This window comes from Streptomyces sp. DH41 (assembly GCF_029813785.1).
Taxonomy (GTDB): domain Bacteria; phylum Actinomycetota; class Actinomycetes; order Streptomycetales; family Streptomycetaceae; genus Streptomyces.
The window spans coordinates 229,221-285,414 of sequence record NZ_JARVKY010000007.1 but is presented as its reverse complement, the minus strand read 5'-3'; the positions used below and the strand labels follow the sequence as shown (position 1 = coordinate 285,414).

The window sequence follows — 56,194 nt, the reverse complement described above, 5'->3', positions numbered from 1 at the left end:
CCGTCCGCCGCCGGGCCGGCTGTCTCCACGGGGCGTCCGCGGTTCTCCTCGCCGTCGTGTCCGGACCGTGCGCCAACCGCCACATCCCCCACGCCAACTCCTTACTTTCTGCCGCCGCCTGCCCCGTACGCGGTGCAGGCCCACCACTCCCATAACGAGCGGGAGTTCCGCAGGGGTCGGGAGTCGAATCATCGTGTTCGGATCGTAGGGGGCAACCCTATGCGACAGCCGGGGGGCGGCAGTCGAACCGGAGGTCGAGTCGGACACGGACGCGTACGTTTTCGGTTCGTCCAGGGTGGTCCAGTGCCCGAACGGCCAGGCGATCACCATGGCCCGGCCGACCACCTCGTCCTCGGAGACCGTGCCGAAGTCGGTCTGCTGGTGGGAGCGGGAGTCGGCGGAGTCGGACCGGTGGTCGCCCATCACCCACAGCCGTCCCTCGGGGACCGTGACGTCGAACGGCGTCCTGGACGGGGCGTCGCCGGGATAGAGGTAGTCCTCGGTCAGGGGAACGCCGTTGACGGTGACCCGGCCCTGGGTGTCACAGCACTTGACCCGGTCCCCGCCCACGCCGACGACCCGCTTGATGAGGTCCTTCTCGTCGTCGGACGGCAGCAGGCCGATGAAGGCGAGGCCTTCCTTGACCTGCTTGATGACGACGGGATCGTCCTTCTTGGCGGTCTGCTCGCCGCGGAGCCAGCCACCGGGGTCGCGGAAGACGATGACGTCCCCGCGCTGCGGCTCGGAGCCGAACCAGGGGGTGAGCTTGTCCACCAGGACCCGGTCACCGATCTGGATGGTCTGCTCCATGGAGCCCGACGGGATCACGAAGGCCTGGACGAGGAAGGTCTTCAGCACCAGCGCTATCAGGACGGCGACGCCGACGAGGAGAGGGATCTCCTTGACCGCGCCGCGTCTGCGGCGCCGTTTGACCTTGCGCTGCAGCTTGCGCCGCTCGGCACGGGACCGGCCACCGGACGGCGCGCCGCCGGTGCGCCGTGAGCCGGTGGGCAGCAGGTTCTCCGTGGGGCTGCTGGGCGTCCCGCGCGGTTTGCCCCGGCTACCCATCGGCGCCCTCGGCGTGCTCTGAGTACTCGGGCCGGTGCGCGTCAGCCGCCGGTCCGTCCGCCACCTTGGCCGGCCGACCCGTGTCCGTGTCCGCGTCCGGCACACGCGCGTAAGCGTCGGGCCGGTCGAGGTGGGTCGCGTGGTCGAAGGGCCAGACGATCCAGTCGGCGCGGCCGATGACCTCGTCCACCGGGACCATGCCGCCACCCGGCGAGCCCAGGTGGTCGCGGGAGTCGCTGGAGTTGGCCCGGTGGTCACCGAGGACGAAGAGGGTGCCGTCGGGGACGACGACGTCGAAGCGCACCGTGGACGGGCGGTCACCCGGGTACAGGAAAGCGGACTCGTCGACCGACTGGCCGTTCACCCGGACCCTCCCCTCCCTGTCGCAGCACACCACATGGTCGCCGCCCACACCGACAACGCGCTTGATGTAGTCGCCGTGCCCGAAGAGCCCGGTGCCGTCGAACACGACGATGTCGCCCCGCTGCGGCCGGTCACCGAAACGGTACGCCAACTTGTTTACGAGAACCCGGTCCCCGATCCTCAATCCCCGCTCCATGGATCCGCTGGGGATCTGGAACGGCTGCAGCACGAAGGTGCTGAGCAGCAGCAGGAACAGCAACAGGGTCATGAGGGTCACGGTGATCCGGCCGCCCGGCACCCAGTCCGTGATCCGCCCCGCGAACGCGGAACGCGACCGTTCCTCCGGACCCTCCGTGTCCGAGCGGTGCTCGGAGTCGGAGGAACGGGAGGAGCGGTCGCGCTCCGTGGGCTGTGTTTCGGTGTCCATCGGGGCCAGATAGTATCCGGCCCCGGCGTGGACCCCTCAGCGCGCTCAGTTGTCGCGCTTCTCCTTGATCTTCGCCGCCTTGCCGCGCAGCTCGCGCAGGTAGTACAGCTTGGCGCGACGGACGTCACCGCGGGTGACGAGCTCGATCTTCTCCACGATCGGGGTGTGCACCGGGAAGGTACGCTCGACGCCGACGGAGAAGGAGACCTTGCGGACCGTGAAGGTCTCGCGCACGCCGGCACCCTGGCGGCGGATGACTACGCCCTTGAACTGCTGCACACGGGAGCGGTTGCCCTCGATGACGCGGACGTGGACGTTGACGGTGTCGCCGGGGCGGAAGGCCGGGACGTCACTGCGCAGCGACGCGGAGTCGACGGAGTCGAGCAGGTGAGACATTTCGTCTGCTTTCCTCGCTGATGCCACAGGTCATCAGCGGAAACTAGGTGTTTCGGAATCTGGGATGTGCGGGTCGGGACGGGCGTCGTGTCCCCCTGTGGCAGGGGCGCGCTCCGGACGGACGCACAACAGCGACCTATTCTTCCACGCCCGGCGCCCTACGCCAAAATCGGCCGTACGGCTCCCCCTCCGGGTCAGGTTCCCAGCCCAGGATGGAGAGCATCTCGCGGTCCTTCTTGTCGAAGGCCCCGGGGTCGCACCGCTCGATCAGGTCGGGCCGGTTGGCCGTCGTACGCCGCAGGGCCTCGTCGCGGCGCCAGCGGGCGATCTTCCCGTGGTGGCCGCTGAGGAGCACGTCGGGGATGCCGCGGCCGCGCCACTGCGGCGGCTTGGTGTGGACGGGCCCCTCCAGCAGGTTGGCCATGACGCCGGGGGCGAAGGAGTCGTCCCGGTGGGACTCGGCGTTGCCGAGGACGCCGGGCAGCAGCCGCGCCACGGCCTCGGTGACGACGAGTACGGCCGCCTCGCCGCCGGCCAGGACGTAGTCGCCGATGGACACCTCGTACACGGGCATCCGGGTCGCGTACTCGTCGATGACACGGCGGTCGATGCCCTCGTAGCGGGCGGGTGTGAAGACCAGCCAGGGCCGCTCGGAGAGGTGGACGGCGAGTTCCTGGGTGAAGGGCCGGCCGCTGGGCGTGGGCACGATGAGGGCGGGCTCGCCGGAGCCCGTCTCGTAGCCGTCGGCCAGGACGGAGTCCAGCGCGTCGCCCCACGGCTCGGTCTTCATCACCATGCCGGGGCCGCCGCCGTAGGGCGTGTCGTCGACGGTGTTGTGCCGGTCGTAGGTCCAGGAGCGCAGGTCGTGCACGTGGACGTTCAGCTGTCCACGCGCGCGTGCCTTGCCGACGAGGGAGACGTTCAGCGGTTCCAGGTACTCGGGGAAGATCGTGACGACGTCGAGCCGCATCACGCCTCTTCCTCCGAGGAGTCCGCGGGTGCGTCCGCAGAGGAGTCCGCGGGTGCGTCCGCCGCGGCGTCCCGCGCGGAGGCGACCTCGGCGCGGTCGTCGATCAGGCCGGGCGGCGGGTCGATGACCGCGCGCTGCTCGTCCAGGTCGATCTCGGTGACGATCTCCGACACGAACGGCACGTAGACCTCGCTGCCGTCGGGGCGCTCCACCACGAAGAGGTCCTGCGTGGGCAGGTGGGAGATCTCGGTGATCCGGCCGACCTCGTCACCGTCCTTGGTCACCACGTCGAGGTCGATCAGCTGGTGGTCGTAGTACTCGTCGTCGTCCTCGGGACGCTCGTCCGGGTCGACGTCGGCGATCAGGAGGGTGTTGCGCAGCGCCTCGGCTCCGGTGCGGTCGTGGACGCCGGCGAAGCGCAGCAGGAGACGGCCGCTGTGGACCCGGCCGGTCTCGATGGTGAGCGGCCCGGTGGAGGCGGGGTCGGTGGTCAGTACGGCACCGGGCCCGAGCCGCAGCTCGGGCTCGTCGGTGCGGACCTCGACGGTCACCTCGCCCTTGATTCCGTGGGCGCGGCCGATACGCGCGACTACCAACTGCACTGTGCTTGATCTCCTGTCGGAACTGCGACGAACCGGTCACGGCTCGTACGACGCCGGTCATGGCGCACACGACGTCGGGCACACGCCGCATACCACGCCGGTCACGGCGCACACGACGCCGGGCGCACGACGCATACCACGCCGGTCACGGCTGTACGACTACGGGCCGGGGACGGCCCAGTGGCCCTCCCCGGCCCGAGCCGGTGCTGCGTTTGGCGTCAGCGGACGTGGTCCACGTCGACGAGGTCGACGCGAACACCACGGCCGCCGATGGCGCCCACGACGGTGCGCAGAGCGCGTGCGGTGCGGCCGTTGCGGCCGATCACCTTGCCGAGGTCGTCCGGGTGGACCCGGACCTCGAGCACACGCCCGCGACGCAGGTCACGCGAGGCGACCTGCACATCGTCAGGATTGTCGACGATGCCCTTCACGAGGTGCTCGAGAGCCTCCTCGAGCATGCTCAGGCCTCGGTCGACTCGGACTCGGCGGCAGCCTCGTCCTTCTTGTCGGCCTTCTTCTTCTGGGTGATCGCCTCACCCTTGCCCTCGTCGTCGCCACCGATCGCCTCGAAGGTCGGACGGGCCGACTTCTCGGCCGGCTGCAGCAGCGGCGCCGGGGCGGGCTCGCCCTTGAACTTCTGCCAGTCGCCGGTCTTCTTCAGGATGGCGAGCACGGGCTCGGTCGGCTGGGCGCCGACACGCAGCCAGTACGCGACACGCTCGGCGTCGACCTCCATCACCGACGGGTTGTACGTCGGGTGGTACTTGCCGATCTCCTCGATGGCCCGGCCGTCACGGCGGGTACGGGAGTCGGCGACGACGATGCGGTAGTGAGGCGAACGGATCTTGCCCAGACGCTTCAGCTTGATCTTGACTGCCACTGGAGTGGGTTCTCCTGGTTTTGACGTGATTGGGCACGGCGAGAGAGCCGCGTGGGGTTGCGGTACCCGAGTGCCCGATGGACGCGTCAGCCGGAGGAGAGAGGGGTCCTGTGCGACTGTCGAGTACAGCTAGCCATTGTGCCACACGCGGGCGGGCCCCTCGGACCGAGGGCGGACCGAAGGCGGACCGAGGGCGGAGCGCCCGGATCCGGCTGCCACGAGCAGCCGGACCGTCAGCTCGCCGCCGCGCCGACCACCTCCGGAATCCGGAACGGCTTGCCGCAGCCGCCGCACATGATCGGAGCCTGGGCCAGGACCGACGGGACGACCCGTACATTGCGTCCGCAGTCGCACACCGCCTTCACGCGCACCCCTCCCCCGGAAGAGCCGTGCCGGGCGGCCGGACCGCGGAAGCTCCGGACGGAGTCGGTCGCGGTCGCCGCGGTGTGGGCCTTCAGCGCGCGCTGAAGGCGTTCCATGGTCGGGCGGTAGCGGCGCTTCGCCTCGGGAGTGAGCGTGACCAGTGAGAAGCCGCTGCTCGGATGCGGCTCCTCGGGGTGGTCGAGGCCCAGCTCCTCGGCGATCGCAAGGAATCGTCGGTTGTGGTAGCGCCCCGCGCGGGAGGTGTCGCGTACTCCACGCGCGGCGGCGATGCCGTGGACTGCCTCATGGAGCAGTCGCTCGAAGGAGAGCTCGTGCCCGCAGGCGGACGACGACTCTCCGATCAGGGACTCGGGCGCGGCAAGATCGGGCAGCTCGGTGTGGTGCCGCTGAATGTCGGCCCACGCCTGCGCCAGCTCTGCGGCGAGAACAGGTGGTGTCGTGCTCACGTAATGACAACGAGCCGGGGTGCCGCTGTGTTCCTATTCCGGGGCATCCCAAATAATTTGCACGTACCCGTCAGTTGCCGCTGATGCGTCCCGACGAGGGCGGGTGCGCTGATCTGCGGAGAAGCCTCACAGCTCATACCAAGCTGGTGCGTAGTCCGACGTACGCGCCGGCGCGTAGGCCCTGTCCACGCGCCGGGATGCGTGTGACCCGCGGGTGCGCAAGGGGCGTTTCGGCCGCCGTCCGCCCGGGAGCACGCCACCCGATCGGGCACGTCGACGGGTGCGACGTTACCGGGTGTGCCGCCGGCGTGCGGCACCGCCCCGCCCCCTGTCGGTCCCCGTCCTCGTGCGGCCGCCGCCGGGCTCGCCGACCTTGGCCAAAACCGCCTCGCCGGCGCCACCGCCACCCGCTGTCATCACCGAGGGGCGCGATCAGGCCATCCGCCGAAGGGGTCGGGACGGGGCTACCGGGAGTACCACGCGGCCAGGCCCACGTTGCCGGGAAGTGAAATCTCGCCACTGGGGCGGGGACCGGGCAAACCGGCCCCCGCTACCACTGGACGCCACGGCGAGCCCGGAGTTTCCTGGCATACGGGGGAAGTACGAGCGCACTGCACGGGGGCCACGGAATCGGGCACAGCGGCAACACTCGGCGATTGGGGCGCTTTCCTATGACACCTACGCTCGTGCGGCAGCACTCATCTCACTCGGGGGCGACGCCTCGTGTGGACCCAGGTGCACGCGCGCGTGACTGGTCCGAGATACAGGAGCGGATGCTCGTACCGCTCTACGAGGCCGTCTACGAGCGCCTGGACGTGGGCGGCGGCACACGGATGCTGGGTCTGGGCTGCGGTTCCGGGCTGGCCCTGCTGATGGCCGCCTCGCGCGGCGCCGCGGTGACCGGTGTCGACTCCCGCTTCCCGGAACGCCTGACCCTGGCGCGGCAGCGGCTGCTTCCCGGCGCGTCCGGCGCTCCCGTGTCGTCGCCCGACGCGCGGGGCACGCACCCACGGGTGGACTCCGTACGCGCGGACGGCGCACGGAGGGACGGCACGCAAAGGGACGGAGTACGCCCGGACGGCGTACGCGGGGACGGCGCGCGGGTCGTCGAAGGCACGCCCCGGGACGTGGCGGCTCCGTCGGCCCCGGTCTTCGACCTGGTGACCGCCTTCGAGCCTGTCGGGTGCCTCGCGGGCGACTCGGAGGGGCTGGGCGAGCTGCTCGCCGAGGCGACGCCGCTCGCCGGGCGCGGGGCCGCCGTGGTGCTGGCCGGGTGGGGCCCGCCGGAGCGGTGCGCCACGACGTCGGTGCTGCGGGTGGCCACCAAACTCGCGGACCCGCTGCGCGGCGCGGGCAGCTGGCGCCCCGCCCTGCGCGACGACCTGGAGGAGGTCGCCCAGCGGGCCGGACTCAGGCCGGACGGTTCGGGACGGGTGGCGTGCCCCTTCGGGTACGGCGACGCCGGCAGCGCGGTTCGCGGGCTGCTGTCGACCGGGTTGTTCGACGCGGCCATCGCGACGACCGACCAGGAACAGGTCGACAAGGAGCTGTCGGAGGCCCTGCATCCGCACCAGCGGGCGGACGGGACCGTGTGGATGCCGAACGTGTTCCGGTACCTGATCGCCCGGCTTCCCTGACGACCGGTTCCGATCGGGTGTGCGCGGCGTTTCTCCCGGTGGGTCCTGGGCCTCTAATCTGATCCACCGTTCGGGGGAACGGACCCATCCGCGTACGGGAGCCCTGTAGTGCCGCACCACAAGACCGCGCCGCGTCTCGCCGCGCCCGTCGCCGTCCTCGCCCTGGCCCTCACCGCGTGCGGGGGCGGCGACGACGCCGACGCGAAGAGCCCGGCGAGCCCCGAGGTGTCCGTCTCTCCCTCCCGGGCGGTCTCGGGCGGCGGCCTGGCGACGGGCGAGAGCGCGACGGGCAAGGTCGCGGAGGGCCCCGGAGAGGTCACCTACGACGTCGTGGCGCAGAAGGTGGAGGTCGGCACGGAGGCGGAGGCCGCGAAGGCGGTGGCGGACGCTGCGGACGCCGAGGGCAGGGTGCCGGCCGTCGCGCACGTCAGGTACACGCACAGGAGCGGCCCGGCCCTCACCGGGGGCTCCGCCGTGCACCACGGCACCACGGTCTTCGCCGACGGGCAGCGCGGCGGCGTTCTCATCGGTGCCTCGGACGACGCCCCGGGCTGCGAGGACCCGTACGACGTGCGGAGCTGGAAGCAGGGCGACAGCCACGTCTTCTGCGAGACGTACCTGATCCCCGCGGACGCCACGAGCGTGGAGGTGCACTGGAAGGAGGAGGACGGCGAGCCCTACGTCTGGAAGTACTCGCGGAAGTAGGGACGGTCCTCACGTCTCCCGGCCGTCGTCCTTCGTCAGCCGGGTGATCCCGGCGATCCGGTACGCGTCCGCCTCCTCCAGCGTCTCGTTCGCCAGCAGCGCCTCGGCCAGCGCGTCGAGCTGCCCCCGGTGGTCGGTCAGCTTGCGGACGGCCTCCGCGTAGCACTCGTCGACGACCCGCCGCATCTCCCCGTCGATGGCGTCGAGGGTCCCCGGGGCGGCGGCCAGCCCGTAGGCCTGCTGGGCGTCGCCGGGGAGGGCGGACAGCCGGCCGACCCGCTCGCTCATGCCCCAGCGGCCGACCATGCCGCGCGCGATCCGGGTGACCTGTTCGAGGTCGCTCTCCGAACCGGTGGTGATCACGTCGTACACCACCTGCTCGGCCGCCATGCCGCCGAGCGCACCGATGATCCGACCGCGCAGGTACTCCTCCGTGTACGCGTACTTGTCCGCGTCCGGCGTCGACAGCGTCACCCCGAGCGCCCGCCCGCGCGGCACGATCGTGATCTTGCGAACGGGGTCGGCGCCCGGTCGCAGCATGCCCAGCAGGGCGTGCCCGCTCTCGTGGTAGGCGGTGCGCCGGCGTTCCTCCTCGGGCATCACCAGCGGGCGTTCGGCCCCCAGCTGGATCTTCTCCATCGCCTCGGAGAGGTTCGCCTGCGTCACCCGGTCCTGCTTCCGCTTGACCGCGAGCAGCGCGGCCTCGTTCGCGAGGTTGGCGAGTTCGGCGCCGGTCATGCCCGGGGTCGTACGGGCGACCTGGGCGAGGTCGACGTCCGGGGCCAGCGGGATCTCGCGGGTGTGGATCTCCAGGATCGCCTTCCGGCCGCCCCGGTCCGGCGGCGAGACGCTGACCACCCGGTCGAAGCGGCCGGGACGGGTCAGCGCCGGGTCCAGGATGTCGGCGCGGTTGGTGGCGGCGATGACGATCACGCCCTCGGCGCCGGAGAAGCCGTCCATCTCCGTGAGGATCTGGTTCAGCGTCTGTTCCCGCTCGTCGTGACCGCCCATCCCGGAGCCGCCGCCACGGGCCCGGCCGATGGTGTCGATCTCGTCGATGAAGATGATCGACGGCGCCACCTTCCGGGCCTCTGCGAACAGCTCCCGCACCCGGGAGGCGCCCACGCCCACGATCATCTCGATGAACTCGGACGCGGACGCCGAGAAGAACGGCACGCCCGCCTCGCCGGCGACCGCGCGCGCGAGGAGTGTCTTTCCGGTGCCGGGCGGGCCGGACAGCAGGACCCCGCGGGGCATCTTGGCGCCCATGCGGCGATACGCCTCGGGGTTCTTCAGGAAGTCGACGACGTCGCTGAGCTCGCCCTCCACCTCGTCGATCCCGGCCACGTCCGCGAACGTGGTGCGCGGCTCGCCGGCTTCCAACTCGACCGGCTTGGGCGGTGCCTTGCGGCCGAGCATGCCGCCGGCCCCGCCCCCCAGGGCGCCCCGCATACGCCGCGCGATGAAGACCCACAGCACCACCAGGAGCAGCATGGGGGCCAGCGAGATCAGCAAATTGACCAGGAAGCTGCGCTGCTGCACGACCGGCTCGGCCGTGACGGTGACGTCGTGCTCGGTCAGGTCGTTCCAGAGCCGGTCGTCCGCGAAGGTCGGCCGCTCGGTCGTGAACTTGGTGTAGGTGCCGTCGCCGTCGGGATTGTCCCGGGCCTTCTTCAGCTGGCCCTGGATCGCGTCGCCCTTGGCGTAGATCTTGCTGACGTTGCCCTCGTCGACCTGCTTGCTGAACTCCGTGTAGGAGATGGTCGGCTCGTCTCCCTCGTTGAAGAAGGAGAGCACGAGGTTGGCGATGAGGAAGACGATCAGCGCGGAGAGGGCCAGGTTCCACCAGCCGCCCCGCGTCCTCCTGCCGCCGGACGGCGGCTTGGGGGGCTCGTCGGGCGTGCCCTCGGTGCGCCAGGGCGGCTCGGGGGCCTTGCGCGGCGGGGACGGGTTGGTCATATCCGGACGTTACGACAGGACGGCCGTCCGGGCATGTGGGTGTACGGCGCTGGGGGCGCCCCCCGTGATGAGGGGCGCCCCCAGCGCCGTACGGACCTACGAACCGGACCGGACGGGCGTCAGCCCATGAACTTCTTGAACTCGTCCGGCAGCTCGAAGTTCTGGTCGCCCTGCTGGGGCAGTCCGAAGGCGCCCCCGTTCTGCGCGGCGGCGGCGCGGCGGTCGGCCTCCTCCTGCTCCTGCTGCTTGCGCTTCATCGGGTTGCCGGAGCGCTGCTTGCCCTTGGCCTTCTTCTGCTGCTTCTTCTGCCGGCCGGGGCCGCCGCCCATGCCCGGGACGCCCGGCATCCCCGGCATGCCGCCGCCCTGGGCCATCCGGGACATCATCTTGCGGGCCTCGAAGAACCGCTCCACGAGCGACTTGACCGCGCTGACGTCGACGCCGGAGCCCTTGGCGATGCGGGCGCGGCGCGAGCCGTTGATGAGGGTCGGCTCCTGGCGCTCGGCCGGGGTCATCGACTTGATGATGGCGGCCGTGCGGTCGACGTCGCGCTCGTCGAGGTTGTTGATCTGGTCCTTCATCTGGCCCATGCCGGGCAGCATCCCCAAGAGCTTGGAGATCGAGCCCATTTTCCTGACCTGCTCCATCTGGGCCAGGAAGTCGTCCAGGGTGAAGTCCTGGCCCTTCTTGGACGCCAGCTTGGAGGCCATTTTCTCGGCCTCTTCCTGGCTGAACGTCTTCTCCGCCTGCTCGATCAGGGTGAGCAGGTCACCCATGTCGAGGATGCGGGAGGCCATCCGGTCAGGGTGGAAGGCGTCGAAGTCCGTGAGCTTCTCGCCGTTCGACGCGAACATGATCGGCTTGCCGGTCACCGAGGCGATCGACAGGGCCGCACCACCGCGGGCGTCGCCGTCGAGCTTGGAGAGCACCACGCCGTCGAAGCCGACGCCGTCGCGGAAGGCCTCGGCGGTGTTGACCGCGTCCTGACCGATCATCGCGTCGACGACGAAAAGGATCTCGTCGGGGCTGACAGCGTCCCTGATGTCCGCGGCCTGCCGCATCAGCTCCTGGTCGATGCCCAGGCGGCCGGCGGTGTCGACGATGACCAGGTCGTGGACCTTGGTCTTGGCGAACTCGATGGAGTCCTTGGCGACCTTGACCGGGTCGCCGACGCCGTTGCCCGGCTCGGGGGCGTAGACCGCGACGCCGGCGCGCTCGGCGACGACGCTGAGCTGGTTGACGGCGTTGGGGCGCTGGAGGTCACAGGCGACCAGGAGCGGCGAGTGGCCCTGCTCCTTGAGCCACCGGCCCAGCTTGCCCGCGAGGGTCGTCTTACCGGCACCCTGGAGACCGGCCAGCATGATCACGGTCGGCGGCTGCTTGGCGAAGCGCAGGCGGCGGGTCTCACCGCCGAGGATGCCGACCAGTTCCTCGTTGACGATCTTGAGGACCTGCTGGGCCGGATTGAGCGCCTTGGAGACCTCGGCGCCCAGGGAGCGCTCCTTGACCTTCTTGATGAAGGCACGCACGACGGGCAGGGCCACGTCGGCCTCGAGGAGCGCGATGCGGATCTCGCGGGCCGTGGCGTCGATGTCCGCCTCGGTCAGCCGTCCTTTGCCCCGGAGGGATTTGAAGGTGGCTGACAGGCGGTCGGAGAGAGTATCGAACACGGCGGCGTAGGTCCTCGCGTCGGCGTTGGTGTGGGTCGCCCTCCAGGGTATCCGGCCCGGCAAGCAAATAGTCCCTGCCCGCTGCGGAGAGCGGACGGGGACGGATCCCCGCAGCGGCGGGAAGCACATCCGGTGAACCCACCGGGCGACCGCAAGGTCACGCCCGCAGCGACTCCTCCAGCTCCCGGGCCACCGCCGCCGCCTCGTCACCCGGCAACGGCGCGCCTTCACCCCGCGTCACATAGAAGGCGTCCACGGCATTCGCCCCCAGCGTCGAGGCGTGCGCGCTCCGCACCCGCACCCCCGCCGCCTCCAGTGCCCGCCCGAGCCGGAACAGCAGACCCGGCGCGTCCTGGGCGCGGACCTCGATCACGGTGGCCAGCCGGGACGCGGCCGGCGCGACCGTCACGCGGGGCGGCGGCGGCTCCACGCCCCTGCGCCGTGGGTAGGCGGCGTCCCGCTCGGCGAGCCGGCCCGCGATGTCCAGGGTGCCGTCCAGGGCCCGGACCAGGTCGGCGCGCAGGCGGGTGGCCTGGGGCAGGGAGCCGTATTCGGCGGCGACCCGCCAGTCCAGCAGCAGGACCGAGCCCTCGACACCGTCCGGCAGCGGAAGGGACCGCAGTTCGGCGGTGCGGACGGTCAGCCGGTGCATGGCCAGCACCCCGGCCACCGCCGGGAGCACGCCCGCCTGGTCGGGTACCGCGATCAGCAGCTCCACACCGAGCGGCTCCGGATCGGCGGTCCGCTCCGGATCGGCGGCCCGCTCCGGGACCGCGGCATGCCTCGGGTCCGCGGCCCGTTCCGGACCGGCCGGCGGCTCGGTCTGCGCGCGCAGTGCCAGCACCGGTCCGCCCGTACGGAACGCCTCGACGGCGAGCCGCTCCTGCTCCGCCGTGGGCGCGGCGGCCTCGGGCTCCTCCAGCCGGTCCCCCGCGAGCACCGCCGAGACCCGTTTCACCAGGTCGGCGACGAGGGAGCCGCGCCAGGACGACCAGGCGGCCGGCCCGGTGGCCAGCGCGTCCGCCTCGGTCAGGGCATGCAGCAGCTCCAGGGTGTGCTCCGTGCCGACCGCTTCGGCGACCGCGCGCACGGTGGCCGGGTCGTCCAGGTCGCGCCGGGTGGCCGTCTCGACGAGCAGCAGGTGGTGGCGTACGAGGGTGGCGACGACACTCACGTCCGCGCGGTCGAAGCCGATGCGGGCGGCCACGTCCCGGGCGATGGTCTCGCCGACCACGGAGTGGTCGCCGGGCCAGCCCTTGCCGATGTCGTGCAGCAGCGCGGCGACCAGGAGGAGGTCGGGCCGGTGGACACGGCGGGTGAACCCGGAGGCGCGCACGGCGGTCTCGATCAGGTGCCGGTCGACGGTCCACAGGTGGACGGCGTTGCGCTGCGGGCGGCAGCGCACCCGCTCCCAGTCGGGCAGGAGCCGGGTGATCAGCCCCTCGGCCTCCAACGCCTCCCAGACCTCCACGGTGGGCCGGCCCGAGCCCAGCAGGGTCACCAGCTGTTCCCGTGCCTCGGCGGGCCAGGGCGCGGGCAGCGGGCGTACGGAGGCGGCCAGGCGCCGCACGGCGTGCAGGGAGAGCGGGAGCCCGGCCTGCGCGGCGGCGGCCGCGGCACGCAGCGGGAGCACGGGGTCGCGGTCGGGGCGTGCGGTGCGGGCGAGCACCACCTCCCCGTCCTGCTCGACGACGCCCTCGGCGAGCGGGGAGCGTTCGGCGACCGGTTTCCCGCCGCCGCCCAGCAGGGCGCGCAGTCTCGGCCGCACGGAGCGCGCCCGCAGTACGCGCCCCACCTCGCGCCAGGTGACGTCGCCCGCGTACGAGATGACGCGCGCCGCCTCGTACACCTGCCGCAGCAGTGTGTCCGCGTCCAGCAGGCCCAGCTCGGCCGCCACCTGGTCCTGCTCCTGCAACGCCAGCCGGTCGGTCGCCCGGCCCGTCGCCAGGTGGAGCGCGTCGCGTACGTCGAGGAGTCGGCGGCGGGCCTCGGCGAGGCCCTCGCGCGGGGCGTCGGCCAGCCAGGAGGCGGCGACGGCACGCAGGGCCGTGGCGTCGCGCAGGCCGCCCCGGGCCTCCTTGAGGTCGGGTTCCAGCAGGTACTGCAGCTCGCCCTGGCGTTCGGCGCGTTCGGCGCAGAGTTCCCGGAGCTCGGGGAGGCGTCTGGGCGCCTGGTTGCGCCAGTCGGCGAGGACCGCGGTGCGCAGTGAGGCGGTCGGTCCCGGGTCGCCGGCGAGATGGCGGGCGTCCAGGAGGCCGAGCTGGACCTTCAGATCCTCGCCGGCCGTCTTCCGGGCCTCCGCGGGCGTGCGTACGGAGTGGTCGAGGGCGAGGCCCAGGTCCCAGACGGGGTACCAGAGGCGGTCGGCGAGGGTGGCGACCGCCTTGTCGTCGCCGCCGTCGTGCAGCAGGAGCAGGTCCAGGTCGCTGCGCGGGGACAGTTCGCCGCGCCCGTAACCGCCGACGGCGATCAGACTGACGCCCCGGGGCGGGGCGCCCGCCGCGGCGAAGAGGCCCGACAGCCAGTCGTCCGTCACTTCGGCGAGGGCCGTACGGCGCGGCGGCCCGGACCGCGCCCCCTCGGTGAGGAGGCGCAGCCGGGCCGCCGCGTAGCCGCCGGGTCCGGAGTCCTCCGCTTCTTTCGTCACGTCCGTACTCGTCACCCGGCGACTCCTGTTCGTCCGTCGTGTCAGAGCGCGTCGGGACCGCGCTCGCCGGTCCGGACCCGTACGGCCGTCTCGACCGGGACCGCCCAGACCTTGCCGTCGCCGATCTTGCCGGTGCGGGCCGCCTTGACCACGACGTCGATCAGCTGCTCGGCGTCGTCGTCCTCGACCAGCACCTCGATGCGGATCTTGGGCACCAGGTCGACGGTGTATTCGGCGCCCCGGTAGACCTCGGTGTGGCCGCGCTGGCGGCCGTAGCCGCTGGCCTCGGTGACGGTCAGGCCGTGGACCCCGAAGGCCTGGAGGGCCTCCTTGATCTCGTCGAGCCGGTGCGGCTTGACGACGGCGGTGATGAGTTTCATGCGTCCACCTTCTTGTTCTGGGCCGACGCGGCCGTGGAGGAGGCCGGTGTGGCGGTCGTCCGGGCGGCACCGCCGCCGGCGCCGCTGAAGTCGTACGCGGTCTCGGCGTGCTCGGCCTGGTCGATGCCGGCCACCTCGTCGTCCTCCGGCACCCGCATGCCGATCGTCTTGTGCAGGACGAGGGCGAGGATGGCAGAGACGACCAGGGAGTAGGCGAAGACCCCGAGGACACCGGCGCACTGCTTCCAGAACTGGTCCAGGCCACCGCCGTAGAAGAGGCCCTCGACGTCGGACTGGCCCTTGCCGGTGGCGAAGAAGCCGACGAGCAGGGAGCCGAGGATGCCGCCGACGAGGTGGACTCCGACGACGTCGAGGGAGTCGTCGTAGCCGAACCGGTACTTCAGGCCGACCGCCATGGCGCACAGCACACCGGCGATGACACCGACGGCGATCGCGCCGAGCGGGGAGACCGCGCCGCCGGCCGGGGTGATGGCGACCAGGCCGGAGACGGCACCGGAGGCGGCGCCCAGCGTGGTGAAGGCGCCGTGGCGGATCTTCTCGTAGGCGAGCCAGCCGAGGACGGCCGCGCCGGTGGCGACCTGGGTGTTGACGAACATCAGCGCGCCGACGCCGTCGTCGTTGCCCAGCCAGGAGCCGGCGTTGAAGCCGAACCAGCCGAACCAGAGCAGGCCCGCGCCGAGCATGACCAGCGGCAGGCTGTGCGGGCGCATCGGGTCCTTCTTGAAGCCGACCCGCTTGCCGATGACCAGGATGACGCCGAGCGCGGCGGCACCGGCGTTGATGTGCACGGCGGTACCGCCGGCGAAGTCGATGACCCCGAGTTCGAAGGCCCAGCCGCCCGCGCCCCACACCCAGTGGGCGACCGGGAAGTAGACGATCGTGGCCCACAGGGCGATGAACAGCGCCCACGCCGTGAACTTCACCCGGTCCGCGAGGGCGCCGCTGATCAGGGCGGGCGTGAGCACCGCGAACATCAGCTGGAAGACCAGGAAGACGAAGACGGGGATGGTGTAGCCGTCCCACAGCTCGGTCAGGCCGATGTCGCTGAGGCCGATCCAGTCGGAGTTCCAGCCGACGACGCCGCCGGTGTCCGTGCCGAACGCCATGGAGAAGCCGTACAGCACCCACAGGACGGTGACGATGCCGAGGCTGATGAAGCTCATCATCAGCATGTTCAGGGTGCTCTTGACGCGGACCATGCCTCCGTAGAAGAAGGCCAGGGCCGGGGTCATGAGCATCACCAGGGCGGAGCAGATGAGCATGAAGCCCGTGTTGGCGGCAGAGAGCTCCGTCTCTGCGGCGAGCGTGATGGCTGGAGCCATCGGCGTCTCCTCGTCGTTGGTACGGCCCCGTGCGGGCGAAGCCTGAGCGGGCTGTGAGGGGTGGGCCGGTTATGCGCCATGAGATTGGCGCAGCGCGGTTTCGGTGGACGCCCCTCGTTGTTTCGCCGCCGTGACGAAGGCGCCGTGCGTGTTACGCGTCGATGAACTGCCGGGTGCGGGGCCGGACGCTCGTTGTCGTGGTGCGGTGTTCCGCACGGGACACAAGCCGGCCGCGGCGGCCTCCGAGTGACCTGGCATGGGGGAGCCGAGTCGGGCAGTTCGGGAGGGCCGGCCGCGGCCGGGGCTGGTGGGGGTCAGACCGCTTCGGCGGTCTCCGGCAGTTCGACCGCGAGCCGTTCGGTGAGGTCGACGACCTCGCCGAGGTCGCCGAAATCGCGTACGGCCGTGTCGACGGTCTTGCGGATGCGGGTGTTGACTCGTTCGGAGCGGACCTTCTTGGCGATTCCCATGGCCTCGACGGCCAGGCCGGTGCTCTCCTCGGGCTCGCGGCGCAGCAGGTGCACGGTGGCCATGCCGATCAGGTTCAGCGCGTAGGAGCGCTGGTGTTCGTCGTCCTTGGCGAACAGCTCCACCGCGCGGCGCATCAGCGGCTCGGCCAGCGAGGCGTAGGCGGGGCTGCGGCCGGCGACGTAGGCGAGGTCGCGGAAGGAGTGGCTGTTCTCCCCGTGCAGCTCGGCCTCGGAGAAGAAGCGGATCCAGTCGGGGTCCGGCTCGTCCCACTCGTCGGCTTCGGCGAAGGTGTCCTCGGCCATGCGCACCGCCCGCTTGCAGCGGCCGGGCTGGCCCATGTTGGCGTAGGCCCGGGCCTCCATCGCGTACAACATCGACTGGGTACGGGGGCTCGCGCAGTCCCGGCTGCCGTACTGCGCGAGGTGGATCAGCTCCAGGGCGTCTTCGGGCCGGCCGAGGTGGATCATCTGGCGGCTCATGCTGGAGAGGACGTACGAGCCGAGCGGCCGGTCGCCGGCTTCCTTGGCGGCGTGCAGGGCGAGGACGAAGTACTTCTGAGCGGTGGGCTGGAGACCCACGTCGTACGACATCCAGCCGGCCAGCTCGGCGAGTTCGGCGGCGACCTTGAACAGCTTGGACCGGGTGGTGTCCGTCTGGGGTTCCTGCAGGAGGTCGGTCACCTCGTGCAGCTGGCCGACCACCGCCTTGCGGCGCAGGCCGCCGCCGCACTGGGCGTCCCAGCGGCGGAACATCACGGCGGTGGACTCCAGCAGGTCCAGCTCCGGCCCGGACAGGCGGCCACGCGCGCGCGTGGTGGGCGCGGGCTCGCGTCCGGACGCGGTGGCCGAGGGCGCGGGGACGAGCCAGCGCTGCATGGGCTCGATGAGGGACGGGCCCGCGGAGAGGGCCAGCGAGCTCCCGAGGAAGCCGCGCCGCGCGAGCATCAGGTCGCTGCGCGAGAACTCGCTGAGCAGGGCCACGGTCTGCGGTCCCGTCCAGGGCAGGTCGACGCCGGTCGCGGAGGGCGTCGGGCGGGTGGAGCGCAGGCCCAGGTCCTCGACGGAGACGACGACGCCGAAGCGCTCGGAGAACAGCTCGGACAGGATCCGCGGGATCGGCTCGCGCGGATTCTCGCCGTCGAGCCAGCGGCGCACGCGTGAGGTGTCCGTGGAGATGTGGTTGGCGCCCAGTTGGCGTGCCCGGCGGTTGACCTGGCGGGCCAGCTCGCCCTTGGACCAGCCGCTGCGGGCGAACCAGGAGGTGAGCAGCTCGTTGGGGCGCTTCTCAGCGGACGACGCGCTTCCCGCGCTCGTACCGCTTCCGCCGTTGCCACTCACTGGAACGCCCCCATCCCTGAGACCACCTGTCGCCGAGTGCGCCAAGCCCTATCAGAATGCCGGTGCTGACGGTCGTCCGTCCGGCGGATGCCACCCTTCGAACGGAAAGCCGAGTTGCCTCCGGCATACCCACAAGCGCATGTGCCCCAAGGCTCCATGCACACAAAGTAATCCCGTGATCACGGTCCAGCCATGGCGATTGCGGAATCGCCACCATTCGCCACCCCTTCGGGTGAACTCCCAGTGGCCCGCACACGATTCACTTGACATAGGCCAACCGCGAGTCGGCGCAACGGTGCACATCGGGGCGTGCGCGGTCGAGCACACCACCCGAAGTGCTTCCGGACGCCGCGTGAACCGCGCCGGACTGGGGAGTTGCAAGCAGAGAGTCACGGCGCACGTCTGCTGCGTAACCGCTGCTGCGTCGGACCCGTTGGAGGGGGCATGGGCTTCACGATCGGCATCGGCGGCAGTCGGGGCACGCGCGACACCCGGACCGGGGCACGGCGCCGGGGGCGCGCGTCGGTGTGCACCGTGGTGGCCGAGTTCACCGGGCTGTGGGGCTGGGCCGTGGTGCCGGGGGCCCGGGCCGCCGCGGGCGCCTGCTCCTGCGGCCGGCGCGACTGCCCGGCGCCGGGCGCGCATCCGCTGGACCTCGCGCCCGAGGTGCCCTCGGGCGCGACGCTGGACGAGGCCGGCGAGGCCTGGGCCCAGGTCCCCGGCGCCGCCGCGATGCTGCCGGTCGGGCGGTCCTTCGACGTCATCGAGGTGGCCGAGTCCGCCGGGCTGCGGGCACTGGCCCGGCTGGAGCGCATGGGCATCCCGCTCGGCCCGGTCACGGCGACCCCACAGGGCCGCGCCCACTTCTTCGTCGCCCCCGGCGCCGCCGCCGAGCTGCCCCGGCTGCTCTACCGGCTGGGCTGGGACGACCCGTCCGCCCTGGACCTGCGCGGTCTCGGCCCCGGTACGTACATCACGGCCCCGCCCTGTGACCGCGGCGGCCTGGGCCCGGTGCGCTGGCTGCGCCCCCCGGCCCTCGATTCGGCGACCAGGCCGCCGACGGCACGACTGCTGCTGGGGACACTGGCGTACGTGGCCCACCGGTCGCGGGCATAGGGCCGGCGGCGACCGACCCCCGCCCGGCCGGGCACGGCGAAGCGCCCGTCCCCCGGTCACGGGAGGCGGGCGCTTCTTCGCTCGGTGCGCGCGTGCACGCGAGCCGACGGTGCGCGCACCGGGGCACGCGCGGTGGCGTCACTCGCCGATCAGGGCATCCACGAACGCCGCGGGCTCGAACGGCGCCAGGTCGTCCGCGCCCTCGCCGAGACCGATCAGCTTGACCGGCACGCCCAGCTCACGCTGCACGGCGACCACGATGCCGCCCTTGGCCGTACCGTCCAGCTTGGTGAGCACGATGCCGCTGATGTCGACGACCTCGGCGAAGACCCGGGCCTGGATGAGACCGTTCTGACCGGTGGTGGCGTCGAGGACGAGCAGCACCTCGTCCAACGGCGCGTGCTTCTCCACCACGCGCTTGACCTTGCCGAGCTCGTCCATGAGGCCGGTCTTGGTGTGCAGGCGGCCGGCGGTGTCGATGAGCACGACGTCCGAGCCCATCTCCTTGCCCTCCTTGACCGCGTCGAAGGCCACGGAGGCCGGGTCGCCGCCCTCCGGGCCGCGCACGGTGTGGGCGCCGACCCGCTCGCCCCAGGTCTGCAGCTGGTCGGCGGCCGCGGCACGGAAGGTGTCGGCGGCGCCGAGGACGACGCTGCGGCCGTCGGCGACCAGGACGCGAGCGAGCTTGCCGGTGGTGGTGGTCTTGCCGGTGCCGTTGACGCCGACGACCATCACGATGCCGGGCTTGGTGTTCGCCGGCTCGGTCTTGACCTCGCGGTCCATGTCGGGGCCGAGGAGGGTGATCAGCTCCTCGCGCAGCAGGGTCCGGAGCTCGTCGGGCGTGCGGGTGCCGAGCACCTTCACCCGCTCGCGCAGCCGGTCGACCAGTTCCTGGGTGGGCTGCACGCCGACGTCGGCGGTGAGCAGCGTGTCCTCGATCTCCTCCCAGGTGTCCTCGTCGAGGTGCTCCCGGGAGAGCAGGGTGAGCAGGCCCTTGCCGAGGGCGTTCTGCGAGCGGGAGAGACGGGCACGGAGCCGGACCAGACGGCCGGCGGTGGGCTCGGGAACCTCGATCTGCGGGATCTCGAGCTCTTCGACGACGGGCGGCTCCTCGACGGTGGCGGGAGCGGTGCCGCCGTCCGGAAGGTCGACCTCCTCTATCGTCCGGCGCGGTTCGTCGCGCGGTGTCTCGGCCTCTTCGCCGACGTGCGGCTCGGCCGGAGGGGCGGTGATGTCGGGCGTGGCGGGAGGCGGCGGAGGCAGCTGCTTCTTACGGCGACTGCCTACGATCAGCCCGCCGAGCGCGCCGATCACGACCACGGCGATGACTACAGCAAGGATGACGATTTCCATAACCCGTCCAGTATCAGTCATGAGCCCCGAGGACACCCTCGTCGTGTGTTCCTCCAAAGGACAAAGGCCCCTGGAAGGAATGAGTCGGATCAAAGTACGATGGAAGAGGCCACGTCAACGCGCGTAGAGTCCCGACCGCCCCCTCTTCTCCCACGATCGAGGCACGGACCCCCCACATGAGCAAGACCGCCGAGACCGAAGGCGCCCTGGAAACCCGCGGCATCGAGCAGGTGCCCGACCAGGAGCGCACCGCCCGGACCCGCGAGCTTTTCCCGACCTGGGTCGGTGCCAACATCAGCGTGCTGCTGCTCACGATGGGCGCGAGCCTCGTCGTGGCGTACCGGCTCAACTTCTGGCAGGCGCTCGTCGTCGCGGCCGCCGCGCCGGTCGTGTCGTACGGCCTGGTGGGGCTGATCGGCATCGCGGGCAAGCGCGGGGGCGCGCCCGGGATGGCGCTGTCCCGGGCGGTCTTCGGCCAGCGGGGCAATCTGCTGCCGGGTTCGCTGATCTGGATCGCCCGCTGGGGCTGGGAGACGATCAACGCGGTGACCGGCGCCTACGCGCTGCTCACCGTGCTGGACATCGTGTTCGGCATCCGGGCCAACAGCGTGCTGGACATGGTGACGCTGCTCGCCTTCGTCGTGGCGACGTTCGCGATCTCCGGGCTGGGGATCAACGCCGTGCAGAAGTGCAACAAGTACGCGGCGTATCTCTTCGGCGCCTTCTCGGTGCTGGTCCTCGGCTATCTGGTCGTCGACACCGACTGGTCGGCGGTCTTCGACCGGTCCGCCGGTTCGGTGGCGGCGATGATCACCGGTGTCGGTCTGATCGCGGCCGGCGGTGTCAGCTGGATCCCGTCCGCCCCGGACTTCACCCGGTACCTGCCGCGCACGGCCTCCTCGAAGGGGATCGTGGGCGTGACCATCGGCGGCGCCGGCATCGTCGTACTGCCCATGGTGCTCATGGGCATGGTCATGGCCGTCTCCACGCCGGACCTGGCCTCGGCCGCCGACCCGGTCTCCTTCCTCGGCGAGATCCTGCCGACCTGGATCGCGGTGCCGTACCTGCTGATCGCGCTGATCGGCATGCTGCTGATCAACTCGATGTCGATGTACTCGGCCGGCTTCACCGCTCAGACCCTGGGCATCAAGGTCCCGCGGCACTGGGCGGTCTCGGTCAACGCCGTGATCTCGCTGATCTTCGGCGGGGTGCTGATGCTGGTGGCGACCAGCTTCATGGGCTCGTTCATCGCCTTCCTGTCGCTGCTCGCGGTCGCCTTCTCCGCCTGGGTCGGCGTCTTCGGCGCGGACATGCTGCGCCGCAAGGAGTACGACGGTGAGGCCCTCGCCGACACCGGCCGCACCAGCGCCTACTGGTACCGCGGGGGCTTCTCCCCCGCCGCCGTCGCCGCCTGGGCGGTGGGGCTGGCCGCGGGCCTGATGTTCACGACGTCCGACTGGTTCACCGGCCCCCTCGCCGCGAACAACGTCATCGGCGAGTACGGCCTCGGCTGGGTGGCCACGGTCGTGATCTCCGGTCTGCTGTACGCGGTGCTGCCGAAGCCCGCCGTGGTCGTTCCCGCGTCGGCGGGCTCGGACCGGGCCGAGCGGACCGAGCCCGCGACCGTCTGACGTACACGGCCGACGCCCCCTTCTCCACCCGGCGCCGAGGACCAGTTCTCGAGCGGCGCGGGGTGGGGCGGGGGGCGTCGTGCGTTCCTCTCGCCCGTGCACCCCGCCCCCGACGGTGATAACCCGTTGCCCGTCCCGTCCCGGGGTGGTTGCCTGCGTGCATGAGTCTGCTGGTGGATGTCTTCGTGCGGGAACCGGACGGTTCCAGGCGTTTCCCGGACAAGGACGCCTACAACTCCGGCGGTTTCGAGTCCTGGCGCACCACCGTGTGGGGGTCCGATCTTGTTCGTTCGCTGGGCGCCCGCCTCCTGCCGGTCCTGGCCGAACGGGATCTGGAGGTGGAGCACGAGCAGGTGCCGGACCTGTCGCGCGAGGTCGCCCTGCTGCGGTCCCACCTCGACCGGATAGCGACCGGCACCGAACATCCTCGGTCGGTGCGGGAACACCGGGATCAGATCGAGGACCGTCTGCGCATCATCGACGAGTCCGCCCGGCAGGCCCTGGAGATCGGCGGCGGAGTCATCATCTGGTGAGCCGGCCGCCGGGTCCGGGCGTACGGCACCGCCGCCCCCGGCCCGGGCGGTGAGCCGGGACGGGGGCGGCGGACGGTACGAGGAGAGGGGCGGCGGGGACTTGGCCCTTCTCCCCGGGTTCGGGGGTGGGGCGGTCAGCCCATCTCCTCCAGGGCCTTGCCCTTCGTCTCCTTCACGAACTTCAGGACGAAGGGGATGGAGAGCGCGGCGAAGATCGTGTAGATCACGTAGGTACCGGAGAGGTTCCACTCGGCCAGCGACGGGAAGCTCGCGGTGATGGCCCAGTTGGCGATCCACTGGGCGGCGGCGGCCACACCCAGGGCCGCGGCACGGAGCCGGTTCGGGAACATCTCGCCGAGGAAGACCCAGACGACCACACCCCAGGACAGGGCGAAGAAGAGCACGAACACGTGGGCCGCGATCAGGGCGACCCAGCCCTGCGTGGCCGGGAGCTTGCCGTCGACCAGGTCGAAGGAGAACGCCCAGGCCTCCAGCGCCAGGCCGATCACCATGCCGACCGAGCCGATGAGGGCGAGCGGCTTGCGGCCGACGCGGTCCACGAAGATCATCGCGATCACGGTGCCGACGATGTTGATGATCGACGTCGTGAACGAGTAGAAGAACGACTGCGTCGGGTCGACGCCGACCGACTGCCACAGCGTCGAGGAGTAGTAGAACGCGACGTTGATGCCGACGAACTGCTGGAAGACCGAGAGGCCGATACCGATCCAGACGATCGGCTTGAAGAAGAAGCTGCCGCCGAGCAGGTCCTTGAAGGAGGACTTCTCCTCGCGGTGCATGGCGTGCTCGATCTCGGCGACGCGGGCGTCGAAGTCGACGTCCTTGCCCTCGACCTCCTGGAGGATCTGCTTGGCGCGCTCGTGCTTGCCGACGGAGACCAGGAAGCGCGGGGACTCCGGGATGGCGAAGGACAGCAGACCGTAGAGGACGGCCGGGATGACCATGACGCCGAGCATGACCTGCCAGGCTTCCAGGCCCATCAGTTCACCGCGCTGGTCACCGCCGGCGGCGTTCAGCAGACCCCAGTTGACCAGCTGCGAGACCGCGATGCCGACGACGATCGCGGCCTGCTGGAAGGAGCCGAGCCGGCCGCGGTAGGCGGGCGGGGAGACCTCGGCGATGTAGGCGGGGCCGATCACCGAGGCCATGCCGATGGCGAAGCCGCCGACGACGCGCCACATGGCGAGGTCCCACAGCGCGAAGGGCAGTGCGGAGCCGATGGCGCTGACGGTGAAGAGGACCGCCGCGATCTGCATGCAGCGGATGCGGCCGATGCGGTCGGCGATGCGGCCGGCGGTCGCGGCGCCGATGGCGCAGCCGATCAGCGCGATGGCGATGACCTGGGCCAGTACCGCGGAGCCGACGTCGTAACGGTCCCGGATGGCCTCGACGGCACCGTTGATCACGGAACTGTCGTAGCCGAACAGGAAACCGCCCATCGCGGCCGCCGCCGCGATGAAGATGACGTGCCCGAGATGCTCGGGATGAGCCGTCCTGGCTCCTGAACTGGGCGCCTGCGATGTGCTGGCCACGTGTACTCCTCGGGCTACCGGCAACGCTGCCGGGGTGGTTCGCCTTCGAGATGTCACCGAAAGGGACCTGAAGGTAAAAGCAACGTTGCAGAGACTATGCCTTCAAGTGTCGAAGTCAATAGGTCGAGAGCTGTGAGTTTGGAGATGTGTGACGGCGTTGTGAAGGGTTATGTGTTCAAGAGTTGAAGCTAGTGTCCTCGTAACTAACGCAGTCGCTGGCTGATGACCTTCGACACGCCGTCACCCTGCATGGACACGCCGTACAGCGCGTCGGCGACCTCCATCGTCCGCTTCTGGTGCGTGATGACGATCAGCTGCGAGGCCTCCTGCAGCTCCTGCATGATCCGGATCAGCCGCTGCAGATTGGTGTCGTCGAGCGCCGCCTCGACCTCGTCCATGACGTAGAACGGGCTCGGCCGCGCCTTGAAGATCGACACCAGCATCGCCACGGCCGTCAGCGAGCGCTCCCCGCCCGAGAGCAGCGAGAGCCGCTTGACCTTCTTGCCCGGCGGCCGGGCCTCGACGTCCACGCCCGTGGTGAGCATGTTGTCGGGCTCGGTCAGCACGAGCCGCCCCTCACCGCCCGGGAACAGCCGGCTGAAGACGCCCTCGAACTCCCGCGCGGTGTCCCGGAAGGCCTCGGTGAAGACCTGCTCGACGCGCTCGTCGACCTCCTTGACGACCTGGAGCAGGTCGGCGCGGGTCTTCTTCAGGTCCTCGAGCTGCTCGCTGAGGAACTGGTGCCGTTCCTCCAGCGCCGCGAACTCCTCCAGGGCCAGCGGATTGACCTTGCCGAGCTGCTGGTAGGCGCGTTCGGCGGCCTTCAGCCGCTTCTCCTGCTCGGAGCGTACGAAGGGCCGGGGGCGGTTGCGCGGGTGCTCCGGGTCTGCCGGAAGCTCCTCGCCCTCGGCGGGGGGCGAGGGCGGCACCTCTTGATGGGGGCCGTACTCGGCCGCGAGCCCCGCCGGTTCCACACCGAGTTCCTCCAGCGCCTTGGTCTCCAGCTGCTCGATGCGCAGCCGCTTCTCGGCGCCGAGTACCTCGCCCCGGTGGACTGAATCCGTCAACTTGTCGAGCTCGGCCTTGAGGTCGCGACCGGCGGTGCGCGCGGCGGTCAGCTCCTGTTCGCGCCGGGCCTTGGCGGCCTCGGCGGCGGTGCGTTCCTCATCGGCGCGGGTCAGGGAGACCTCGACGTGCGCGAGCAGCTGCCGGGCGCCGGCGGCGACCGCCTCGGCCACGGCCGCCTCGTGCCGCATCCTGGCCCGCCGCTGTTCGGCACGCGCGCGTGCCTCGCGTTCCGCGCGGGCCGCCCGGTCCAGGGAGTCGGCCCGCCCGGCCAGCCCCTTGACCCGCTCCTCGTGGGTACGGACCTGGAGGCGGGCCTCCATCTCGGTCTGCCTGGCGTTGGCGCCGTCGGCGGCGAGCCGGTCGCGCGCGGAGGTGTCGGGCTCCTCCTCGACGGGCGTCTCCTCGGCGACGGCGAGCCGCTCCGCCAGTTCCTCGACGTCCGTCAGCGCCTTGTCGAGCGCCTCCTGCGCCCGGGCCGCCGCGGCGGCGGACCGCTCGGCCTCACCCGCCGCGCCCCGCGCCTGTCCCGCGAGCCGGCCCAGCCGCTGGGCCACGGCCGACTTCTCCCGGTCGGCGGCCCGGCGCCGCTCCCCCAGTTCCTCGACGAGCGCGGCGCTCTCCCGGCGCCGCTCGACGGCCGCGTCCTGGGCCTCGGCGAGCTCATCGCACCGCGCGCCCAGTTCCTCCAGCTCGGCGGCGGCCTGGTCCACGGACGCCTGTACCTCCAACAGGCTGGGCGCCCCGGCGGACCCGCCCTGCGCGAAGTGCGCGCCCAGCAGATCGCCCTCGGCGGTGACGGCGGTCAGCTCCGGGTGGGCGTAGACGAGGTCCTCGGCGTCCTCCAGGGTGGCGACGACGACGATCCCGCGCAGCAGCCGCCGTACGGCGGGCATCAGGTCGGCCGGCCCGCGGACGAGATCGGCGGCGTACGGCGAACCGTCACCACCACGCGGCCCCCGCGCCACGTCGCCACGCGCCACGTCGCCACGCGGCTCCCGCGCCACGTCGTCGGGGGCGCCGGCGAGCAGCAGGGCGGCCCGGCCGGCGTCCTGCTTGCGCAGCAGGCGGATGGCGTCGGCGGCGGCCGCCGGGGAGGTCACCGCGAGGGCGTCGGCGGCGGCACCGAACGCGGTGGCCAGGGCGACCTCGTGGCCGGGCGTCACGGTGAGGAGCCCGGCGGCCGGACCGAGCAGACCGGTGAGCCGGTCCTTCGCGGCGAGCAGGGCACCGGTGCCGTCCTTGCGGCGCAGTCCGAGCGCGAGGGCCTCGCGGCGGGCGTGTGTCGCCGCGCGCTCGCGTTCCACCGCGGTGGCCGCCTCCCGGGCGGCGCTCAGGGCGGCCTCCGCCTCGGCCAGTCCGTGCTTGGCGGCCTCGTGCCGCTCGGCGAGTTCCTGGTCGTCGGCGTCGAGGACGTCGACCTCGGCCTGGAGCGCCTCGTACTCCTCCTGCGCGGCGGCGGCCCTCTCCCGGGACTCGTCGCGCGCCTCGGCCAGCCGCTCGATCTCGGCCCGGGCCGAGGCCGCGCGGGAGCGGGCGGTGCCGACCTGGCCGCTGAGCCGGGCCAGCCCCTCACGGCGATCGGCGATGGCGCGGGCGACGTCCTTGAGGCGGCGATCCTCCAGGGCCAGTTCCCGTTCGAGGTCGGCGCGGTGGGCGACCGTGTCCTCCAGAGCGTGCTCGGCCGCCTCCAGGGCCGCTTCGAGTTCGGCCTCCTGCTCGCGGACGCGGGCGGCCTCGCGCTCCAGGTCCTCCGGATCGCGGCCGCGCCGCTCCTCGGGAGGCGCGGAGGTGGCGCTCGTCACGCGCGCGTCGGCCAGTGAGATCGTGCCGCGCACCCGTTCGGCGAGCTGGGACAGCTCGTACCAGGTCTGCTGGGCCCGCTGGAGGCGCGGCGTGAGCCGGCGTACCTCGTCCTCCAGGTCCGCTTCGCGGCGCAGCGCCCTGCCCAGCTCCGCCTCGGCGGCGTCCTTGCGTTCCTTGAGCGCGGCCTCGTCGGCGATCTCGGCCTGGAGTGCCTCGCGCAGCCGTACGAGATCGTCGGCGAGGAGCCTCAGCCGCGCGTCCCGCAGGTCGGCCTGGATGACGGCGGCACGCCTGGCCACCGCCGCCTGCCGCCCCAGCGGCTTCAGCTGGCGCCGCAGTTCGTCCGTCAGATCCTGCACGCGCGCGAGGTTGGCCTGCATCGCGTCCAGTTTCCTGAGCGCCTTCTCCTTGCGCTTGCGGTGCTTGAGGACGCCGGCGGCCTCCTCGATGAAGGCGCGGCGCCCCATCGGGTCGGCGTGCAGGACGGAGTCGAGCTGGCCCTGGCCGACGATGACGTGCATCTCGCGGCCGATGCCGGAGTCGGACAGCAGTTCCTGGATGTCGAGGAGGCGGCAGGTGTCGCCGTTGAGCTGGTACTCGCTGCCGCCGTTGCGGAACATGATCCGCGTGATGGTGACCTCGGCGTACTCGATGGGCAGCGCCCCGTCGGAGTTGTCGATGGTCAGCGACACCTCGGCCCGGCCGAGCGGCGGGCGGCCGGTGGTGCCGGCGAAGATGACGTCCTCCATCTTGCCGCCGCGCAGCGACTTGGCGCCCTGCTCGCCCATGACCCAGCTGAGCGCGTCGACGACGTTGGACTTGCCCGAGCCGTTCGGACCGACGACGCAGGTGATGCCGGGCTCGAACCGGAGCGTGGTCGCCGAGGCGAACGACTTGAATCCGCGGAGCGTCAGGGCCTTCAGGTGCACGCCGTCGGACTCTACCTTTCACAGGTGTCTCACTCCATGAACCGGTGAACCGCCGCGGTTTCACCGGTGAACGCGCAGGGCACATCAGACGTTGAAGAGGGTGAAAGGATGCGCGGGGGAGGAAAAGCCGGGCCGGGCGGCGGACACGGGCGAAGGCGGGGACAAGAAAGAAGGGACGCCGAAGCGTCCCTTGCAGACTCTGACACCTGAGCGGTTGTACGGGCGTGCCCGACCACTGCCGTGCCGTGGTGGAGCGATGCAGTGATCAGATCGATCAGCAGTGATCAGGTGAGCGCAGGCTCCGCCTGGTGTGCGTCAACGCTCTCCATGCTCTCCATGATCCTGTCGTGAGAAGCGGCAGCCGCCAGCGCGTCGTTCTCCGCCTGGATCCGTCCGAGCTCGGATTCCAGGTCCTGGACGCGCTGCTGGAGCCGTCGCATCTCGGCGAGGAGTCGAGGGTCGGAGCCGCCGACGTAACCGAGAAGCGCCTTTGCCATGATGGATGGTCCTCCACAATGAGTGACCGACCGAAGCGGTGTGGGTCGTGAGGGAATCGCACCCGCGGTGCTTGGCACTTTGGAGTTTTTCCTGCCGTTCAACCATGCCAAACAGCTAAGGTGCGCGGGGCTTTCAGCGTCTCACCAAAAAGTTTGACGGTCAACACGATCACGCCCCGTATCGGCGGGCACCCGGGCGCACGCGGCCTGGGAACGGCGACGCGGCGATTCCTGCGGGCCCCTGGGGGCGTGGCGATCATCCTGCGTGCGGAGCCTGCCACGACAGGCCGTTCTTGGCAACCACCTGCCCGTTTCCGCTGCGGCCACCCTTCCGGAGATGGTCGGACCGGACGCGGGGAGCCCTCGGCGCCACCCGGCGTCAGCGGATGGCGAAGCCCTCGTAGCCGCCGCGGGGTGTGTCCCAGATCTCGGTCACGCCGTCCACACGTCCGGGCGTGTCGTCACCGCGCAGCCAGTCGAGCAGCCCCTGGCAGCGCTCTCGCGGGCCCTCCGCGACGACCTGGACACGCCCGTCGGCCAAATTGAGAGCAAAACCACTCATCCCGCCGAGTTCCAGTGCCCTGGCCCGCGTGAACCAGCGGAAACCCACTCCCTGGACCTGTCCGCGCACCCACGCGACCAGCCGTACATCCTCACTCATGACTGCAACCTAACCAGTCAATGTCTCGCCGGACACTTCACCCCCTTGCGCCATGCGGTACCGTCCCCACCCAATGAAACGCACCTGAAACTCACTCCATCGTGTGAGTCCTGTGTTGATCTTGAGGACACATCGACCGCGAGGACACGTCCAGCGCGAGGGCGAGGACGAGGAAGGCCAGAACATGGGACGCCACCGACGCTCCGCCGCCGGCCGCGCCGCCACGGGCCGCGCCGCGGAGGGCCGTCAGACGGACGCTGCGACCGGCCGGGACCGCGACCCGCGGTCGACGGACGCGGGTGACCGCCCCACGATGGGGATCGCGCCCTATCTGAACCCCGAGGCGTACGCCGAGGTCCGGGCGAAGAGCGACGCCTACCTGTTCGCGCCGGACGGCCCGGACGGCGACGGGGCCGACGGCCACCCGCGGGCCGGACGGACGGTCGCCTTCCCCAGCGGCGGTTTCACCCCCGACGACGGGCCACAGCCCCCGGGACCCTCCGGAACGCGCCGCCGCCGCAGGAAGAAGGCCGCCACTCCCGTCCGTACGGGGCTGCTCGGTGTCTCGGCCGCGGTCGCCATCGGCACGGTGGCGGTGGCCACCGGAGCGGTGCCCGGCCTCGACAACTACCGGATCGGCGGTGGCGGCGGGGGTGACCGGGTGCAGTCCCAGGACGCCCCGTCGAACATCCCGTCCGAACAGGGCGGCACCTCCGGCAGCGCCGACGCCCCTCGCGGCGGCGAGGCCCCCGCGAGCCGCGGCACCGACCGGTCCTCCTCGCCCAGCGACTCCTCCGACCGCTCGGAGGCCTCCGAGTCCTCCTCGTCCGACTCCCCCTCCCCCTCGCCGTCCACGTCCTCCCCCTCGGCATCGGCGTCGAAGCCCGCCGCCCCGGCCGAGACCCCGTCGAAGACGGAGAAGCCCGAAAGGACTCCCAGCGCGAAGCCGAAGCCCACGCCGTCGAGTCCGGCCACCGAGGAGCCCCAGCGGCCCGGCGCTCCCGCCGCCGCGTCGGAGCAGGCCGTCGCCCAGGCTCAGGTGCTGAAGCTCGTCAACGACGAGCGTGCCAAGGTGGGCTGCAGCCCGGTGTCCGCGAACAGCGCGCTGCGCGAACTGGCCGAGGACTTCAGCGAGGCGATGGCCGCGCAGGGCTTCTTCGACCACACCGACCCCAGCGGTGCGACGCCGTGGGACCGGGCCGAGGCGGCCGGGATAAGCGGCCTCGGGGGCGAGAACATAGCCCGCGGACAGGCCGACGCCCAGGCCGTGATGGACGCCTGGATGGACAGCCCGGGTCACAAGGCCAACATCCTGAACTGCGACTTCCAGACCCTGGGGGTCGGCGTCCACTTCGGCTCCGGCGGCCCCTGGTGGACGCAGAACTTCGGCTACTAGCCGCCCCCTCCGGGCAGCGCCGGCCGTCGGTCGGCGCGACCTTCGGCGCAGCGCCGCGCTCACGTACGCTGGGCGTATGTCGACCACGCAGGAGCGCACGGAGGAGCAGGACCTCCCGTACGACGTGTTCTCCCGGGCCTGCCCCTCGCGCGGCACCCTGGAGCACGTCACCGGGCGCTGGGGCGCGCTGACTCTCGGCGCGCTGTCCGAGAGCTCGTTCCGGTTCAACGAGTTGCGCCGCCGCGTCGACGGCGTCAGCGAGAAGATGCTGGCCCAGACGCTGCACGCGCTGGAGCGCGACGGTCTGGTGCACCGCGAGGCCCAGCCCACCAACCCGCCCCGCGTGGACTACGAGCTCACGGCACTGGGACGCGAGGTGGCCGGGCGGCTGACCGCGCTCATCCAGTGCGTGGAGGGGCGGATGGACGAGGTCCTGGCATCGCGCGAGCGGTACGACGCGCGGCGGGCACCTACGGTGTGATCCTCGGCGTCCGCTGGCACTTCGGGCAGAAGTAGCTGGAGCGGTTCATCCACGGCCGGCGGCGCATCGGTGTGGCACAGCGGCGGCAGGGCAGACCCTCGCGGCCGTACGCGTCGAGCGACCGGTCGAAGTAGCCGGACTCGCCGTTGACGTTGACGTAGAGGCTGTCGAAGCTGGTGCCGCCCACGGCGAGGGCCGCGTTCATCACGTCGCGGACGTGGCCGAGGAGTTCGGCGGTGCGGGGGCGGGTGAAGGTCGCGGTGGGGCGTTCGTAGTGCAGGCGGGAGCGCCACAGGGCCTCGTCCGCGTAGATGTTGCCGACGCCGCTGATCAGTGACTGGTCGAGCAGGGCCCGTTTGATCGTGGTGCGCTTGCGGCGCAGCGCGAGGTGGAACGCCTCGTCGTCGAAGAGCGTGTCGAGGGGGTCTCGGGCGATGTGCGCGATGACGTCGGGCAGTCCCTCGGGGGTGGTGTCGTGCAGGGACAGGCCGCCGAAGGTGCGCTGGTCGACGAAGCGGAGTTCGGTGGGCCGGTCGTCGGTGAAGCGGACGCGGACGCGCAGGTGTTTCTCGGCCGGTGCCTCGTGCGGCTGGACCAGCAGCTGACCGCTCATGCCGAGGTGCGCCAGGATCGCCTGGCCGGTGTCCTCCAGCGGCAGCCACAGGTACTTGCCGCGGCGGCTGGGCGTGCCGATGCGGTGGTCCTTCAGGCGGTGGGCGAAGTCGTCGGGGCCCGCGATGTGCCGGCGTACCGCGCGCGGGTGCAGCACCTCGGCGTCGGCGACCGTCCGGTGGGCGACCCAGCGCTCCAGACCGCGCCGTACGACCTCGACCTCGGGCAACTCGGGCATGACATCCCCTCGGGTGGGCCGGTGGACGAGCCGAACGCCCGCCCCGGGAGGGGGACGGGCGTTCGGAACGTGCGATGAATCAGACGGCTCCGACGGTCGGATGATCGACGGGGCCGGCGGATCGACGGATCAGGCGGAGGCCGAAGGGGCGTCGGCGCTCGGCGTGGCCGCCGCTTCGGCGGCCGGCTGGGCCGTCGCTTCGGCTGCGGTCACCTTGGCTCGCTCGTCCGCCGCGGCCCGGATGGACCGCCACGCGGATTCCGCGGCCTGCTGCTCCGCCTCCTTCTTGCTGCGGCCGGTGCCGGTGCCGTACGAGACGCCTCCGACGCGGGCGGCAGCAGTGAAGGTCTTCTCGTGGTCCGGGCCGGTCTCCGTGACCAGGTACTCGGGGACGCCGAGCCCTTCGGTCGCGGTGAGCTCCTGGAGACTGGTCTTCCAGTCCAGGCCGGCACCGAGGTTCGAGGACTTCTCGATCAGCGGGTCGAACAGGCGGTGTACCAGTTCGGAGGCCGCGTCGAGGCCCTGGTCGAGATAGACCGCGCCGATCACCGCTTCAAGGGTGTCGGCGAGGATGGACGCCTTGTCCCGGCCCCCCGTGCCCTCTTCACCGCGGCCGAGCCGGATGAAGGAGCCGAGGTCGAGCCCACGGCCCACCTGAGCCAGCGCACGCGAGTTGACCACCGCGGCCCGCAACTTGGCCAGCTGGCCTTCGGGCAGGTCGGGGTGGGTGCGGTACAGCGTGTCCGTGACGACGAGGCCGAGGACGGAGTCACCGAGGAACTCCAGCCGCTCGTTCGTCGGCAGACCGCCGTTCTCGTACGCGTAGGAACGGTGGGTCAGTGCGCGCACCAGAAGGGCGGACTCGAGCTGGTAGCCGAGCCGCCCTTCCAGAAGCGTGTGGGACGAGGCCTGGGTGTCCGCCTTCTTCTTGGCGGGTGGGTCCGCCTTGGCGACTTCCGCCTTCTTGGGGACTGACACAGTGCCTCTCACCAGCCGCTCAGACCTCGAGGACCTGGCGCTTGTTGTAAGTGCCGCAAGACGGGCACGCGATGTGCTGCTGCTTGGGCTCGTGGCAGCGCTCGCACGCAACCAGGGTGGGGACCGCAGCCTTCCACTGCGACCGGCGGTGGCGCGTGTTGCTGCGCGACATCTTCCGCTTCGGAACAGCCACGGCTACTTCTCCTGCTTCTCGTCGACGCCAGGTTCGGCGCCGCTCATCTCGTCCTTCTCGCCGTCTCCGAGTGAACCGGCGAGTCCCTGCAAAGCCGCCCAACGAATGTCGACGGCATCGTGGTGGTGGTCCGGGTCGTCCGCCAGGCGTACTCCGCACTCGGAGCACAGACCCGGGCAGTCTTCCTGGCACACCGGCTGCATCGGCAGTGCGAGCACCACCGCGTCGCGCAGCACGGGTTCGAGGCCGATCAGTCCGTCCTCGACGAAGAGCCTGTCCTCGTCTTCCTCGGCGTCGTCGGCCGGTTCCGCCACAGGGCGGCCCCGGTCGTCGGCGTCAGGGTACGAGAACATCTCCTGGAAGTCCGCAGCGAGCTGCTGCTCGAGCGGCTCCAGACACCTTACGCACTCCCCCTTGGCCTTGGCACGGGCGGTGCCTGTGACGAGCACCCCTTCCATGACCGACTCGAGCCGGAGATCGAGTTCCATCGGGGCGCCTTCCGGCACTCCGATGACTCCCTGGATACCGAAGTCCTTGGGAGCGTCGACCGTGCGGGTCAGGCGCTGCAGCGCACCGGGCCGCCGTCCCAGCTCGTGTGTGTCGAACACGAGGGGGTTTCGGTGGTCGAGGCGCGCGTTCAGAACCATTCCTGCTTTCGGTCTTTCGTAACTTGGGGGTGCCGCCCTCCGGTGTTCCCGGGCAGCGGCGATCGCGGACGTACACGCGACCGAAGAGCCAGGATACTGGACCATTCGCTCTCGGCCCAATCCGGCCCGGGAGCGGTGCGCGGGTCAGAGACCGCGCCCCTGTTCGTAGGCTCTCAGCTGCTCGGCACTGATCATGCTGGTGTCGAAGAGGCTGGCCTCGTCGAGTGCCTGCGGCTGGGACTGCGGGGGCTGTGGCGGCTGCTGGGGCTGTGCGTAGTCCTGGCGGCCGTCGTCGTACGCCTGCTGCCGGGGGTCGTACTGGTAGGCGTACGGGTCCGCGGTCTGCTGCTGGTAGCCGTACGGGTCCTGCTGACCGCCGCCATAGGTCTGCTGGTAGGCGGCGTAGGGGTCGGGCTGCTGCTGGGCGTAGCCGTACGCCGGCTGCTGCGACGGCATCTCCGGCACGGCCTGTGCCGGTACCTGCGCCGGTGCCTGTGCCGCCGCCGGCTGCTGCTGCTCGCCGTACTCCCGCTGCCTGGGCTGTGAGGCGGGGGCGTCGGAGAGGCCCGCGAGGTCGGCGAGGTAGTCCGCGTCGCTGGAGTGCTGGACGGTGGTCAGGTCGTCCGCGAGGGCGCCGAGGTCGTCGGTGGCGATCCGGCCGTGCAGCTTCTGGCGGCCCCGGCCGACCGCGTCCAGGGTCTTGGCCAGTACGGCCTCGAAGGCGCCGAGCTTGGAGTCGACGTAGGTGTCGGCGTCGCGGCGCAGGATCTCCGGGTCGTGGCTGCGCTCGGGGGCATCCTCGTCCTCGTAGCCGTTCTCGTCGAGGCCGGGTCCGGTGCCGAGGAGCTTCTCGCGGCCCCGGCCGACCGAGCCGAGGGTCTTGGTGAGGACGACCTCGAAGTTGGCGAGCTTGGAGTCGACGTAGTCGTCGGCCTCGGCGCGGACCTCCTCGGCCTCCTGGCGGGCCTCGCCGAGGATCCGGTCGGCCTCGGCCTGGGAGCGGCGGGCGACCTCGGTGTCGGCGATCAGGGAACCGCGCTCGGCGTGCGCGCCCTCGATGATCCGGTCGGCCTCCTGGCGGGCCTGCGCGACCATCTGCTCCCGGTCGCCGATCAGCTCCTGGGCCTGGGCGAGGGAACCGGGCAGCTCGGCACGCAGCTCTTCCAGCATCGAGAGCAGCTCGGCGCGGTTGATCACGCACGAGGCCGACATGGGCATGGCGCGGGCGCCGGAGACCATCGCGGTGATCTCGTCGAGCTTCTTCTGCACGTCCACCGTGTGCTCGCCACTCTCTACAGCTGTGTTGGAGACGGACGGGACGACTGTACGACCCTGGGGTGTCCGGGGGACACCGGGTGACGGTTTGTCAGCCTCCGGGAGCCGTGCGAGGTGTGCGCGAGGGTGGCGGTGAGGTGCGAGGGAGTGGGCTCAGTCCTGCTTCAGGCGCTCGGAGAGGACTTCGAGGACCAGCGGCGGCACCAGGTGGGAGACGTCGCCGCCCCAGGTCGCGACCTCTTTGACCAGGGAGGACGACAGGAAGCTGTAGGTGGGGTTCGTCGGGATGAACAGGGTCTCGACGCCCGAGAGGCCGTTGTTCATCTGGGCCATCTGCAGCTCGTAGTCGAAGTCGCTCACCGCGCGCAGGCCCTTGACGATGGCCGGGATCTCGCGCTGCTTGCAGAAGTCGACGAGGAGGCCGTGGAAGGACTCCACGCGCACGTTCCCGTACTCGGCGGTGACCTGGCGAATGAGGTCGATCCGCTCCTCGATCTCGAACAGACCCTTCTTGGCCTGGTTGATCATCACGGCGACGTAGACCTCGTCATAGAGACTGGAGGCCCGGCCGATGATGTCGAGATGTCCGTTGGTGATCGGGTCGAACGACCCGGGACAGACGGCGCGGCGCACTTGAATTCCCTCGCTCTCCGGTCCGGTCATCGTGCGTCTTCGCACGTAGAGGCGGCGTGACCGTACCAAAACGTTCCCTCGCCGTAGCGACGGGACCGGATCGCGTCGAAGCCGTGCGGCCAACGGAAGTCGCCGCCCCTGGTGCTGCGCTCCACGGTGACGAGCGCTTCCCCGGTGAGCCACCCCTCCGTACGGAGTGTGAGCAGGATCTCGCGAAGATCGTCGTCCGTGACGGCGTACGGCGGGTCCAGGAAGACGATGTCGTACGGCTCGGCCGGGGCCGGGGTGCGGATGATCTGTTCCGCTCTGCCCGCCCGGACCTCGGCGCCGGGCAGGCCGAGGGCCTTGACGTTCTCCCGGACCGTACGGGCGGCGCGGGCGTCGGCCTCGACGAGCAGGACGTGCCCCGCGCCCCGGGACAGCGCCTCCAGTCCGACGGCGCCGGAGCCGGCGTACAGGTCGAGGACCCGCTCGCCGTTCAGCGGGCCGCCGAGCAGGGACTGCCAGGTGGAGAAGAGTCCCTCGCGCGCGCGGTCGGAGGTGGGACGGGTGCCGGTCCCTGGCGGGACGGTGAGGCGGCGTCCGCCGGCTTTGCCGGCGATCACGCGGGTCATCTCGGGGTCCTTGTCGGTGTGCTCGGGGTGCTCGGCGTGCTCGGAGTGGACGGACGGTGTCCGTTCCCAGTGTCTCAGCCCTTCTCCAGGTACTGCTCCCTCTCCTCGTCCAGGAGTGCGTCCAGGGCCGTCCGCAGACCGGGCAGGCCGGTCAGCTCCGGGTCGGCGGCGACCACCGCCGCCGCCTCCTGACGCGCCTCGGCGATGACCTCCTCGTCCTCGATGACGGCGAGGACGCGCAGGGAGGTGCGGGCGCCGGACTGGGCCTGGCCGAGGACGTCGCCCTCGCGGCGCTGTTCGAGGTCGATGCGGGAGAGCTCGAAGCCGTCGAGCGTGCCGGCGACGGAGTTCAGCCGCTGCCGTGCCGCGCTCGCCTCGGGCATCTCGGTGACCAGCAGGCACAGGCCGGGCGCGGAGCCTCGGCCGACGCGGCCGCGCAGCTGGTGGAGCTGGGAGACGCCGAAGCGGTCGGCGTCCATGATCACCATCGCGGTGGCGTTGGGGACGTTGACGCCGACCTCGATGACGGTGGTGGCGACCAGGACGTCGGTCTCTCCGGCGGCGAAGCGGCGCATCACCGCGTCCTTGTCGTCGGGCTGCATCCGGCCGTGCAGGACCTCGACCCTGAGTCCTCGCAGGGGACCTTTCGCGAGGTGCTCCGCGACGTCGAGGACGGCGAGCGGGGGCCGCTTCTCCGCGTCGCCCTCGGGGGGCTGCCTGGAGTTCTTCTTCGGGGCGTCGTCCTCGTCGCCGATGCGCGGGCAGACGACGTAGGCCTGGTGGCCGCCCGACACCTCCTCGCGGACGCGTTCCCAGGCGCGGGCGAGGAAGTGCGGTTTGTCGGCGGCCGGGACGACATGGCTGGCGATCGGGGACCGGCCGGCCGGGAGCTGGTCCAGGACGGAGGTCTCCAGGTCGCCGAAGACGGTCATGGCGACGGTGCGCGGGATGGGCGTGGCGGTCATGACGAGCAGGTGCGGCGGCTGTTTGCCCTTGCCGCGCAGGGCGTCGCGCTGTTCGACGCCGAAGCGGTGCTGTTCGTCGACGACGACCAGGCCGAGGTCGTGGAACTGGACCTTGTCCTCGATCAGCGCGTGCGTGCCGATGACGATGCCGGCCTCACCGGTGGCCAGGTCGAGCAGGGCGTGGCGGCGGGCGGCGGCGCCCATCGAGCCGGTGAGCAGCACCACCTTGGTGGCGTGTTCGGCGCCGCCGAGCATCCCTCCTTCGGCCAGCTCCCCCATCATCTCGACGACCGACCGGTGGTGCTGCTGGGCGAGCACCTCGGTGGGCGCCAGCATCACGGCCTGCCCGCCGGTGTCGACGACGGCGAGCATGGCGCGCAGGGCCACCATCGTCTTTCCCGATCCGACCTCGCCCTGGAGCAGCCGGTGCATCGGGTGGTCGGTGGCGAGGTCGTCGAAGATCTCCCGGGAGACCTTCCGCTGGCCGTCGGTGAGCGTGAAGGGGAGGCGGTCGTCGAAGGCCGTGAGCAGACCGTCCGGGCTCGGTTTCCTGGGGACGGCGGGGAGTTGGGTCTCGGCGTGGCGGCGGCGGGCGAGGGCGACCTGGAGGACGAAGGCCTCGTCCCACTTCAGACGGGCGCGGGCGTCGTCGATGTCCGCCTTGGTGTGCGGGCGGTGGATCTTCAGGAGGGCCTCGGGGAGGGAGACCAGGCCGCGGCCTTCGCGCAGGGAGCCGGGGAGGGGGTCGACGGCCTCCTGCGCGCTGGGCAGCACCGTCTGGATCGCCTTGCCGATCTTCCAGGACTCCAGCTTGGCGGTGGCCGGGTAGAGGGGGATGAGGGCGCCCGCCCAGGACTCGACGCTCTCGGCCCCGTCGTCGTCACCGCCGCGCAGCAACTCGTACGCCGGGTGGGCCAGTTGCAGGCGGCGGTTGAAGACGGAGACCTTGCCCGCGAACATCGCGCGGGTGCCCGGCAACAGCTCCTTGTGGGGCTTGTGGACGCCGTGGCCGAAGAAGACCAGCTGGAGGCGGCCGCTGCCGTCCGTGATGGTCACTTCGAGCCGCTGGCCCTTGCCGCGCGGTGCCTTCGACGAGGCGAAGGTGTGCAGGCGGGCGTCGGCGACCTGGGCCACCACCGTGACGTGCTCGTCCATGGGCAGGTCGGCGAGGTGGGTGAGCTGGCCGCGCTCCTCGTATCTACGGGGGTAGTGGTGGAGGAGGTCGCCGACGGTGTGCAGGCCGAGATGCTCGGCCATCACCTTCGCGGTGGCGGGGCCGAGCACCTTCTTCAGGGGTTCTCGCAGTGCGGGCACGAGATCCATTGCACACCACGCCACTGACAATGGCCCCATACCTCCCGGGAGAACCGGCGCTACCGGTCCCGCTACTCCACGCCGATCAGCAGCAGCGCGCCCTGTCGGCCGCCCTGGTAGACGACCGTGTCGACGGCGAGGTACGCGTCGCGGACGCGGGCCTCCAGGTGGGCGGCGACGGCCCGGGGGGCTCCGTCGCCGAGGACGAGGGTGACCAGCTCCCCGCCGGCCGCGAGCATGCGGTCCAGGACGGTCGTGGCGACCTCCGTGACGTCCGTGCCGATGACGGCCACGTCGCCGTCGACGAGGCCGAGTACGTCGCCGGCCTGGCAGATGCCGGCCGTGGTCCAGGACTGGCGTTCGGCGACGGTGACCTCGGCGTGGCGGGTCGCGCCGGCCGCCGAGGTCATCGCGACCACGTCCTCGTCGAAGCGCCGATCGGGTTCGTGCACGGCGAGGGCGGCGATGCCCTGGACCGCCGAGCGGGTCGGGATCAGGGCGACCCGGACACCTTCGGTGCGGGCCTGCTCGGCCGCCGCGGCGGCGGTGTGGCGCAGTTCGGCGTCGTTGGGCAGCAGCACGACCTCGCGCGCGTGCGCCCGCCGTACGGCCTGGACGAGTTCCCCGCTCGCGGGCGGCTCCCCGGGGCGTGCGAGCACGGTGGTCGCGCCGGCCTCGGTGTACAGCCCGGCCAGCCCCTCCCCCGGCACGACGGCCACCACGGCCCGCTGGGCGCGTTCACGGGGCATCCGCTCGGCCGCGCTGGTGTGCGCGTCGCCGTGGCCGAAGTGGGTGATGCGGATCCGGTACGGCCGCCCGGCCTCGACGCCCGCCTCCACGGCCGCGCCCGCGTCGTCGACGTGCACGTGGACGTTCCACAGTCCGTCGCCGCCGACCACGACGAGCGAGTCCCCGAGGGCGTCGAGCCGCTGCCGCAGCCGTGCCACGGCCGCGTCCTCGGCCTCCAGGAGGTAGATCACCTCGAAGGCGGGGCCGCTGCCGTCGCCCTCCTCCGCGGCGCACTTCTGGGCGGGGGCCTCGCCGCCGTGCTCCGCGCGCGCGTGCCGCACGGCGTTCCCCGGTGCCGGGGCCCGGCCCGGGAGTGTCTCCGCCCGGCCCGTGAACGTCTCCACCAGGGCCGCGAGCACCGTCACCAGGCCCTGTCCGCCGGCGTCGACCACTCCGGCGCGCTCCAGGACGGGCAGCCGGTCCGGAGTCGCGGCGAGTGCCTCGCGGGCTCCCTCGTAGGCCGCGCGGGCCACCGCCGCGCAGTCGCCCTCCGTGCCCTCGGCGCCGTCGGCCGTCGCCTCGGCCGCCGCCTCTTCGGCCGCGTCGGCGGCGGCCGAGGCGACGGTCAGGACGGTGCCCTCGACCGGGTGGGCCACGGCCTGCCGGGCGGAGTCGGCCGCGCGCCGCAGCGCCAGCCGCAGTCCCGCACCATCGGTGTGAGCGGGTTCACCTCGGGCGGCGAGCACCTGGGCCATGCCGCGCAGCAGCTGCGCGAGGATCGTCCCGGAGTTGCCCCGCGCGCCGATCAGCGCGCCGTGCGCCATGGCGCCCACGGCGTCGGCCAGCGACGGACCGTCGCCGTCGTCCGGCTCCCCGTCGCCCGCCGCGTCCACCGCGTGCGCCGCGAACACCGCCTCCACCGCCGCGACGGCCGACTCGACGGTCAGGTACAGGTTCGTGCCGGTGTCCCCGTCCGCGACCGGATAGACGTTGATCGCGTCGATCTCCTCGCGCGCACGTCCCAGCGCGCGCAGCGACAGACCGCACCAGGTGCGCACCGCCAGAGCGTCGAAGAACCTCTGCGGCACCTGCGCCACCTGCGCCTCCCTGAGCTGCTGGACGTGGCAGGCAGCGTAGACCTTGGGACGGTGCCCACCGGAAGTGGGCCGGGGCGGGCCCCCTGAGCTGCCGTGGTAGTTTCGTTGTACGGGAGCAGCCGTTGTATGCTGCTCCGGTTGCCCGATCCCGATCGGGCTTTCCCCCCTGGCACCGCCACTCAGATCCCGGACCGTTCGCGGCTCCGGAACCTTGATCCCGGCATGCCGGGGTCAACCGTAAGTGCATCTGAAGTCTTTGGAGTGACCCGTGGCTGCCAACTGCGACGTCTGTGGCAAGGGGCCGAGCTTCGGCAACAACATCTCGCACTCGCACCGCCGTACGTCCCGTCGCTGGAACCCGAACATCCAGCGTGTGCGTACCGTGGTCGGCGGGACGCCGAAGCGCGTGAACGCTTGCACCTCGTGCATCAAGGCCGGGAAGGTCTCGCGCTGACGCGTCAGCTGAGCGCGCGGCCACTGCCTGGTCCGCTGCACTAAGCCGGTCCACCTCGGGTGGGCCGGCTTTTTGCCGTGTCGGAAAACCGGCGCGGCGGGCAGTCCCGCCCATGCCGCGCCACTCCCCTCCCCGGGCGCTCAGCCGTGGTCCCGCCCGAGCGCCCAGCCGTGGTCCACCGGACCGATGCCGCCGCCGAGCGCGAACCCGGCCGCGATCGCCCCGGTGACGTACTCCTTGGCCGCCGCGACCGCCTCCGGCACCGACCGCCCCTTCGCCAGTCCGCAGGCGACGGCCGACGCGAGGGTGCAGCCCGTGCCGTGGGTGTGCCGGTTGTCCAGGCGCGGGGCGCGCAGCCAGTGCTCCTCCAAGCCGTCGGTGAGCAGGTCCACGGCGTCGCCGCGCAGATGGCCGCCCTTGATCAGGACCCAGCGCGGCCCGTACTCCAGGACGGCCGCCGCCGCGCGGCGCAGATCGGTGTCGGACTCGACGCGTACGCCGGTGAGTTGCCCGACCTCGTCGAGGTTCGGGGTCGCGACGGTCGCCACCGGCAGCAGCTTGGTGCGTACGGAGTCCAGCGCGGAGGCGGCGAGGAGCGCGTCCCCGTGCTTGGAGACGCCGACCGGGTCGACGACGGCCGGGGCGTCGGTGCCGCCGATCAATTCGGCGACCGTCTCGACCAGTTCGGCCGAGGAGAGCATCCCGGTCTTGACCGCCTGGACGCCGATGTCGTCCACGACGCTGCGGTACTGGGCCCGCACCGCCTCCACGGGCAGTTCCCAGGCGCCCTGCACGCCGAGCGAGTTCTGCGCGGTCACCGCGGTGAGCACGCTCATGCCGTGCGTGCCGAGGGCGAGCATCGTCTTCAGGTCGGCCTGGATGCCGGCGCCGCCGCCGGAGTCGGAGCCGGCCACGGTGAGGACCAGGGGAAGGCTCATGACTCCACGTCCTCGCCGAAGTGGTCCCAGCCGCCCTTGCTGGTCCAGGGCGCCCCGTCGACGGTCACCTGGGGCAGGGCGGAGGGGTTGAGGACCTCGCCGATGACCTTCCAGCGGGCGGGCAGCTTCACGTCGGGCGGGAAGGTGGCCACGATCGCGTGGTCCTCTCCCCCGGTGAGCACCCACTGCATGGGGTCGACACCGACGGCCTGACCGATGTCGTTCATCTGGGACGGGATGTCGATCTGCCCGGAGCGGATGTCGATCCTGACCTTGCTGGCCTCGGCGATGTGGCTCAGGTCGGCGATCAGCCCGTCGCTCACGTCACACATCGCGGTGGCGCCGAGGCCCGCGGCGGCCGGCCCCGCGTGGTACGGCGGCTCCGGGCGGCGGTGGGCCTCGACGAAGGCGCGCGGCGAGCGGAAGCCCCGGGACAGCACGGCGAACCCGGCCGCGGACCAGCCGAGCCAGCCGGTCACCGCGACCAGGTCGCCGGGCCGGGCGCCGCCGCGGGTGACGGGCTCCTGGTTGCGCAGGTCGCCCAGCGCGGTGATGGAGACGGTGATCGTGTCGCCGCGCACCACGTCGCCGCCGACCACGGAGGCACCCGCGACCTGGCACTCGTCGCGCAGGCCGTCCATCAGCTCGGTCGGCCAGGCCACCGGCAGTTCGGCGGGCACGACCAGGCCGAGCAGCAGCGCGGTCGGTACGGCGCCCATGGCCGCGATGTCGGCCAGGTTCTGCGCCGCCGCCTTGCGGCCCACGTCGTACGCGGTGGACCAGTCACGACGGAAGTGCCGGCCCTCCACCAGGATGTCGGTGCTGGCCACCACTCTGCGGTCGGGCGCGGCGACCACGGCGGCGTCGTCGCCGGGGCCGACCCGGACCGCCGGGGTGGTGGTGAGACGGGAGGTGAGCTCCCTGATGAGCCCGAACTCCCCGAGCTCACCAACAGTGCCCTTCATCGACTTGGCTCCCCTTCTGTCCCTGTCCGTGCCCGGTCGCGCGTCATCTGTGTCCTCGTTACGGTCGAAATGACCGTCGCCACGGTCGGCGTGATCGCCGACTCGCGTCATCGCGGCACCCCGGCGCGCGAGTCCCGTATTCCGCGGATCTCCCCGTGGAGAGCGGCGACGCGATACCGTGGCGTTCCTTTTCCCCACATGATCCTCGTGGCCGCTCTGGAGGTTCCGTGGTACAGGCGTACATCCTGATCCAGACGGAGGTCGGCAAAGCGTCGACCGTCGCCGAGACGATCAGCAAGATCCCTGGAGTGATCCAGGCCGAGGACGTGACAGGACCCTACGATGTCATCGTCCGCGCCCAGTCCGACACCGTCGACGACCTGGGGCGCATGGTGGTCGCCAAGGTCCAGCAAGTGGACGGCATCACCCGCACTCTGACCTGTCCGGTCGTTCATCTCTAGCCCCCTTCCGCCCCTTCGCGCTCGCGCTGCTGATCGCCGCCGCAGGCTGCTCCCTCAGCAGACGACAGCGAGTCGGCGGCGGTTCCGGCCCGGGCGCGAGGTCGTCAAGCTGTCGCTGAACCCGGACACGGCGCTGCCGCCGGCAGGAGGCGGGCTGGGGAAACCCGCTGATCATACTGCGCTGCGGGGCGGGGGGACCCTCGGAGGAGGTGTGGGTTCCCACCGGTCGTGACGAAGGCGATCCCCGAGGGGATCGCCTTCGTCGTGGTGCGCCGGGCGGGCCGTCAGCGCAGTCCCGTGGGCCGCCGCAGCGCCGCCTGGACCAGCCGGTCCACCAGTTCCGGGTAGCTCACACCGCTCGCCTGCCACATCTGCGGGTACATGGAGATCGGCGTGAAGCCGGGCATGGTGTTGATCTCGTTGATGACGAACTCGCCGTCCTCGGTGAGGAAGAAGTCCGCGCGCACCAGCCCCTCGCAGGAGGCCGCGTCGAACGCCGCCACGGCGAGCCGCTGGATCCCGGCGGTCTCGTCCGGCGTCAGCGGGGCGGGGACGATACCGGGGGTCGAGTCGATGTACTTGGCCTCGAAGTCGTAGTACGCGTGCTCCGAGGGCGGCGGGATCTCCGCGGGGACGGAGGCGCGGGGGCCGTCCTCGAACTCCAGCACCCCGCACTCGATCTCCCGGCCGCGCAGCGCGGCCTCCACGAGGATCTTCGGGTCGTGGCGCCGGGCCTCCTCGATCGCCTCGTCGAGCCCTGAGAGGTCCTCGACCTTGGTGATGCCGATCGAGGAGCCCGCGCGCGCGGGCTTCACGAACAGCGGCCAGCCGTGCTCGCCGGCGAAGCCGACGACCTTCTCCCGGGCGCCGGAACGGTCCTGCTCCCACTCGCGGGGGCGGATCACCACGTACGGGCCGACCTTCAGCCCGTAGGAGGTGAACACGGCCTTCATGTACTCCTTGTCCTGGCCGACGGCCGAGGCGAGGACGCCCGCGCCGACGTAGGGCACACCGGACAGCTCCAGCAGGCCCTGGAGGGTGCCGTCCTCGCCGTAGGGGCCGTGCAGCACGGGGAAGACGACGTCGACCTCGCCCAGCGCCTTGGGCACCGAGCCGGGTTCGCTGTAGACGACCTCGCGGTTGCCGGGGTCGACGGGCAGCACCACGCCGCCCTCGGTCGACTCGGCCAGCTCCTCGACGTCGGGGGTACGGCGTTCGGTGATCGCCATGCGTTCCGGTTCGTCGGCGGTGAGGGCCCAGCGGCCGTCCCGGGTGATGCCGATCGGCAGGACGTCGTACTTGGTCCGGTCGATGGCCGCGAGGACGGCGCCGGCCGTGACCACGGAGATCCCGTGTTCGGAGCTGCGCCCGCCGAACACGACGGCCACACGCGGTTTGCGAGGCGGCTGCTCGGGGCTCTGGGGGAGGTTCTCGGTGCTCATATCGCGTCGAGGGTACCCGCCCGTAGGGCCCCGACACAGCGTCCCGGGGGCCGCGTGGCGCGGGTCGGCGCCCAGGTTCCGTTCCGGCGTCGCTCAGCGTCGTTCCGGCTTCGCGCTGCGCGACATCAGCTCCTTGAGCGCGACCACCGGGGGCTTGCCCTCGTGCACGATGCCCACGACCGTCTCGGTGATCGGCATGTCGACGCCGTGCCTGCGGGCCAGATCCAGTACGGACTCGCAGGACTTGACGCCCTCGGCGGTCTGCCTGGTGACCGCGATGGTCTCCTGGAGGGTCATGCCCTTGCCGAGGTTGGTGCCGAAGGTGTGGTTGCGGGACAGCGGCGAGGAGCAGGTCGCCACCAGGTCGCCGAGACCGGCCAGTCCGGAGAAGGTCAGCGGGTCGGCGCCCAGGGCGACCCCGAGACGCGTGGTCTCGGCGAGGCCGCGCGTGATGAGGGACCCCTTGGCGTTGTCACCGAGGCCCATGCCGTCCGCGATGCCCACGGCGAGACCGATCACGTTCTTGACGGCGCCGCCGAGTTCGCAGCCGATGACGTCGGTGTTGGTGTACGGGCGGAAGTACGGCGTGTGGCAGGCGGTCTGGAGCCGCTGGGCGACGGATTCGTCGGGGCAGGCGACCACGGCGGCGGCCGGCATGCGGGCGGCGATCTCCCGGGCCAGGTTGGGTCCGGTGACCACGGCGATGCGCTCGGCGCCGACCCCCGCGACATCGTCGACCACCTCGCTCATCCGCATCGCGGAGCCGAGTTCGACGCCCTTCATCAGCGACACCAGGACCGTGCCGGGCGCCAGCAGCGGCGTCCAGTCGGCGAGGTTGGCGCGCAGCGTCTGCGACGGGACGGCGAGGACGGTGAAGTCGGCGTCCCGCGCTGCCTCGGCGGCGTCGGTGGTGGCCCGCAGGTTCGCGGGGAGTTCGACGCCGGGCAGGTAGTCCGGGTTGGTCCGGGTGGAGTTGACGGCGTCGGCGAGTGCGGCGCGGCGCCCCCACAGGGTGACGTCGCACCCCGCGTCGGCGAGGACCGCGCCGAAGGCCGTACCCCATGATCCGGTGCCGAAGACTGCCGCCTTGACGGGCTTGCTCACGTGCTCTGCCCTTCTGCCTGCGGTCCCTGCGTGTGCGCCCGCGTCGTCCGTGCCTGTGTCTGTGCCTGCGTCTGCGTCCGGCGCCGCTGCTCGATCCGCTCCCGGCGCGGGTCGTAGGGCGTTTCGGGCGCCTTCTCGCCGCGGATCTCCTCCAGCTGGCGGGTGACGGCGGCCATGATGACCTCGGTGGCCTCCTTCAGCACCTCCGCGGTCATCTCCTGGCCGTAGAACCGCGACAGGTCGACCGGCGGGCCCGCCAGTACGCGGTGGGTCTTGCGCGGGAGGATGCTGGGCTTCTTGGCGTACGGCGGCAGCAGTTCGTTGCAGCCCCACTGGGCGACCGGGATCACGGGGCACCTGGTCTGCAGCGCGACGCGCGCGGCACCGGTCTTGGCGGTCATCGGCCAGCCGTCCGGGTCGCGGGTGAGGGTGCCCTCGGGGTAGAAGGCGACGCACTCGCCGCGCTCTACGGCGTCGATCGCGGCCCGGAAGGCGCTCAGCGCGTCCGTGCTCTCGCGGTAGACGGGGATCTGCCCGGTGCCCCGCATCGCGGCACCGACGAATCCCTTCCGGAAAAGGCCGCTCTTGGCCAGGAATCGCGGGACGCGCCCGGTGTTGTACTGGTAGTGCGCGTACGCGAAGGGATCCACGTGCGAATTGTGGTTCACGGCGGTGATAAAACCACCGTCGACCGGAATGTTGTCCATTCCCCGCCAGTCCCGCTTGATCAGAACCATGAGCGGCGGTTTGCAGAGCACCGCGGCGAAGCGGTACCAGAAGCCGATTCTGCGGCGGGGCACGCTGACACCTTTCCTCCAGGGCCTGGGGCCGGACAAGTGTCGCCCCGGGCCGCCCGTCTGTCGAGAACACCGTACGCCCCGGAGAGTGAACCGCCAGGTCCCCCAGGTGACAATGACGGCGACGAGAGAAGGACGGAACGCTCGTGCAGTGGACCTTGGTCGTACCCGTGAAGCCCCTTGCCCGGGCCAAGAGCAGGCTGTCGGACACCGCGGACGACGGGGTGCGGCCGGGCCTCGCGCTGGCGTTCGCCCAGGACACCGTGGCGGCCGCGCTGGCCTGCCCGGCGGTGGCGGATGTGGCAGTAGTCACGGACGACCCGCGGGCCGGACGGGAGCTGGCGGCGCTGGGCGCGGGGATCGTCGCCGGGGAGCCCGGCGGCGGTCTGAACGCCGCCCTGCTGCACGGGACGGCCGTGGTACGGGCGGCTCGTCCCGAAAGTCCGGTGGCCGCGCTCAACGCCGATCTCCCCGCGCTGCGGCCGGCGGAATTGGCGCTGGTACTGGCGGCTGCCACACAATTCCCGCGCGCTTTTCTCCCCGATGCCGCCGGAATCGGCACGACTCTGCTGGCCGCGGCTCCGGGTCGTGAATTGTCCCCCGCTTTCGGTACGGATTCCCGGGCCCGCCACCGCGCGTCCGGCGCCGTGGAACTGCGGCTCGACGCGGTGGATTCCGTACGGCAGGACGTCGACACCGGCGACGATCTGCGCACCGCACTGGCGCTGGGGGTGGGGCCCCGTACGGCCGCGGTGGCGGCGCGGTTGCTGATCGTCGGGCAGTAGGCTGCCGACATGCAGGCGACCGCGTACACGTACGACCCGGAAAGCCGCAGCGGGCAGGTGCTGCTCGACGACGGCACGCCCGTGCCCTTCGACGCGGCGGCGTTCGACGCGGGGGGCCTGAGACTGCTGCGGCCCGGACAGCGGGTGCGGATCGAGACCGACGGCGCGGGTACGGACCGCCGGATCACGCTGGTGACGCTCCAGACGTTCTGATCCGCGAAGTTCCCGCCCACAGCGCCCACACCGCCCCCAAGCGCCGGGAACGCCGATCTTCCGTCGGACGCATGCCGGAGTCCTGTCGGGTCCCGCACACGCCGCGGGCCGGACTCCGAGAGGGAGTCCGGCCCGGCGCGTGAGTGCCCCTGTGCCTGTTCGCCTGCTGCTTCCTGCGGCTGCCTGCTACTTCTTGCGGGCGGTGGCCTTCTTGGCGGTGGTCGTGCGGGCGGTCGACTTCTTGGCCGGAGCCTTCTTGGCCGTCGCCTTCTTCGCGGGGGCCTTCGTGGCCGTGGTCTTCTTCGCCGCCGCCGTGGTGCTCTTGGCGGGGGACTTCTTGGCGGGGGCCTTCTTCGCCGTCGCCGTCTTCGCCGCGCCGGCGGTCTTCTTCGCCGTCGCCTTCTTCGCCGCCGCGGTCGTCTTCTTGGCCGCGCCCGTGGCCTTCTTCGCGGCGCCCGTGGCCTTCTTGGCGGCGGCCTTCTTGCCCGCGGCCTTGGAGATGGTGGGCGGCGGGCCGGACAGGCTGCCCTTGGGGGCCTTCTTGACCGCGATGTCGTTCTTCGGGAGCTTCTTCGAGCCGCTGACCAGGTCCTTGAAGCCCTGACCCGCGCGGAAGCGGGGCACGGAGGTCTTCTTGACCCGAACCCGCTCGCCCGTCTGAGGGTTGCGGGCGTAGCGGGCCGGGCGGTCGACCTTCTCGAAGGAGCCGAAGCCGGTGACCGAGACCCGGTCGCCCGAGACCACTGCACGGACGAGGGCGTCCAGGACCGCGTCGACAGCGTCGGCGGCCTGCTGTCGGCCGCCCAGTTTGTCGGCAATCGCTTCTACGAGCTGCGCCTTGTTCACGTCTTCCCCTTCGGAGACATCGCCAGAACGAAAGTGTTCAAGCTTTTTCGCACGTTAGGCAGATATATACCGCAAATCAAACACGAAACGGGCTAATCACCCTTGTGCCGCAACGGACTCGGGCTCTCCCGGCCTGTTCAGCCTTCCTCTTCGGGGAATCGGCCCTCGTCGAGGTCCGCGGTGAACCGCTCCAGACGCCTTGCCGCACCGGCGAGATCGTGTTTGGCCGCGGCCGTAATGACCAGCAGCTTCCGGGTCAGCGCCATCCGTACGCCCTCCGGGACTTGCAGTGCGCGCACTCTTGTGTGCGCTTCTTTGAGCCGGACCGCGACCGCCGCATAGAGCTCGAGTTGGCCGTCGTGTTCCATGCACAGATTGTGCCATCTGGGGCGAGTTGTCGCCTGCGCAGGGGGCAACTGCCGCCTCGGACGGCCTTCCAGACTCACCCGGAGGCCGCGCTTCCATTACTCTCGTACCCCTGCAACCACGCCTCTAACGTGGGAAGTTGAGCGATCCGCCCGTGACACGCGAGGGCCGTAGGCAGCAGAAACGGCTGTACCCCCGATCGGGCCGATCGGGGGTACAGCCGGGGTATTGGGTGGCCGAAACTCGACCTTGCGACGGGCCTCCGAGGCCCTCCGGTCTCAGACCGGGAGGGTCTGCGGCTTGAACGACGGGCGCTTGGCCTCGTAGCCGGCGATGTCCGCCTCGTTCTGGAGGGTGATCGAGATGTCGTCCAGCCCGTTCAGCAGCCGCCAGCGGGAGTTCTCGTCCAGCTCGAAGGAGGCGGTGACGCCTTCGGCGCGGACCTCGCGGGCCTCGAGGTCGACCGTGATCTCGGCCTGCGGGTCGTTCTGGGTGAGCTCCCACAGGGCGTCCACGGTCTTCTGGTCGAGGACCACCGTGAGCAGGCCGTTCTTCAGCGAGTTGCCGCGGAAGATGTCGGCGAACCGGGAGGAGATCACGGTCTTGAAGCCGTAGTTCTGCAGCGCCCAGACGGCGTGCTCACGGGAGGAGCCGGTACCGAAGTCGGGGCCGGCGACCAGCACCGTGGCGCCCTCGCGCTCGGGCCGGTTGAGCACGAACTCCGGGTCCTTGCGCCAGGCCTCGAACAGCCCGTCCTCGAACCCGTCCCGGGTCACCTTCTTGAGCCAGTGGGCGGGGATGATCTGGTCGGTGTCGACGTTGCTGCGGCGCAGCGGGACGGCCCGGCCGGTGTGGGTGGTGAACGCTTCCATGACTCTCAGACTCCTGCGGGCGTGGGGACGTCGGCGGCGGACAGGTCGGCCGGGGAGGCCAGGTGGCCCAGGACCGCCGTCGCGGCCGCGACCTGCGGCGACACCAGGTGGGTGCGGCCGCCCTTGCCCTGCCGTCCCTCGAAGTTGCGGTTGGAGGTGGACGCGGAGCGCTCACCGGGGGCCAGCTGGTCCGGGTTCATGCCCAGACACATCGAGCAGCCCGCGTGCCGCCACTCGGCGCCGGCCTCCTTGAAGACCACGTCCAGGCCCTCGGAGACGGCCTGCAGACCCACCCGCGCGGAGCCCGGGACGACCAGCATCCGTACGCCGTCGGCGACTTTGCGGTCCCGCACGATCTCGGCGGCGGCACGCAGGTCCTCGATGCGGCCGTTGGTGCAGGAACCTACGAAGACGGTGTCCACGTTGATGGAGCGCAGCGGCTGCCCGGCCTCCAATCCCATGTACTCCAGTGCCTTTTCGGCGGCGAAGCGCTCCGAGGCGTCTTCGTACGAAGCCGGGTCGGGGACGTCGGCGGAAAGCGGCGCGCCCTGGCCCGGGTTGGTGCCCCAGGTGACGAACGGCGACAGCTCGGCGGCCTCGATGACGACCTCGGCGTCGAACTGGGCGCCGTCGTCCGTGCGCAGCGTCTTCCAGTACTCCACCGCCGCGTCCCAGTCCGCGCCCTCGGGGGCGTGGGCGCGGCCCCGGAGGTAGGCGAAGGTGGTCTCGTCGGGGGCGATCATGCCCGCGCGGGCACCGGCCTCGATCGACATGTTGCAGATGGTCATGCGGGCCTCCATCGAGAGCTTCTCGATGGCCTCGCCGCGGTACTCCAGGATGTAGCCCTGGCCGCCGCCGGTGCCGATCCTCGCGATGATCGCCAGGATCAGGTCCTTGGCCGTGACGCCGTCGGGCAGTTCGCCGTTGACGGTGATCGCCATGGTCTTCGGGCGGGCCATGGGCAGCGTCTGGGTGGCCAGCACGTGCTCGACCTGGGAGGTGCCGATGCCGAACGCCAGCGCGCCGAAGGCGCCGTGCGTGGAGGTGTGCGAGTCGCCGCAGACCACGGTGGTGCCGGGCTGGGTCAGACCCAGCTGCGGGCCGACGACGTGTACGACGCCCTGCTCGACGTCGCCCAGCGGGTGCAGCCGGACGCCGAAGTCCGCGCAGTTCCGCCGCAGCGTCTCCAGCTGGATCCGGGAGACCGGGTCCGCGATGGGCTTGTCGATGTCGAGGGTGGGGGTGTTGTGGTCCTCGGTGGCGATGGTCAGGTCGAGCCGGCGCACCGGGCGGCCGCTCTTGCGGAGGCCGTCGAAGGCCTGCGGGCTGGTCACCTCGTGCAGCAGGTGCAGATCGATGAAGAGGAGGTCGGGCTCGCCTTCGGCGCGCCGGACGACGTGGTCGTCCCAGACCTTCTCCGCGAGTGTCCTACCCATCGCTTTCCCTCCGGTCGGCGACGAAGCGCCGACCCAACTAGAGATCTTGGGGAAGCGGTGCCCGCACCCCTGTGTTTCCGGGCAACCGCCACCAGGCCCGTGCGTCACGGGCCGTTGTGACTTCCTGCCGTCCAGAGTGGCGGGTTCCATGGAAAATTGAACTTGCGTTTCACAGAGTGAGACGGGAGTATCGTTGCATGGACAACAGTAGCGGCGTCGGCGTTCTGGACAAGGCGGCCCTCGTCCTGAGCGCTCTGGAGTCCGGCCCGGCCACCCTCGCGGGGTTGGTCGCTGCGACCGGACTGGCACGACCCACGGCCCACCGCCTGGCCGTGGCGCTGGAACACCACCGTATGGTGGCGCGCGACATGCAGGGCCGTTTCATTCTCGGCCCGCGCCTGGCCGAACTGGCCGCGGCGGCCGGCGAGGACCGCCTGCTCGCCACGGCGGGGCCGGTGCTCACCCACCTCCGTGACATCACGGGCGAGAGCGCTCAGCTCTACCGCCGCCAGGGGGACATGCGGATCTGCGTGGCCGCGGCCGAGCGCCTGTCGGGCCTCAGGGACACCGTGCCGGTAGGTTCCACGCTCACCATGAAGGCCGGTTCGTCGGCGCAGATCCTCATGGCCTGGGAGGAGCCCGAGCGTCTTCACCGCGGTCTGCAGGGTGCCCGCTTCACGGCGACGGCCCTGTCCGGTGTGCGGCGGCGGGGCTGGGCGCAGTCCATCGGCGAGCGGGAGCCGGGCGTGGCGTCCGTCTCCGCCCCGGTGCGCGGCCCCTCCAACCGTGTGGTGGCCGCCGTGTCCGTCTCCGGACCCATCGAGCGCCTCAGCCGCCACCCGGGCCGTATGCACGCCCAGGCGATCATCGACGCCGCCGGCCGCCTCTCCGAGGCCCTGCGCCGCACGGGCTGACCGCACCCTCCCGGACACGTGACCGGAACGGGCCCGCCTCAACGCCGCGGCGGGCCCCCTCCCGGGGCGACGGCACCGTACGGACGTCGGAAACCGCGAAAACGCCGGTGGCCCTCCGCTGAAGCGAAGGGCCACCGAACCGTGTTGTACCCCCGACCGGATTCGAACCGGCGCTACCGCCTTGAGAGGGCGGCGTGCTAGGCCGCTACACAACGGGGGCGTGGATCTTGCAGGCGTTAATGCTACATCGCCGCAGATCCGAGCTGGTCTACCAGGACTCGAACCTAGACTAACTGAACCAGAATCAGTCGTGCTGCCAATTACACCATAGACCAATGTGGTTTAGACCAGTTCGTACCCCCGACCGGATTCGAACCGGCGCTACCGCCTTGAGAGGGCGGCGTGCTAGGCCGCTACACAACGGGGGCCCTAGCGATCCTGCATCGAGAACAATGGGTGCGACCCGGACTGTTCCCGCGGGAAGGATCTGTACCCCCGACCGGATTCGAACCGGCGCTACCGCCTTGAGAGGGCGGCGTGCTAGGCCGCTACACAACGGGGGCTTTGTGGAGTTGATCTCCACGGCGCAGATAAGCTCTGCGAGCTGGCCTACCAGGACTCGAACCTAGACTAACTGAACCAGAATCAGTCGTGCTGCCAATTACACCATAGGCCACTGGAACGCAAGCCCCTGGGGGATCTCGTTCTAGCGTTGCGCTTCCGGTTCCCGGCCCTTTCGGCCCGCTCCTCGGCGGCGCAGGAAGAACATTACCCGAAGGTGGACGGGGCTCCAAAACGGGTATCGGCGCCGAGGAGCGCGGGGAGTTCGGAGAGGGAGGCGATCCGGCGCGGCCCGACGGGCGGATCGACCGTCGCGTACACGCCACCGCGGTCGATCCAGACCGACAGCAGCCCGGCGTCCGCGGCTCCGCGTCCGTCGATCTCCGGGTGGTCGCCGACGTAGGCGACCTCGGGCGGGGTGAGGCCGAGGGCGTCGCAGGCGGCCAGGAAGGCGCCGGGCTCGGGCTTGGAGACGCCCAGCTCGGCGGCGCACAGGATCGCCTCGAACCGGTCGTGCACGCCGAGGACGCGCAGCTTGCGGTCCTGGACGGTCAGGCTGGAGTTCGAGAGCACGGCGTGCCGGTGGCTGCCGGCGAGGGCGTCGAGGACGGGCAGGACGTCCGGGAAGAGGGACCAGGCGGCCTCGTAGTGCGTGACGTACCGCTGGAACCAGTCGTCCGCCTCGGCGTCCGTCAGCTCCGGCCGGCCCAGGAAGACCCGGGTGCGGTCGCGCCGCTGTGTGACGAAGTCGACCTCACCGGCCGCGAAGCGGGCCCATTGCCGCTCGGTGATCTCCCGCCAGCGCACGAGGGCCTCCTCGGCCGACCCGTACCCCGCGAGGAGCCCTTCCGCCACGAGATGGGCGCGCATGCCCTCGCGGTCGGCGGTGGTGTAGTCGAAGAGGGTGTCGTCGACGTCCCAGACAACGGCTCGGATCGGCATGCCACCGACCGTACCCAACACTCACCGCAACCGCCCGGCCACAGAACCGTTGACAGTTTCAACCTGTCCCTGAATGATCACTCCGGTTTGTCAACCAGTGGGATTCGAGGGGGATTTGCAGTGAACGGTCGGTTCACGAAGCGCGTCGGCACGCTCTTCGCCAGCAGCGCACTGATACTCGGCACGTCCTTCACGATCGGATCGACCGAAGCGGCGGCGGCGGCCCAGTGGACGTTCGAGAAGGGGTCGGTCAGCTCGGACGGCGACTTCAACATCACCGCCTTCAACAACGGCACCTTCGCGGGCGCGATGCAGTGGAACGCCGACCCGTCCGGCAGCACCCCCGGAGACGCGTTCAGGGTTCTGGACCGGCTCGCCGACGGCTGGGGCCTGGAAGCCACGATGATCAGCCCCTCGACCGGACGCAAAGCCACCACACGCGGGCACAACGCCCCCTACACCAGCTCGTGGAACTCGGGGAACCTCACCGAGGGCAGCACGGTGTACATCCAGCTCTGCGCGGTCAAGGGAGACAGCACCAGGTGCGGTCTCGCCTACTCCGGGCGCGCCTGAGCACAGTGATGGAGTGACGAAGTGACGACAGGGCGGCAGCTTTCGCGCTGCCGCCCTGTTCGCGTGTGCCGGATGCCGTCTACGCGGCCGTGAGCCTCGCCAGGGCCGCGTCGATCCTGGTCAGCGTCTTCTCCTTGCCCAGGACCTCCAGGGACTCGAAGAGGGGCAGGCCGACCGTGCGGCCGGTGACGGCGACGCGGACGGGGGCCTGGGCCTTGCCGAGCTTGAGGCCGTGGGCCTCGCCGGCGGCCAGGACGGCCTCCTTGAGGGACTCGGGGGACGTCCAGTCGGCCGCGTCCAGCTTCTCCCGGGCGGTGCGCAGCAGGGCGTCGGAGCCCTCCTTCATCGCCTTGGTCCAGGACGCCTCGTCGACGGCCGGCTCCGGCAGGAACAGGAAGTCGACGTTGTCCGTGATCTCGGAGAGGACCTTCAGGCGGGTCTGCGCGTGCGGCGCGATCGCCTGCCACTTGGCCTCGTCGAAGTCCTGGGGCGCCCAGGGGGCGACGGGGGCCTTCAGCCACGGGCGACAGCGCTCGGTGAAGTCCTTCACCTCGAGCAGGCGGATGTGGTCGGCGTTGATCGCCTCGCACTTCTTGAGGTCGAAGCGGGCCGGGTTGGGCTGGACGTCGGAGACGTCGAAGGCCGCGACCATCTCCTCGATCGTGAAGATGTCCTGGTCGGCGGAGAGCGACCAGCCGAGCAGGGAGAGGTAGTTGAGCAGGCCCTCGGGGAGGAAGCCGCGCTCCCGGTAGAGGTTCAGGCTCGACTGGGGGTCGCGCTTGGAGAGCTTCTTGTTGCCCTCGCCCATGACGTACGGCAGGTGGCCGAAGGCGGGGATCTCCTTGGCGACGCCCAGCTCGATCAGCGCCTTGTACAGGGCGACCTGGCGGGGGGTGGAGGAGAGCAGGTCCTCGCCGCGCAGGACGTGGGTGATCTCCATCATCGCGTCGTCGACCGGGTTGACGAGCGTGTAGAGGGGGGCGCCGTTGGCGCGGACGATGCCGTAGTCCGGGACGTTCTCGGGGAGGTAGGTGATCTCGCCGCGGACCAGGTCCGTGAAGGTGATCGTCTCCTCGGGCATCCGGAAGCGGACGATGGGCTCGCGGCCCTGCGCCTCGTACTCCTCGACCTGCGCGTCGCTCAGGTCGCGGCAGTGGCCGTCGTAGCCGGAGGGCTTGCCTGCGGCGCGGGCGGCCTCGCGGCGGGTGTCCAGCTCCTCCTGGGAGCAGTAGCAGCGGTAGGCGTGGCCGGCGTCCAGGAGCTTGGCCGCGACATCCTTGTAGATGTCCATGCGCTGCGACTGGCGGTACGGCGCGTGCGGGCCGCCGACCTCGGGGCCCTCGTCCCAGTCGAAGCCCAGCCAGCGCATCGAGTCCAGGAGCTGGTCGTACGACTCCTCGGAGTCGCGGGCCGCGTCGGTGTCCTCGATGCGGAAGACCAGCGTGCCCTGGTGGTGCCGGGCGAACGCCCAGTTGAACAGGGCGGTGCGGACCAGGCCCACGTGGGGGTTACCGGTGGGCGAGGGGCAGAAACGGACGCGTACGGGTGCGCTAGCCACGCTTGACAACCTTGTTGGTGAGAGTGCCGATGCCTTCGATGGTGACGGCGACCTCGTCGCCGACGTTGAGGGGGCCGACGCCGGCCGGGGTGCCCGTGAGAATCACGTCGCCGGGGAGGAGCGTCATCGCCTCGGAGATGTTGACGATCAGATCCTCGATGGAGTGGATCATCTCGCTGGTGCGGCCGAGCTGGCGCTGGCCGCCGTTGACCGTGAGCTGGATGGTGAGATCGCTCGGGTCCAGGTCGGTCTCCACCCAGGGGCCGAGCGGGCAGGAGGAGTCGAAGCCCTTGGCCCTGGCCCACTGCTTCTCGCGGCGCTGGACGTCGCGGGCGGTGATGTCGTTGGCGCAGGTGTAGCCGAGGACGACGTCCTTGACCCGTTCGCGCGGGACCTCGCGGCACATGCGGCCGATGACGACGGCGAGCTCGGCCTCGTGGTGCAGTTCCTCGGTGAAGGAGGGGTACTGGATCGCGTCGCCGGGGCCGATGACCGAGGTGGACGGCTTGAAGAAGGCGAACGGGGCGTCGGGCACCTCGTTGCCGAGTTCGCGTGCGTGTTCGGCGTAGTTGCGGCCGAAGGCGACGACCTTGTTGGGGAGTACGGGCGGCAGGAGCCGCACCTTGCTCAGGGGCACCTTGGTGCCGGAGAGCTCGAAGTCCGCGAACGGGATGCCCTTGATGATGTCGAGGACGAGCTGGTCCGGCTGGTCGCCCTCGACCGCGCCGAAGGCGACGTTCCCGTCGATGGAGAACCTGGCGATGCGCACGGGTTGCTTGGCCCCTTGACTGAGCTGGCTGGAGTCTGACGCTCCAGGCTAACGCGGCGGGGCCGGTCCACAGGGCGGGCGCCTCGCGCATGACGTTCCGTGGCCGCCCGGCGAGGGGCGGTGGTTCGTCGCGCGGGCGCCCGGGTGCCCGTACGGCCGGCTGAACGGTCGGCGGCCGGGTGGCGTACTACTGTGCG

Annotated in this window: 54 protein-coding genes, 5 tRNA genes and 1 pseudogene (3 of these 60 cut by a window edge); 13 read left to right on the top strand and 47 right to left on the bottom strand. The window is 71.2% G+C overall.

Features of this window, described 5'->3' with window-relative positions; all coding sequences use genetic code 11:
- Positions 1-92, bottom strand: partial view of a signal peptidase I gene (lepB, locus tag QC283_RS14780; RefSeq protein WP_279561952.1) — the beginning only. The gene continues 901 nt to the left of window position 1, outside the view; the window shows 92 of its 993 coding nt (coding positions 1-92); the start codon lies at positions 90-92; the stop codon falls past the left edge of the window.
- Positions 1-1,068, bottom strand: a pseudogene (gene lepB / locus QC283_RS39445) (signal peptidase I) (its annotated part extends 15 nt beyond the left edge of the window); the annotation flags it as partial. The gene lepB (QC283_RS14780) and the pseudogene lepB (QC283_RS39445), both read right to left, overlap by 107 nt.
- Positions 1,061-1,858, bottom strand: coding sequence for a signal peptidase I (lepB, locus tag QC283_RS14770; protein WP_279561951.1), 798 nt, complete (start codon positions 1,856-1,858; stop codon positions 1,061-1,063). The pseudogene lepB (QC283_RS39445) and the gene lepB (QC283_RS14770), both read right to left, overlap by 8 nt.
- Before the next feature lie 45 nt (positions 1,859-1,903).
- On the bottom strand, positions 1,904-2,254 hold the full coding sequence (rplS, locus tag QC283_RS14765) for a 50S ribosomal protein L19 (protein ID WP_030041016.1): 351 nt from the start codon (positions 2,252-2,254) through the stop codon (positions 1,904-1,906).
- A 136-nt stretch (positions 2,255-2,390) separates the two neighbouring features.
- Positions 2,391-3,224 (bottom strand): tRNA (guanosine(37)-N1)-methyltransferase TrmD, encoded by an 834-nt coding sequence (gene trmD, locus QC283_RS14760; protein WP_279561950.1) that lies wholly within the window; start codon positions 3,222-3,224, stop codon positions 2,391-2,393.
- Positions 3,224-3,826 (bottom strand): ribosome maturation factor RimM, encoded by a 603-nt coding sequence (gene rimM, locus QC283_RS14755; RefSeq protein WP_279561949.1) that lies wholly within the window; start codon positions 3,824-3,826, stop codon positions 3,224-3,226. Before rimM ends, trmD begins: the two co-directional genes overlap by 1 nt.
- Positions 3,827-4,044: 218 nt before the next feature.
- Complete coding sequence (locus QC283_RS14750) at positions 4,045-4,284, bottom strand: RNA-binding protein (protein WP_005479813.1); 240 nt, start codon at positions 4,282-4,284, stop codon at positions 4,045-4,047.
- A gap of 2 nt (positions 4,285-4,286) precedes the next feature.
- Complete coding sequence (rpsP, locus tag QC283_RS14745) at positions 4,287-4,706, bottom strand: 30S ribosomal protein S16 (RefSeq protein WP_279561948.1); 420 nt, start codon at positions 4,704-4,706, stop codon at positions 4,287-4,289.
- Positions 4,707-4,939: 233 nt separating this feature from the next.
- Positions 4,940-5,536 carry a hypothetical protein gene (locus QC283_RS14740; protein WP_279561947.1) on the bottom strand — a complete coding sequence of 199 codons (597 nt, stop codon included), beginning with the start codon at positions 5,534-5,536 and terminating at the stop codon, positions 4,940-4,942.
- Positions 5,537-6,207: 671 nt separating this feature from the next.
- On the opposite strand from QC283_RS14740, the gene QC283_RS14735 reads away from it, so the two are divergent.
- Together QC283_RS14735 and QC283_RS14730 are read left to right on the top strand one after the other, a co-directional pair.
- Positions 6,208-7,173: a class I SAM-dependent methyltransferase gene (locus QC283_RS14735; RefSeq protein WP_279561946.1), complete on the top strand. Its 966-nt coding sequence runs from the start codon at positions 6,208-6,210 to the stop codon at positions 7,171-7,173.
- 108 nt (positions 7,174-7,281) lie between these two features.
- Positions 7,282-7,878, top strand: coding sequence for a hypothetical protein (locus tag QC283_RS14730; RefSeq protein WP_279561945.1), 597 nt, complete (start codon positions 7,282-7,284; stop codon positions 7,876-7,878).
- 9 nt (positions 7,879-7,887) lie between these two features.
- On the opposite strand, the gene ftsH is transcribed toward QC283_RS14730, so the two are convergent.
- From ftsH to nsdA, 6 genes are all read right to left on the bottom strand, one after another.
- Entirely contained in the window at positions 7,888-9,837 is a 1,950-nt protein-coding gene (gene ftsH, locus QC283_RS14725; protein WP_279561944.1) for an ATP-dependent zinc metalloprotease FtsH, read from the bottom strand.
- 119 nt (positions 9,838-9,956) lie between these two features.
- Positions 9,957-11,507: a signal recognition particle protein gene (ffh, locus tag QC283_RS14720; RefSeq protein ID WP_279561943.1), complete on the bottom strand. Its 1,551-nt coding sequence runs from the start codon at positions 11,505-11,507 to the stop codon at positions 9,957-9,959.
- A 157-nt stretch (positions 11,508-11,664) separates the two neighbouring features.
- A complete protein-coding gene (locus QC283_RS14715) occupies positions 11,665-14,169 on the bottom strand; it encodes a [protein-PII] uridylyltransferase (protein ID WP_279561942.1) in 2,505 nt (834 codons plus the stop codon).
- Positions 14,170-14,195: 26 nt separating this feature from the next.
- Complete coding sequence (locus QC283_RS14710; RefSeq protein WP_030577740.1) at positions 14,196-14,534, bottom strand: P-II family nitrogen regulator; 339 nt, start codon at positions 14,532-14,534, stop codon at positions 14,196-14,198.
- On the bottom strand, positions 14,531-15,877 hold the full coding sequence (locus QC283_RS14705; RefSeq protein ID WP_279561941.1) for an ammonium transporter: 1,347 nt from the start codon (positions 15,875-15,877) through the stop codon (positions 14,531-14,533). The genes QC283_RS14710 and QC283_RS14705 overlap by 4 nt, the downstream gene beginning before the upstream one ends.
- 314 nt (positions 15,878-16,191) lie before the next feature.
- Positions 16,192-17,685 (bottom strand): transcriptional repressor NsdA, encoded by a 1,494-nt coding sequence (nsdA, locus tag QC283_RS14700; protein WP_279561940.1) that lies wholly within the window; start codon positions 17,683-17,685, stop codon positions 16,192-16,194.
- Positions 17,686-18,129: 444 nt separating this feature from the next.
- Between nsdA and QC283_RS14695 the strand changes: the two genes are divergently transcribed.
- Positions 18,130-18,801, top strand: coding sequence for a bifunctional DNA primase/polymerase (locus tag QC283_RS14695; RefSeq protein ID WP_279561939.1), 672 nt, complete (start codon positions 18,130-18,132; stop codon positions 18,799-18,801).
- A gap of 138 nt (positions 18,802-18,939) precedes the next feature.
- On the opposite strand, the gene ftsY is transcribed toward QC283_RS14695, so the two are convergent.
- Positions 18,940-20,154, bottom strand: a complete 1,215-nt coding sequence (gene ftsY, locus QC283_RS14690) for a signal recognition particle-docking protein FtsY (RefSeq protein WP_279561938.1) — start codon at positions 20,152-20,154, stop codon at positions 18,940-18,942.
- A 176-nt stretch (positions 20,155-20,330) separates the two neighbouring features.
- Between ftsY and QC283_RS14685 the strand changes: the two genes are divergently transcribed.
- Positions 20,331-21,785, top strand: a complete 1,455-nt coding sequence (locus QC283_RS14685) for a cytosine permease (RefSeq protein ID WP_279561937.1) — start codon at positions 20,331-20,333, stop codon at positions 21,783-21,785.
- Between the two features lie 161 nt (positions 21,786-21,946).
- Entirely contained in the window at positions 21,947-22,318 is a 372-nt protein-coding gene (locus QC283_RS14680; RefSeq protein WP_279561936.1) for a hypothetical protein, read from the top strand.
- 134 nt (positions 22,319-22,452) lie between these two features.
- On the opposite strand, the gene QC283_RS14675 is transcribed toward QC283_RS14680, so the two are convergent.
- The 4 genes from QC283_RS14675 to QC283_RS14660 form a co-directional block, all read right to left on the bottom strand.
- A complete protein-coding gene (locus QC283_RS14675; protein ID WP_279561935.1) occupies positions 22,453-23,871 on the bottom strand; it encodes a sugar porter family MFS transporter in 1,419 nt (472 codons plus the stop codon).
- Between the two features lie 203 nt (positions 23,872-24,074).
- Positions 24,075-27,671, bottom strand: a complete 3,597-nt coding sequence (gene smc / locus QC283_RS14670; RefSeq protein ID WP_279561934.1) for a chromosome segregation protein SMC — start codon at positions 27,669-27,671, stop codon at positions 24,075-24,077.
- A 284-nt stretch (positions 27,672-27,955) separates the two neighbouring features.
- On the bottom strand, positions 27,956-28,168 hold the full coding sequence (locus QC283_RS14665; protein ID WP_003973418.1) for a hypothetical protein: 213 nt from the start codon (positions 28,166-28,168) through the stop codon (positions 27,956-27,958).
- A 379-nt stretch (positions 28,169-28,547) separates the two neighbouring features.
- Positions 28,548-28,829 (bottom strand): acylphosphatase, encoded by a 282-nt coding sequence (locus QC283_RS14660; RefSeq protein ID WP_279561933.1) that lies wholly within the window; start codon positions 28,827-28,829, stop codon positions 28,548-28,550.
- 184 nt (positions 28,830-29,013) lie between these two features.
- On the opposite strand from QC283_RS14660, the gene QC283_RS14655 reads away from it, so the two are divergent.
- A complete protein-coding gene (locus tag QC283_RS14655; protein WP_279561932.1) occupies positions 29,014-30,225 on the top strand; it encodes a CAP domain-containing protein in 1,212 nt (403 codons plus the stop codon).
- Positions 30,226-30,301: 76 nt separating this feature from the next.
- A complete protein-coding gene (locus QC283_RS14650; protein WP_279561931.1) occupies positions 30,302-30,706 on the top strand; it encodes a winged helix-turn-helix transcriptional regulator in 405 nt (134 codons plus the stop codon).
- Here QC283_RS14650 and mutM read toward each other — a convergent pair.
- The 9 genes from mutM to QC283_RS14605 all read right to left on the bottom strand — a co-directional run bounded on the left by mutM (position 30,696) and on the right by QC283_RS14605 (position 40,001).
- Complete coding sequence (gene mutM, locus QC283_RS14645) at positions 30,696-31,556, bottom strand: bifunctional DNA-formamidopyrimidine glycosylase/DNA-(apurinic or apyrimidinic site) lyase (protein ID WP_279561930.1); 861 nt, start codon at positions 31,554-31,556, stop codon at positions 30,696-30,698. The genes QC283_RS14650 and mutM overlap by 11 nt on opposite strands.
- Before the next feature lie 129 nt (positions 31,557-31,685).
- Positions 31,686-32,546 (bottom strand): ribonuclease III, encoded by an 861-nt coding sequence (rnc, locus tag QC283_RS14640; RefSeq protein WP_279561929.1) that lies wholly within the window; start codon positions 32,544-32,546, stop codon positions 31,686-31,688.
- A 7-nt stretch (positions 32,547-32,553) separates the two neighbouring features.
- Entirely contained in the window at positions 32,554-32,727 is a 174-nt protein-coding gene (rpmF, locus tag QC283_RS14635; RefSeq protein WP_003951102.1) for a 50S ribosomal protein L32, read from the bottom strand.
- A 2-nt stretch (positions 32,728-32,729) separates the two neighbouring features.
- The gene (locus QC283_RS14630) at positions 32,730-33,374 is read right to left on the bottom strand and encodes a YceD family protein (protein ID WP_279561928.1); all 645 of its coding nucleotides are present in this window, start codon (positions 33,372-33,374) and stop codon (positions 32,730-32,732) included.
- Positions 33,375-33,518: 144 nt separating this feature from the next.
- Positions 33,519-34,649, bottom strand: coding sequence for a cell division initiation protein (locus QC283_RS14625; RefSeq protein WP_279561927.1), 1,131 nt, complete (start codon positions 34,647-34,649; stop codon positions 33,519-33,521).
- A gap of 153 nt (positions 34,650-34,802) precedes the next feature.
- The gene (gene coaD, locus QC283_RS14620; RefSeq protein WP_279562008.1) at positions 34,803-35,282 is read right to left on the bottom strand and encodes a pantetheine-phosphate adenylyltransferase; all 480 of its coding nucleotides are present in this window, start codon (positions 35,280-35,282) and stop codon (positions 34,803-34,805) included.
- 26 nt (positions 35,283-35,308) lie between these two features.
- Positions 35,309-35,896: a 16S rRNA (guanine(966)-N(2))-methyltransferase RsmD gene (gene rsmD / locus QC283_RS14615; protein ID WP_279561926.1), complete on the bottom strand. Its 588-nt coding sequence runs from the start codon at positions 35,894-35,896 to the stop codon at positions 35,309-35,311.
- A 74-nt stretch (positions 35,897-35,970) separates the two neighbouring features.
- On the bottom strand, positions 35,971-38,184 hold the full coding sequence (gene recG / locus QC283_RS14610) for an ATP-dependent DNA helicase RecG (protein ID WP_279561925.1): 2,214 nt from the start codon (positions 38,182-38,184) through the stop codon (positions 35,971-35,973).
- A 62-nt stretch (positions 38,185-38,246) separates the two neighbouring features.
- Entirely contained in the window at positions 38,247-40,001 is a 1,755-nt protein-coding gene (locus QC283_RS14605) for a DAK2 domain-containing protein (protein ID WP_279561924.1), read from the bottom strand.
- 268 nt (positions 40,002-40,269) lie between these two features.
- Between QC283_RS14605 and rpmB the strand changes: the two genes are divergently transcribed.
- On the top strand, positions 40,270-40,455 hold the full coding sequence (gene rpmB, locus QC283_RS14600) for a 50S ribosomal protein L28 (RefSeq protein WP_013000438.1): 186 nt from the start codon (positions 40,270-40,272) through the stop codon (positions 40,453-40,455).
- A gap of 140 nt (positions 40,456-40,595) precedes the next feature.
- On the opposite strand, the gene thiD is transcribed toward rpmB, so the two are convergent.
- Together thiD and QC283_RS14590 are read right to left on the bottom strand one after the other, a co-directional pair.
- A complete protein-coding gene (thiD, locus tag QC283_RS14595) occupies positions 40,596-41,393 on the bottom strand; it encodes a bifunctional hydroxymethylpyrimidine kinase/phosphomethylpyrimidine kinase (RefSeq protein ID WP_279561923.1) in 798 nt (265 codons plus the stop codon).
- Positions 41,390-42,358 (bottom strand): thiamine-phosphate kinase, encoded by a 969-nt coding sequence (locus QC283_RS14590; RefSeq protein WP_279561922.1) that lies wholly within the window; start codon positions 42,356-42,358, stop codon positions 41,390-41,392. Before QC283_RS14590 ends, thiD begins: the two co-directional genes overlap by 4 nt.
- 227 nt (positions 42,359-42,585) lie before the next feature.
- Here QC283_RS14590 and QC283_RS14585 point away from each other — a divergent pair, with 227 nt between their 5' ends.
- On the top strand, positions 42,586-42,819 hold the full coding sequence (locus QC283_RS14585) for an Lrp/AsnC family transcriptional regulator (protein WP_053137604.1): 234 nt from the start codon (positions 42,586-42,588) through the stop codon (positions 42,817-42,819).
- Between the two features lie 284 nt (positions 42,820-43,103).
- Here the strand turns inward: QC283_RS14585 and QC283_RS14580 are convergent, their stop codons facing one another.
- The 3 genes from QC283_RS14580 to QC283_RS14570 form a co-directional block, all read right to left on the bottom strand.
- A complete protein-coding gene (locus QC283_RS14580) occupies positions 43,104-44,261 on the bottom strand; it encodes a D-alanine--D-alanine ligase family protein (RefSeq protein ID WP_279561921.1) in 1,158 nt (385 codons plus the stop codon).
- Between the two features lie 93 nt (positions 44,262-44,354).
- Positions 44,355-45,365, bottom strand: coding sequence for an NAD(P)H-dependent glycerol-3-phosphate dehydrogenase (locus QC283_RS14575; protein WP_279561920.1), 1,011 nt, complete (start codon positions 45,363-45,365; stop codon positions 44,355-44,357).
- Positions 45,362-46,165 carry a lysophospholipid acyltransferase family protein gene (locus tag QC283_RS14570; protein WP_279561919.1) on the bottom strand — a complete coding sequence of 268 codons (804 nt, stop codon included), beginning with the start codon at positions 46,163-46,165 and terminating at the stop codon, positions 45,362-45,364. The genes QC283_RS14575 and QC283_RS14570 overlap by 4 nt, the downstream gene beginning before the upstream one ends.
- Before the next feature lie 143 nt (positions 46,166-46,308).
- Between QC283_RS14570 and cofC the strand changes: the two genes are divergently transcribed.
- Complete coding sequence (gene cofC / locus QC283_RS14565) at positions 46,309-46,947, top strand: 2-phospho-L-lactate guanylyltransferase (protein ID WP_279561918.1); 639 nt, start codon at positions 46,309-46,311, stop codon at positions 46,945-46,947.
- Positions 46,948-46,956: 9 nt separating this feature from the next.
- Positions 46,957-47,160, top strand: coding sequence for a hypothetical protein (locus QC283_RS14560; protein WP_279561917.1), 204 nt, complete (start codon positions 46,957-46,959; stop codon positions 47,158-47,160).
- A 186-nt stretch (positions 47,161-47,346) separates the two neighbouring features.
- On the opposite strand, the gene QC283_RS14555 is transcribed toward QC283_RS14560, so the two are convergent.
- From QC283_RS14555 to leuC, 4 genes are all read right to left on the bottom strand, one after another.
- Positions 47,347-48,006: an HU family DNA-binding protein gene (locus tag QC283_RS14555; RefSeq protein ID WP_279561916.1), complete on the bottom strand. Its 660-nt coding sequence runs from the start codon at positions 48,004-48,006 to the stop codon at positions 47,347-47,349.
- Positions 48,007-48,143: 137 nt separating this feature from the next.
- Entirely contained in the window at positions 48,144-48,374 is a 231-nt protein-coding gene (locus QC283_RS14550; protein ID WP_279561915.1) for a hypothetical protein, read from the bottom strand.
- Positions 48,375-48,650: 276 nt separating this feature from the next.
- A complete protein-coding gene (leuD, locus tag QC283_RS14545; RefSeq protein ID WP_279561914.1) occupies positions 48,651-49,244 on the bottom strand; it encodes a 3-isopropylmalate dehydratase small subunit in 594 nt (197 codons plus the stop codon).
- Between the two features lie 5 nt (positions 49,245-49,249).
- A complete protein-coding gene (gene leuC / locus QC283_RS14540) occupies positions 49,250-50,680 on the bottom strand; it encodes a 3-isopropylmalate dehydratase large subunit (RefSeq protein ID WP_279561913.1) in 1,431 nt (476 codons plus the stop codon).
- A 197-nt stretch (positions 50,681-50,877) separates the two neighbouring features.
- Here leuC and ndgR point away from each other — a divergent pair, with 197 nt between their 5' ends.
- The gene (gene ndgR, locus QC283_RS14535) at positions 50,878-51,594 is read left to right on the top strand and encodes an IclR family transcriptional regulator NdgR (RefSeq protein WP_279561912.1); all 717 of its coding nucleotides are present in this window, start codon (positions 50,878-50,880) and stop codon (positions 51,592-51,594) included.
- A gap of 147 nt (positions 51,595-51,741) precedes the next feature.
- Here the strand turns inward: ndgR and QC283_RS14530 are convergent.
- The 6 genes from QC283_RS14530 to QC283_RS14505 all read right to left on the bottom strand — a co-directional run bounded on the left by QC283_RS14530 (position 51,742) and on the right by QC283_RS14505 (position 53,097).
- A tRNA-Glu gene (locus QC283_RS14530) sits at positions 51,742-51,814 on the bottom strand.
- Positions 51,815-51,857: 43 nt separating this feature from the next.
- A tRNA-Gln gene (locus QC283_RS14525) sits at positions 51,858-51,929 on the bottom strand.
- 20 nt (positions 51,930-51,949) lie between these two features.
- Positions 51,950-52,022, bottom strand: a tRNA-Glu gene (locus QC283_RS14520).
- A 62-nt stretch (positions 52,023-52,084) separates the two neighbouring features.
- Positions 52,085-52,157: transfer RNA gene (locus QC283_RS14515), tRNA-Glu, on the bottom strand.
- Positions 52,158-52,198: 41 nt separating this feature from the next.
- Positions 52,199-52,270: transfer RNA gene (locus QC283_RS14510), tRNA-Gln, on the bottom strand.
- A gap of 92 nt (positions 52,271-52,362) precedes the next feature.
- Positions 52,363-53,097, bottom strand: a complete 735-nt coding sequence (locus QC283_RS14505) for an HAD family hydrolase (protein ID WP_279561911.1) — start codon at positions 53,095-53,097, stop codon at positions 52,363-52,365.
- A 120-nt stretch (positions 53,098-53,217) separates the two neighbouring features.
- On the opposite strand from QC283_RS14505, the gene QC283_RS14500 reads away from it, so the two are divergent.
- Entirely contained in the window at positions 53,218-53,670 is a 453-nt protein-coding gene (locus QC283_RS14500; RefSeq protein ID WP_279561910.1) for a hypothetical protein, read from the top strand.
- A gap of 79 nt (positions 53,671-53,749) precedes the next feature.
- On the opposite strand, the gene gltX is transcribed toward QC283_RS14500, so the two are convergent.
- The 3 genes from gltX to QC283_RS14485 form a co-directional block, all read right to left on the bottom strand.
- Positions 53,750-55,237, bottom strand: a complete 1,488-nt coding sequence (gene gltX, locus QC283_RS14495; RefSeq protein WP_279561909.1) for a glutamate--tRNA ligase — start codon at positions 55,235-55,237, stop codon at positions 53,750-53,752.
- The gene (locus QC283_RS14490; protein ID WP_279561908.1) at positions 55,221-55,997 is read right to left on the bottom strand and encodes a fumarylacetoacetate hydrolase family protein; all 777 of its coding nucleotides are present in this window, start codon (positions 55,995-55,997) and stop codon (positions 55,221-55,223) included. Before QC283_RS14490 ends, gltX begins: the two co-directional genes overlap by 17 nt.
- A 187-nt stretch (positions 55,998-56,184) precedes the next feature.
- Positions 56,185-56,194 carry the 3' portion of a hypothetical protein gene (locus tag QC283_RS14485; protein WP_279561907.1) on the bottom strand. Its footprint extends 179 nt past the window's final position, so only the last 10 of its 189 coding nucleotides appear in the window; the start codon falls outside the window, past its right edge; the stop codon is at positions 56,185-56,187.

Coding starts and splice junctions, on each gene's coding strand:
- lepB (WP_279561951.1), bottom strand. CDS start 1,858: ATGGACACCGAAACACAGCCCACGGAGCGCGACCGCTCCTCCCGTTCC.
- rplS (WP_030041016.1), bottom strand. CDS start 2,254: ATGTCTCACCTGCTCGACTCCGTCGACTCCGCGTCGCTGCGCAGTGAC.
- trmD (WP_279561950.1), bottom strand. CDS start 3,224: ATGCGGCTCGACGTCGTCACGATCTTCCCCGAGTACCTGGAACCGCTG.
- QC283_RS14750 (WP_005479813.1), bottom strand. CDS start 4,284: ATGCTCGAGGAGGCTCTCGAGCACCTCGTGAAGGGCATCGTCGACAAT.
- QC283_RS14735 (WP_279561946.1), top strand. CDS start 6,208: ATGACACCTACGCTCGTGCGGCAGCACTCATCTCACTCGGGGGCGACG.
- ftsH (WP_279561944.1), bottom strand. CDS start 9,837: ATGACCAACCCGTCCCCGCCGCGCAAGGCCCCCGAGCCGCCCTGGCGC.
- QC283_RS14710 (WP_030577740.1), bottom strand. CDS start 14,534: ATGAAACTCATCACCGCCGTCGTCAAGCCGCACCGGCTCGACGAGATC.
- QC283_RS14705 (WP_279561941.1), bottom strand. CDS start 15,877: ATGGCTCCAGCCATCACGCTCGCCGCAGAGACGGAGCTCTCTGCCGCC.
- QC283_RS14695 (WP_279561939.1), top strand. CDS start 18,130: ATGGGCTTCACGATCGGCATCGGCGGCAGTCGGGGCACGCGCGACACC.
- ftsY (WP_279561938.1), bottom strand. CDS start 20,154: ATGGAAATCGTCATCCTTGCTGTAGTCATCGCCGTGGTCGTGATCGGC.
- QC283_RS14685 (WP_279561937.1), top strand. CDS start 20,331: ATGAGCAAGACCGCCGAGACCGAAGGCGCCCTGGAAACCCGCGGCATC.
- QC283_RS14680 (WP_279561936.1), top strand. CDS start 21,947: ATGAGTCTGCTGGTGGATGTCTTCGTGCGGGAACCGGACGGTTCCAGG.
- QC283_RS14665 (WP_003973418.1), bottom strand. CDS start 28,168: ATGGCAAAGGCGCTTCTCGGTTACGTCGGCGGCTCCGACCCTCGACTC.
- QC283_RS14660 (WP_279561933.1), bottom strand. CDS start 28,829: ATGAGTGAGGATGTACGGCTGGTCGCGTGGGTGCGCGGACAGGTCCAG.
- QC283_RS14655 (WP_279561932.1), top strand. CDS start 29,014: ATGGGACGCCACCGACGCTCCGCCGCCGGCCGCGCCGCCACGGGCCGC.
- QC283_RS14650 (WP_279561931.1), top strand. CDS start 30,302: ATGTCGACCACGCAGGAGCGCACGGAGGAGCAGGACCTCCCGTACGAC.
- mutM (WP_279561930.1), bottom strand. CDS start 31,556: ATGCCCGAGTTGCCCGAGGTCGAGGTCGTACGGCGCGGTCTGGAGCGC.
- QC283_RS14630 (WP_279561928.1), bottom strand. CDS start 33,374: ATGGTTCTGAACGCGCGCCTCGACCACCGAAACCCCCTCGTGTTCGAC.
- rsmD (WP_279561926.1), bottom strand. CDS start 35,896: ATGACCCGCGTGATCGCCGGCAAAGCCGGCGGACGCCGCCTCACCGTC.
- recG (WP_279561925.1), bottom strand. CDS start 38,184: ATGGATCTCGTGCCCGCACTGCGAGAACCCCTGAAGAAGGTGCTCGGC.
- thiD (WP_279561923.1), bottom strand. CDS start 41,393: ATGAGCCTTCCCCTGGTCCTCACCGTGGCCGGCTCCGACTCCGGCGGC.
- QC283_RS14590 (WP_279561922.1), bottom strand. CDS start 42,358: ATGAAGGGCACTGTTGGTGAGCTCGGGGAGTTCGGGCTCATCAGGGAG.
- QC283_RS14580 (WP_279561921.1), bottom strand. CDS start 44,261: ATGAGCACCGAGAACCTCCCCCAGAGCCCCGAGCAGCCGCCTCGCAAA.
- QC283_RS14560 (WP_279561917.1), top strand. CDS start 46,957: ATGCAGGCGACCGCGTACACGTACGACCCGGAAAGCCGCAGCGGGCAG.
- QC283_RS14550 (WP_279561915.1), bottom strand. CDS start 48,374: ATGGAACACGACGGCCAACTCGAGCTCTATGCGGCGGTCGCGGTCCGG.
- leuD (WP_279561914.1), bottom strand. CDS start 49,244: ATGGAAGCGTTCACCACCCACACCGGCCGGGCCGTCCCGCTGCGCCGC.
- leuC (WP_279561913.1), bottom strand. CDS start 50,680: ATGGGTAGGACACTCGCGGAGAAGGTCTGGGACGACCACGTCGTCCGG.
- ndgR (WP_279561912.1), top strand. CDS start 50,878: ATGGACAACAGTAGCGGCGTCGGCGTTCTGGACAAGGCGGCCCTCGTC.
- QC283_RS14505 (WP_279561911.1), bottom strand. CDS start 53,097: ATGCCGATCCGAGCCGTTGTCTGGGACGTCGACGACACCCTCTTCGAC.